This window comes from Flavitalea antarctica, assembly GCF_054461535.1.
The window spans coordinates 1-57,671 of sequence record NZ_JBTLQG010000036.1 but is presented as its reverse complement, the minus strand read 5'-3'; the positions used below and the strand labels follow the sequence as shown (position 1 = coordinate 57,671).

Annotated in this window: 53 protein-coding genes, 1 tRNA gene, 1 other RNA gene and 1 pseudogene (1 of these 56 running past the window's edge); 19 read left to right on the top strand and 37 right to left on the bottom strand. The window is 44.9% G+C overall.

The window, feature by feature from the left end; translation table 11 throughout:
- Positions 1-121, bottom strand: partial view of a hypothetical protein gene (locus ACX0G7_RS22925; protein ID WP_458925863.1) — the 5' end (the start) only. The gene continues 779 nt to the left of window position 1, outside the view; the window shows 121 of its 900 coding nt (coding positions 1-121); the start codon lies at positions 119-121; the stop codon falls past the left edge of the window.
- A 110-nt stretch (positions 122-231) separates the two neighbouring features.
- Between ACX0G7_RS22925 and ACX0G7_RS22920 the strand changes: the two genes are divergently transcribed.
- The 3 genes from ACX0G7_RS22920 to ACX0G7_RS22910 all read left to right on the top strand — a co-directional run bounded on the left by ACX0G7_RS22920 (position 232) and on the right by ACX0G7_RS22910 (position 4,272).
- Positions 232-2,715, top strand: a complete 2,484-nt coding sequence (locus ACX0G7_RS22920; protein WP_458925862.1) for a TonB-dependent receptor — start codon at positions 232-234, stop codon at positions 2,713-2,715.
- A 240-nt stretch (positions 2,716-2,955) separates the two neighbouring features.
- Positions 2,956-3,369, top strand: coding sequence for a hypothetical protein (locus ACX0G7_RS22915; protein ID WP_458925861.1), 414 nt, complete (start codon positions 2,956-2,958; stop codon positions 3,367-3,369).
- A gap of 177 nt (positions 3,370-3,546) precedes the next feature.
- Positions 3,547-4,272, top strand: a complete 726-nt coding sequence (locus ACX0G7_RS22910) for a pyridoxine 5'-phosphate synthase (RefSeq protein WP_458925860.1) — start codon at positions 3,547-3,549, stop codon at positions 4,270-4,272.
- A gap of 100 nt (positions 4,273-4,372) precedes the next feature.
- Here the strand turns inward: ACX0G7_RS22910 and ACX0G7_RS22905 are convergent, their stop codons facing one another.
- The 13 genes from ACX0G7_RS22905 to ACX0G7_RS22845 all read right to left on the bottom strand — a co-directional run bounded on the left by ACX0G7_RS22905 (position 4,373) and on the right by ACX0G7_RS22845 (position 15,764).
- Positions 4,373-5,470 (bottom strand): redoxin domain-containing protein, encoded by a 1,098-nt coding sequence (locus ACX0G7_RS22905; protein ID WP_458925859.1) that lies wholly within the window; start codon positions 5,468-5,470, stop codon positions 4,373-4,375.
- A 56-nt stretch (positions 5,471-5,526) separates the two neighbouring features.
- Positions 5,527-6,135: a bifunctional phosphoribosyl-AMP cyclohydrolase/phosphoribosyl-ATP diphosphatase HisIE gene (hisIE, locus tag ACX0G7_RS22900; protein WP_458925858.1), complete on the bottom strand. Its 609-nt coding sequence runs from the start codon at positions 6,133-6,135 to the stop codon at positions 5,527-5,529.
- A gap of 70 nt (positions 6,136-6,205) precedes the next feature.
- On the bottom strand, positions 6,206-6,967 hold the full coding sequence (hisF, locus tag ACX0G7_RS22895) for an imidazole glycerol phosphate synthase subunit HisF (RefSeq protein ID WP_458925857.1): 762 nt from the start codon (positions 6,965-6,967) through the stop codon (positions 6,206-6,208).
- Positions 6,968-6,971: 4 nt separating this feature from the next.
- On the bottom strand, positions 6,972-7,688 hold the full coding sequence (hisA, locus tag ACX0G7_RS22890) for a 1-(5-phosphoribosyl)-5-[(5-phosphoribosylamino)methylideneamino]imidazole-4-carboxamide isomerase (protein WP_458925856.1): 717 nt from the start codon (positions 7,686-7,688) through the stop codon (positions 6,972-6,974).
- 11 nt (positions 7,689-7,699) lie between these two features.
- On the bottom strand, positions 7,700-8,296 hold the full coding sequence (gene hisH, locus ACX0G7_RS22885; RefSeq protein ID WP_458925855.1) for an imidazole glycerol phosphate synthase subunit HisH: 597 nt from the start codon (positions 8,294-8,296) through the stop codon (positions 7,700-7,702).
- A gap of 13 nt (positions 8,297-8,309) precedes the next feature.
- Entirely contained in the window at positions 8,310-9,110 is an 801-nt protein-coding gene (trpA, locus tag ACX0G7_RS22880) for a tryptophan synthase subunit alpha (RefSeq protein ID WP_458925854.1), read from the bottom strand.
- Positions 9,111-9,214: 104 nt separating this feature from the next.
- Complete coding sequence (trpB, locus tag ACX0G7_RS22875) at positions 9,215-10,411, bottom strand: tryptophan synthase subunit beta (RefSeq protein WP_458925853.1); 1,197 nt, start codon at positions 10,409-10,411, stop codon at positions 9,215-9,217.
- A 165-nt stretch (positions 10,412-10,576) separates the two neighbouring features.
- Positions 10,577-11,095 carry a GNAT family N-acetyltransferase gene (locus tag ACX0G7_RS22870; protein ID WP_458925852.1) on the bottom strand — a complete coding sequence of 173 codons (519 nt, stop codon included), beginning with the start codon at positions 11,093-11,095 and terminating at the stop codon, positions 10,577-10,579.
- Between the two features lie 7 nt (positions 11,096-11,102).
- On the bottom strand, positions 11,103-11,735 hold the full coding sequence (locus tag ACX0G7_RS22865; RefSeq protein ID WP_458925851.1) for a phosphoribosylanthranilate isomerase: 633 nt from the start codon (positions 11,733-11,735) through the stop codon (positions 11,103-11,105).
- A gap of 56 nt (positions 11,736-11,791) precedes the next feature.
- Positions 11,792-12,577, bottom strand: coding sequence for an indole-3-glycerol phosphate synthase TrpC (gene trpC / locus ACX0G7_RS22860; protein WP_458925850.1), 786 nt, complete (start codon positions 12,575-12,577; stop codon positions 11,792-11,794).
- 85 nt (positions 12,578-12,662) lie between these two features.
- Entirely contained in the window at positions 12,663-13,655 is a 993-nt protein-coding gene (gene trpD / locus ACX0G7_RS22855) for an anthranilate phosphoribosyltransferase (RefSeq protein ID WP_458925849.1), read from the bottom strand.
- Between the two features lie 47 nt (positions 13,656-13,702).
- Positions 13,703-14,278, bottom strand: a complete 576-nt coding sequence (locus tag ACX0G7_RS22850) for an anthranilate synthase component II (RefSeq protein WP_458925848.1) — start codon at positions 14,276-14,278, stop codon at positions 13,703-13,705.
- A gap of 70 nt (positions 14,279-14,348) precedes the next feature.
- Positions 14,349-15,764 (bottom strand): anthranilate synthase component I family protein, encoded by a 1,416-nt coding sequence (locus tag ACX0G7_RS22845; RefSeq protein WP_458925847.1) that lies wholly within the window; start codon positions 15,762-15,764, stop codon positions 14,349-14,351.
- 762 nt (positions 15,765-16,526) lie between these two features.
- Here ACX0G7_RS22845 and ACX0G7_RS22840 point away from each other — a divergent pair.
- Positions 16,527-17,657, top strand: a complete 1,131-nt coding sequence (locus tag ACX0G7_RS22840; RefSeq protein ID WP_458925846.1) for an acyltransferase family protein — start codon at positions 16,527-16,529, stop codon at positions 17,655-17,657.
- A 57-nt stretch (positions 17,658-17,714) separates the two neighbouring features.
- Here the strand turns inward: ACX0G7_RS22840 and hisB are convergent, their stop codons facing one another.
- The 4 genes from hisB to hisG form a co-directional block, all read right to left on the bottom strand.
- Positions 17,715-18,854: a bifunctional histidinol-phosphatase/imidazoleglycerol-phosphate dehydratase HisB gene (hisB, locus tag ACX0G7_RS22835; RefSeq protein WP_458925845.1), complete on the bottom strand. Its 1,140-nt coding sequence runs from the start codon at positions 18,852-18,854 to the stop codon at positions 17,715-17,717.
- 2 nt (positions 18,855-18,856) lie between these two features.
- Positions 18,857-19,939 carry a histidinol-phosphate transaminase gene (gene hisC / locus ACX0G7_RS22830; protein ID WP_458925844.1) on the bottom strand — a complete coding sequence of 361 codons (1,083 nt, stop codon included), beginning with the start codon at positions 19,937-19,939 and terminating at the stop codon, positions 18,857-18,859.
- An 85-nt stretch (positions 19,940-20,024) separates the two neighbouring features.
- The gene (gene hisD / locus ACX0G7_RS22825) at positions 20,025-21,311 is read right to left on the bottom strand and encodes a histidinol dehydrogenase (protein ID WP_458925843.1); all 1,287 of its coding nucleotides are present in this window, start codon (positions 21,309-21,311) and stop codon (positions 20,025-20,027) included.
- A 22-nt stretch (positions 21,312-21,333) separates the two neighbouring features.
- The gene (gene hisG / locus ACX0G7_RS22820; protein WP_458925842.1) at positions 21,334-22,191 is read right to left on the bottom strand and encodes an ATP phosphoribosyltransferase; all 858 of its coding nucleotides are present in this window, start codon (positions 22,189-22,191) and stop codon (positions 21,334-21,336) included.
- A gap of 281 nt (positions 22,192-22,472) precedes the next feature.
- On the opposite strand from hisG, the gene ACX0G7_RS22815 reads away from it, so the two are divergent.
- From ACX0G7_RS22815 to ACX0G7_RS22805, 3 genes are all read left to right on the top strand, one after another.
- Entirely contained in the window at positions 22,473-23,258 is a 786-nt protein-coding gene (locus ACX0G7_RS22815; RefSeq protein ID WP_458925841.1) for a glycoside hydrolase family 16 protein, read from the top strand.
- 28 nt (positions 23,259-23,286) lie between these two features.
- Positions 23,287-25,740 carry a S9 family peptidase gene (locus ACX0G7_RS22810; protein ID WP_458925840.1) on the top strand — a complete coding sequence of 818 codons (2,454 nt, stop codon included), beginning with the start codon at positions 23,287-23,289 and terminating at the stop codon, positions 25,738-25,740.
- A 190-nt stretch (positions 25,741-25,930) separates the two neighbouring features.
- Positions 25,931-26,332: a hypothetical protein gene (locus ACX0G7_RS22805; RefSeq protein WP_458925839.1), complete on the top strand. Its 402-nt coding sequence runs from the start codon at positions 25,931-25,933 to the stop codon at positions 26,330-26,332.
- Between the two features lie 95 nt (positions 26,333-26,427).
- Here the strand turns inward: ACX0G7_RS22805 and fsa are convergent, their stop codons facing one another.
- The 3 genes from fsa to ACX0G7_RS22790 all read right to left on the bottom strand — a co-directional run bounded on the left by fsa (position 26,428) and on the right by ACX0G7_RS22790 (position 28,952).
- Positions 26,428-27,075: a fructose-6-phosphate aldolase gene (gene fsa, locus ACX0G7_RS22800; protein WP_458925838.1), complete on the bottom strand. Its 648-nt coding sequence runs from the start codon at positions 27,073-27,075 to the stop codon at positions 26,428-26,430.
- 267 nt (positions 27,076-27,342) lie between these two features.
- Positions 27,343-27,442: signal recognition particle sRNA small type (gene ffs / locus ACX0G7_RS22795), an RNA gene on the bottom strand.
- A gap of 235 nt (positions 27,443-27,677) precedes the next feature.
- On the bottom strand, positions 27,678-28,952 hold the full coding sequence (locus ACX0G7_RS22790; protein ID WP_458925837.1) for a type IX secretion system plug protein: 1,275 nt from the start codon (positions 28,950-28,952) through the stop codon (positions 27,678-27,680).
- A gap of 64 nt (positions 28,953-29,016) precedes the next feature.
- Here ACX0G7_RS22790 and ACX0G7_RS22785 point away from each other — a divergent pair, with 64 nt between their 5' ends.
- Positions 29,017-30,249 carry an ABC transporter permease gene (locus ACX0G7_RS22785; RefSeq protein ID WP_458925836.1) on the top strand — a complete coding sequence of 411 codons (1,233 nt, stop codon included), beginning with the start codon at positions 29,017-29,019 and terminating at the stop codon, positions 30,247-30,249.
- 285 nt (positions 30,250-30,534) lie between these two features.
- Here ACX0G7_RS22785 and ACX0G7_RS22780 read toward each other — a convergent pair whose 3' ends face one another.
- Complete coding sequence (locus tag ACX0G7_RS22780) at positions 30,535-31,281, bottom strand: TrmH family RNA methyltransferase (RefSeq protein WP_458925835.1); 747 nt, start codon at positions 31,279-31,281, stop codon at positions 30,535-30,537.
- A gap of 20 nt (positions 31,282-31,301) precedes the next feature.
- Between ACX0G7_RS22780 and tamL the strand changes: the two genes are divergently transcribed.
- Positions 31,302-33,623 (top strand): translocation and assembly module lipoprotein TamL, encoded by a 2,322-nt coding sequence (gene tamL, locus ACX0G7_RS22775; RefSeq protein ID WP_458925834.1) that lies wholly within the window; start codon positions 31,302-31,304, stop codon positions 33,621-33,623.
- A gap of 21 nt (positions 33,624-33,644) precedes the next feature.
- On the opposite strand, the gene truB is transcribed toward tamL, so the two are convergent.
- The 6 genes from truB to ACX0G7_RS22745 all read right to left on the bottom strand — a co-directional run bounded on the left by truB (position 33,645) and on the right by ACX0G7_RS22745 (position 39,761).
- A complete protein-coding gene (truB, locus tag ACX0G7_RS22770) occupies positions 33,645-34,313 on the bottom strand; it encodes a tRNA pseudouridine(55) synthase TruB (protein WP_458925833.1) in 669 nt (222 codons plus the stop codon).
- Positions 34,314-34,378: 65 nt separating this feature from the next.
- Positions 34,379-35,725 (bottom strand): DUF58 domain-containing protein, encoded by a 1,347-nt coding sequence (locus ACX0G7_RS22765; protein ID WP_458925832.1) that lies wholly within the window; start codon positions 35,723-35,725, stop codon positions 34,379-34,381.
- A 39-nt stretch (positions 35,726-35,764) separates the two neighbouring features.
- Positions 35,765-36,742, bottom strand: a complete 978-nt coding sequence (locus ACX0G7_RS22760) for an AAA family ATPase (protein WP_458925831.1) — start codon at positions 36,740-36,742, stop codon at positions 35,765-35,767.
- On the bottom strand, positions 36,732-37,982 hold the full coding sequence (locus ACX0G7_RS22755; protein ID WP_458925830.1) for a DUF4350 domain-containing protein: 1,251 nt from the start codon (positions 37,980-37,982) through the stop codon (positions 36,732-36,734). The genes ACX0G7_RS22760 and ACX0G7_RS22755 overlap by 11 nt, the downstream gene beginning before the upstream one ends.
- Positions 37,979-38,797, bottom strand: coding sequence for a hypothetical protein (locus ACX0G7_RS22750; RefSeq protein ID WP_458925829.1), 819 nt, complete (start codon positions 38,795-38,797; stop codon positions 37,979-37,981). Before ACX0G7_RS22750 ends, ACX0G7_RS22755 begins: the two co-directional genes overlap by 4 nt.
- Complete coding sequence (locus tag ACX0G7_RS22745; protein ID WP_458925828.1) at positions 38,784-39,761, bottom strand: stage II sporulation protein M; 978 nt, start codon at positions 39,759-39,761, stop codon at positions 38,784-38,786. Before ACX0G7_RS22745 ends, ACX0G7_RS22750 begins: the two co-directional genes overlap by 14 nt.
- Before the next feature lie 113 nt (positions 39,762-39,874).
- On the opposite strand from ACX0G7_RS22745, the gene ACX0G7_RS22740 reads away from it, so the two are divergent.
- Entirely contained in the window at positions 39,875-40,642 is a 768-nt protein-coding gene (locus ACX0G7_RS22740) for an RDD family protein (protein ID WP_458925827.1), read from the top strand.
- 102 nt (positions 40,643-40,744) lie between these two features.
- On the opposite strand, the gene ACX0G7_RS22735 is transcribed toward ACX0G7_RS22740, so the two are convergent.
- Positions 40,745-41,200 carry a hypothetical protein gene (locus ACX0G7_RS22735; protein WP_458925826.1) on the bottom strand — a complete coding sequence of 152 codons (456 nt, stop codon included), beginning with the start codon at positions 41,198-41,200 and terminating at the stop codon, positions 40,745-40,747.
- A gap of 108 nt (positions 41,201-41,308) precedes the next feature.
- Entirely contained in the window at positions 41,309-42,787 is a 1,479-nt protein-coding gene (proS, locus tag ACX0G7_RS22730; protein WP_458925825.1) for a proline--tRNA ligase, read from the bottom strand.
- Between the two features lie 262 nt (positions 42,788-43,049).
- On the opposite strand from proS, the gene ACX0G7_RS22725 reads away from it, so the two are divergent.
- Both ACX0G7_RS22725 and ACX0G7_RS22720 read left to right on the top strand, forming a co-directional pair.
- Positions 43,050-43,937 (top strand): hypothetical protein, encoded by an 888-nt coding sequence (locus tag ACX0G7_RS22725; protein WP_458925824.1) that lies wholly within the window; start codon positions 43,050-43,052, stop codon positions 43,935-43,937.
- 235 nt (positions 43,938-44,172) lie between these two features.
- Positions 44,173-45,774, top strand: coding sequence for a hypothetical protein (locus ACX0G7_RS22720; RefSeq protein WP_458925823.1), 1,602 nt, complete (start codon positions 44,173-44,175; stop codon positions 45,772-45,774).
- A 215-nt stretch (positions 45,775-45,989) separates the two neighbouring features.
- Here ACX0G7_RS22720 and miaA read toward each other — a convergent pair whose 3' ends face one another.
- The 5 genes from miaA to ACX0G7_RS22695 form a co-directional block, all read right to left on the bottom strand.
- The gene (gene miaA, locus ACX0G7_RS22715) at positions 45,990-46,877 is read right to left on the bottom strand and encodes a tRNA (adenosine(37)-N6)-dimethylallyltransferase MiaA (RefSeq protein WP_458925822.1); all 888 of its coding nucleotides are present in this window, start codon (positions 46,875-46,877) and stop codon (positions 45,990-45,992) included.
- A 41-nt stretch (positions 46,878-46,918) separates the two neighbouring features.
- Entirely contained in the window at positions 46,919-47,488 is a 570-nt protein-coding gene (locus ACX0G7_RS22710) for an IS1096 element passenger TnpR family protein (RefSeq protein WP_458925821.1), read from the bottom strand.
- 120 nt (positions 47,489-47,608) lie between these two features.
- Positions 47,609-49,027 (bottom strand): CCA tRNA nucleotidyltransferase, encoded by a 1,419-nt coding sequence (locus ACX0G7_RS22705; RefSeq protein ID WP_458925820.1) that lies wholly within the window; start codon positions 49,025-49,027, stop codon positions 47,609-47,611.
- Positions 49,028-49,051: 24 nt separating this feature from the next.
- Positions 49,052-50,050 carry a glycosyltransferase family 9 protein gene (locus ACX0G7_RS22700; RefSeq protein WP_458925819.1) on the bottom strand — a complete coding sequence of 333 codons (999 nt, stop codon included), beginning with the start codon at positions 50,048-50,050 and terminating at the stop codon, positions 49,052-49,054.
- A gap of 55 nt (positions 50,051-50,105) precedes the next feature.
- Positions 50,106-50,792 carry an L-threonylcarbamoyladenylate synthase gene (locus ACX0G7_RS22695; protein WP_458925818.1) on the bottom strand — a complete coding sequence of 229 codons (687 nt, stop codon included), beginning with the start codon at positions 50,790-50,792 and terminating at the stop codon, positions 50,106-50,108.
- A 250-nt stretch (positions 50,793-51,042) separates the two neighbouring features.
- Between ACX0G7_RS22695 and ACX0G7_RS22690 the strand changes: the two genes are divergently transcribed.
- The 7 genes and pseudogenes from ACX0G7_RS22690 to ACX0G7_RS22660 all read left to right on the top strand — a co-directional run bounded on the left by ACX0G7_RS22690 (position 51,043) and on the right by ACX0G7_RS22660 (position 56,421).
- Positions 51,043-51,855, top strand: coding sequence for a 2,3,4,5-tetrahydropyridine-2,6-dicarboxylate N-succinyltransferase (locus ACX0G7_RS22690; RefSeq protein ID WP_458925817.1), 813 nt, complete (start codon positions 51,043-51,045; stop codon positions 51,853-51,855).
- 11 nt (positions 51,856-51,866) lie between these two features.
- Positions 51,867-53,075 carry a DMT family transporter gene (locus ACX0G7_RS22685; protein ID WP_458925816.1) on the top strand — a complete coding sequence of 403 codons (1,209 nt, stop codon included), beginning with the start codon at positions 51,867-51,869 and terminating at the stop codon, positions 53,073-53,075.
- Between the two features lie 157 nt (positions 53,076-53,232).
- Positions 53,233-53,316: transfer RNA gene (locus ACX0G7_RS22680), tRNA-Leu, on the top strand.
- Positions 53,317-53,682: 366 nt separating this feature from the next.
- The gene (locus ACX0G7_RS22675) at positions 53,683-54,228 is read left to right on the top strand and encodes a phage integrase SAM-like domain-containing protein (protein WP_458925815.1); all 546 of its coding nucleotides are present in this window, start codon (positions 53,683-53,685) and stop codon (positions 54,226-54,228) included.
- A 127-nt stretch (positions 54,229-54,355) separates the two neighbouring features.
- Positions 54,356-54,682 (top strand): site-specific integrase, encoded by a 327-nt coding sequence (locus ACX0G7_RS22670; protein WP_458925814.1) that lies wholly within the window; start codon positions 54,356-54,358, stop codon positions 54,680-54,682.
- A 596-nt stretch (positions 54,683-55,278) separates the two neighbouring features.
- Positions 55,279-55,479, top strand: a pseudogene (locus ACX0G7_RS22665) (Arm DNA-binding domain-containing protein); the annotation flags it as partial.
- 51 nt (positions 55,480-55,530) lie between these two features.
- Positions 55,531-56,421, top strand: coding sequence for a site-specific integrase (locus tag ACX0G7_RS22660; protein ID WP_458925813.1), 891 nt, complete (start codon positions 55,531-55,533; stop codon positions 56,419-56,421).
- Between the two features lie 605 nt (positions 56,422-57,026).
- Here the strand turns inward: ACX0G7_RS22660 and ACX0G7_RS22655 are convergent.
- Positions 57,027-57,443 (bottom strand): sensor histidine kinase, encoded by a 417-nt coding sequence (locus ACX0G7_RS22655; protein ID WP_458925812.1) that lies wholly within the window; start codon positions 57,441-57,443, stop codon positions 57,027-57,029.
- A 60-nt stretch (positions 57,444-57,503) separates the two neighbouring features.
- The coding region (locus tag ACX0G7_RS22650; protein WP_458925865.1) for an IS3 family transposase at positions 57,504-57,671 on the bottom strand (168 nt) is incomplete at its 5' end.

Here is a 57,671-nt window from a genome sequence, read left to right as displayed (position 1 = left end):
TCCGTTCGCGGAAAACGAAATTCGATTTTTTCTTTTTCGAACGCGTGGTTTCAGAAACAGCTGCTTCGTCATTGCACGAAAAGCCGCTAAATGCTATCAGCAGGAACAGGAGGTTTTTCAATTGCCCAGAATATATAGTTTTTTCAAACGGCGCCATGGCAAAATAAAATAGTGCTTTTTCTGTTTTATTATCTTATTTGCACTACCAATAACGTTGTCGAACAGACAATTATGAGATTTCTACCTTTTTTATTTCTGATACTGTTTGTTTTTGATTCGCAGCCGGCCGCCGCGCAGAAAAAGCAAGCCTATATAAACGGAAAAGTAATTGATGTTAACGAAAATCCACTTGGGAAGGTTTCAGTTTCCCTTTTAGGCAAACAGACAGGCGTCCTCACTTCTGATTCAGGCACATTTATAATCTCCGTTCCCTCTGATAAGGCTATTGCCTTGGTGTTTACTTCTGCAGGGTACAAATCCGAGCAACGAAACTTTCTCCTGAGTGCAGGTGAGCAGGAATTTATTACTGTGCGCATGGAACCCGGGGTAGCAGCACTTGATTCCGTGGTAGTGACTGACCAGAGACAAAGGAGGGAGGCAGGCCTGGTGGTATTAAATCCGAAAAACGCCATCAATATCCCGTCTCCGACCGGCGGAATAGAAGGTATGATCAAAGTGTTGGTAGGTTCCAATAATGAGCTGAGTTCCCAATACTCTGTCCGGGGAGGCAGCTATGATGAAAACCTCGTCTATGTGAACGATTTCGAGGTTTTTCGTCCATACCTGGTAAAAAGTGGTCAGCAGGAAGGACTGAGTTTTATTAACCCGGAACTTACGCGTAACGTGAATTTCTATAACGGCGGATTCCAGGCAAGATATGGTGACAAGCTTTCTTCAGTCCTCGATATTCAATATCGTAAACCAAAGCGATTTGGCGGTTCTGCTTATATAGGGATGCTGGAACAGGGGCTTCACCTGGAAGGCCTTACGAAAAACAACAAATTCAGTTATCTTGTCGGCGTGCGTAACCGCACCAACAGAAACCTGCTTTCCAGCCAGGAAACACAGGGTAATTACGTGCCATCGTCTTCGGACCTCCAGGCGCTTCTGACCTACCAGTTAAGCACTACGAGCAGCATAGAATTCCTGGGAAACATTTCGCAAACAAAATTTAAACTTCAACCCGCATTCAGCCAGCTCACATCGTCGGTATTCTCGCCATTGTACACGGCAAATCTTGGCCTTGATATCTATTTTGAAGGAAGGGAAGAAGACAGGTATCTCACGACCATGGCTGGTTTCGCCTATTCTCATCAGCCAAAAAGCAATCTCCGTTTAAAATGGATGCTTAGCAGGTTTGAAAATGAAGAAAGTGAGTCGATTGACATCTCCGGTACCTATCTTTTTGGCGATCGGGAATTTGATAAAACCCAGTCTGACTTCGGGTTGATCACAAACCCACTTGGATCGGGTGTTTACCAGGACTTCGCCCGTAACCGCCTGAATATCGCAGTCTGGAATGCCAGTCACAAAGGATCGCTGGATAAGGGAAATCATTATTTCCAATGGGGACAGTCGGTTGACCGGCAATCAATAAAAGACAAACTGAATGAATGGGAGTTCCAGGATTCGGCGGGTTACAGCCTGCCGTATAACCCGGCCGTACTAAATTTAAATAATGTCATAAAGTCGCAGGCTGACCTTGACCTCACCAGGCTGAGCGGTTATGTGCAGGATAATATTTCTTTCAGCGATTCCTCCGGTCTGAGTATGCAGGCCGGAATACGTTATACTTACAATACCTTAAACAAGGAATGGCTGATATCTCCAAGGGCGGGCCTTGCCTGGACACCATATAATTGGAAAAAAGACGTCATCTTCCGACTCGCAGGTGGCATCTATCAACAGCCTTCTTTTTACCGTGAACTCAGACGATATGATGGCACCGTAAATACGGAACTAAAAGCCCAGAAAAGCTGGCAGGTAACGGGTGGATTCGATCACAGCTTTAAGTATATTAACCGGCCTTTTCGTTTTACCGTAGAAGCTTATTATAAACACCTGTGGGACGTGGTTCCATATGATGTGGATAATGTAAGGTTGCGTTACTACGGAGAAAACAGTGCCAGGGCCTATGCAGCCGGACTCGAAATGCGATTATTCGGGGAGCTCGTAAAAGATGCTGAAAGCTGGGTAAGTCTTGGTTTTATGAGAACCCGGGAGGATATTGAAAATGACCACTATTACGACTATACGCTTGATGATAATAACAAACCGACAGACAGCATAAAGATGGAAGGCGGATGGGTCAGGAGACCAAATGACCGGCTCATCACTTTTGGTATGTTCCTGCAGGATTATCTTTCGACCAACAAAAACTTCAAGGTCTTCCTGAATTTTATATACGGCTCTAACCTGCCTTACAACATTCCCAACAGCGTCAAATACCGGAACGGACTGATCATTGAACCTTATATAAGAGTTGATGTTGGATTCAGCGCCTTGCTGCTCGACAGTGAAAAATCGAACCGCAGAAGTCACAATCCTTTCCGGAACTTTGAGAACATCTGGGCCACGCTGGAAGTGTTCAACCTGATTGACCGCGACAATACCATCTCATACATGCTGATCAAGGACTTCTCCAATACCGTGTACTCGCTGCCCAATCGCCTTACGCCACGTTTGCTGAACCTCAAGTTAATCGCCAGGTTCTGATCGTTCCAGGCGTCTCCTGACTCCCCTGGCAGGTCGCTAAAAAATTTTTCCCGTTCCATCCATTTGCGTTTAAGAAAATTTCTCATCATCTTGTTATGAGGGATGCCTATTCCCAAAACCGTCAGTATTCATCCCAAATCGGGAAGAAAACATTAACCAAAAACCCCATAAACCATTGTATGTCATTTACTTGTAAGCGTGGCACTCTGTTGGCAACATACCCGTCAAACAGGAAACCCAGTGAAAACTTCAGAAATACTTAGCAGGATAAATCAGCAGAAAAACAGCGATTCAGGTAAGGGTAATCCTGGCTTAGAGAACGAAGCAAACAACCCAACCCATACGTCCCAAGAACTCAATCCCGAACCCGAGAAAACGCCTTTTATGATTACTAAAGTAATTGCCAGACCCAACCCATTTTTTACTTCTATTACGCTGGATGTTGTTTGCGAACAAAGCAGGCATACGATCGTGAGAATGTTCGATATGGACAACCGCATCGTGAAAATGTTCAGCTGGTATCTTGTTAAGGGGACCAACGTGACCACCATCAATGAACTCAATTCATTAAGCGGCGGTACTTATTTTGTTGACCTGATAGACTCCGAAGCAAGGGTATTGTTTGCCACCCATTTACGTAAAGAGGTTGGATAAAAAATAAATCACTCCGGCACCATATAGCAGGATCAGCGCGATGATGGGCCAATACCGGTAGATATATCAACACACACATAGCAATCAATAGGTAAAAAGGAGCTGCAGGGCTCCTTTTGTTTTTTTATACGTGAAATAGAATTGCGGGTATTTATCGACATGTTTTAGTTTTGCTGAATGATTCATTTAAGTGTCAACATCAACAAATTTGCAACACTTCGCAACAGCCGCGGGGGAAATAATCCGGACGTAACCAAAGCTGCCGTCGATGCACAACGTTTCGGCGCCGATGGGGTCACTATTCATCCACGGCCCGATGAAAGACATATCCGCTACCAGGATGCGAGGGACATCAAAAAGATCATTACCACAGAATTCAATATAGAAGGCAATTGCCGGGAACAAAAGTTTGTTGACCTTGTCCTTGAAGTGAAACCCGACCAGGTAACACTTGTACCTGACGCCGAAGGACAGATCACTTCCAACCATGGCTGGGATACGATCATGCATGCGGATTATCTCAGGGAAATGACCGGGGTATTTAAATCAGCCGGGATAAGAACTTCCATATTTGTGGATCCTGATCTCAGGATGGTGGAGGGCGCTGCAAAAACCGGGACTGACAGGATTGAACTTTACACTGAAGGATATGCGAGAAACTATCACCGCAACCGGGTGCAGGCTGTTGCTCCATATGTACTGGCGGCGAAAAAAGCTATGGAGTTTAACCTTGGCATTAATGCCGGCCATGACCTTGACCTGGATAACCTGGCCTATTTTGCTGCGGAGGTTCCAGGTTTGATGGAAGTGTCTATCGGTCATGCTATAGTCTGCGATGCTTTATACCTGGGATTTGAAAACGTGATCCAGCTCTATAAGAGACAACTGCAAACCCAACAGTGAGTATTTACACGGTACCTGTAACCGCCACCCGATTATTCAAACTGTGACTTTACCATTATCATTGCAACGAAAGCAATGCTGGCTTTAAGAACAGGCAATTCTAGTTGCAACCGAGCAATTCACATAGTTTGGATTCCAGTTGGGGACCGCGAAGATTTTTACCAACTATCTTTCCATCGGGGCCGATAAGAAAGTTCTGGGGTATTCCCTGTACCCGGTATTTCATGGCCACTTCGTTTTGCCAGAATTTAAGGTCACTTACCTGGGTCCAGGCCAGTTGATCAGCTTTGATGGCTTCGAGCCAGGGTTCTTTTGCCTTATCGAGTGAGACACCAAGCACAGTAAAATTTTTCGACTTAAACTTATTAAACGCCGCTACTACATTAGGGTTTTCCATGCGGCACGGGCGGCACCAGCTGGCCCAGAAATCCAGTAACACATATTTACCTCTGAAAGAAGCCAGTGATACCGGCTTACCGGTAGTGTCATTCTGGGTAAAGGCGATGGCTTCCGAGCCAATCGCACCTACTTTTGATTCTTCAATTTGCTGCTTCACGATTTTCCCATAAAACCCTTGCTGGTACTCTGGGGCTATACTGTTGTAGCGTTTTTCAAGGATCGCAAAGTCCTGTTCCAATTCGCTGGTTACAACCAGTACAAATGCACTAAGAGGTGAAGATTTTTTTTCGGTAATGAATTTGTCAACCGCAGCCTGTATTTTTTTGAACTGGGCAGTGTAGTTGATCATCACCGAATCATTTCTATCGATGGAGGGATTTGAGGAAACCTTTACGTTGAGTTCTGACAGTCTTTTGAATAATGGATTAAATATCTGCTGGAAACTCATGAAGTCATTGTGGATCGGGGATCCCTTAACGGTCAGTTCCTGGATATTGGAAGCGTCACCCGATACAGCAATCTTTTCGTTCCCGATAAAAAGAACGGATTTTTTTTGAGCGCCATCGAAATTAAGCTGCACCAGGTTCGGTTCCTTCATGACACCTTTCAGCACAAATGCCCCTTTCGATATTACCGCCCTGGCCAGGGTATCAGTCGGGTTGTTTATGTCAGTCACGCTTACCTTTGATTGATCCGGAAGCGCTGTTACAGAACCTGTAATTTCAAAACCGGCTCCCGGGCTTTTCTGACCGAAGGTTATAAGCGGGAGAGATAAAATGGCGACAAGAACAAACTTCATATTATCATATTTTGAGACACGAACACATAACACCCATTCCCTGGTTATGTTGCCTGTCAGTGTTTTTTTACTGCGTGACGTTCCTGTAAAACGTTAACAACATCCTGTAAATTATATCCTTTAGCGTTAAGCAAAACCAAATAATGGAACAACAGATCCGCTGATTCGCTCAGGAACAGTTCGTCATTGTTATCCTTGGCTTCAATCACTACCTCAACTGCTTCTTCCCCAACCTTTTGCGCAATTTTGTTGATCCCTTTGGCAAAAAGGCTCCTTACATAAGAGTTTTTATCCTCGCTGTTTTTACGGATGTTGATGATGTCTTCCAGCTGGTACAGGAAGTCATCGGGATGATTTTTCTCGCTCCAGCAGGTATCGGCGCCTGTATGACAGACCGGGCCCGTCGGGACGGCCTTGATCAGGAGCGTGTCCTGGTCACAATCGCCCGATATTTCTTTCAGATTAAGGAAGTTCCCGCTTTCTTCACCCTTTGTCCAGAGACGTTTTTTGCTGCGGCTATAAAAAGTCACCTTTCCCTCTGACATCGTTTTTTTCATGGACTCTTCATTCATGAAGCCAAGCATTAAAACCTTGTGGGTGCGGTAGTCCTGGACTATAGCAGGGACAAGGCCGTCAACATATTTTTTGAAGTCTATATTTAGCATGCTTGTGATGTTATTATGCCTGATCGAAAGCGTCCGGGCCTTAATTATTGAAGGTGCAGCCCGATCCCCTTTATACAGGACGGATGCCGATTCCTTCTTTTTGCAAATATCCTTTTAATTCCGGAATTGAAATCTCCTTAAAATGAAATATGCTGGCGGCAAGAGCAGCGTCGGCCTTAGCCTGTTTAAATACATCAGTGAAATGCTCCATAGCGCCACCACCTCCGGAAGCTATAACGGGGACGGACACCTGCTCCCCCACCCTGCGGGTTATGTCGAGTGCAAATCCTTTTTTTGTGCCATCGTGATTCATAGATGTGAGCAGAATTTCTCCTGCCCCCAGTGATACAGCCTGCTTCGCCCAGTCGATACAGGTGGTTTCCGTTTTTATTTTACCTCCGTTGAGATATACATACCATTCTCCGTCATCTTCCTGCCGGGTATCTATAGCCAGCACCACGCACTGGCTGCCGAATTCCCTGGCGAGTTCATAAACCAGCTTTGGGTTGCGAAAGGCCGCCGTGTTTACAGAGATCTTGTCTGCTCCATTCTGTAAAAGAACCTGGACATCTTCAATGCTCCCGATGCCGCCACCGACGGTAAAAGGGATATTAATATGATGAGCGATGCGGTTAACCAGCTCGCTCAGCGTTTTACGTTTTTCATTTGTCGCTGTGATATCAAGAAATACCAGTTCATCAGCGCCTTCCCTGGCGTACAGTGAGCCGAGTTCAACCGGATCACCGGCATCCCTTATGCTTTCGAAATTGATCCCTTTGACGGTTCTTCCGTCACGGATATCAAGACATGGAATGATACGTTTTGCCAGCATAGGATCAGATTACAAATTTTAAGTCTTCAAGCCGTATATGTCCTTCATAAATAGCCTTACCAACAATTGCGGCCTTACAACCGATATCTTTTAATTGGTCAAGATCTTCCATTGAGCTGACGCCACCACTTGCTATCAGGTCAAGATTAGGAAACTGGGTGATGATCGTAGTATATAATGAAAGCGAAGGACCTTCAAGTTTGCCGTCTTTGCTTACATCCGTACAGAATATTTGTTTTACGCCATGCTCAAGATATTTCTGGATAAAATCATAGATCCAGATATTGGTCGTTTCGAGCCATCCTCCTACTGCTATTTTTTCATTTTTCACATCTGCACCCAACAAAAACTTGTCAGCCCCGTAATGTTTCAACCATCTCACAAATTCTTCTTCGTCTTTCACTGCTATGCTTCCGACAGTTGCCATAGCCGCACCAGAGCTCAGTACAATGTTTACATCATTAGCGGTCTTGATGCCACCACCGAAGTCTATAACCAGTTTTGTTTTTGCTGCAATTGTTTCCAGCACCTTCCAGTTTTTAACTGCCCCTGCTTTTGCGCCGTCCAGGTCAACGAGGTGTAGTCGCTCTACTCCTGCATCTTCAAAACGCAGAGCCACTTCCAGGGGCCTTTCATTATAAATTTTTTTCTGGCTGTAATCTCCTTCCGTGAGCCTGACACATTTCCCGTCAATAATATCTATGGCCGGTATGATTTGCATGAATTGATTATTTAGATGCTGATCTTTAAAAAATTTCTGAGAATCTGTTCGCCTGCATTTGCACTTTTCTCAGGGTGAAACTGAACCCCGTAGAAATTATTTTTTTGAAGGGCAGAGCTATAAGGCGTTGTATAGTTTGTAGTCGCGATGGTATCACGACCAAGGGGTGCATAATAGCCATGCACAAAATAACAAAAGGCATCTTCCGGTACCTGTTCGAAGAGCGGACTGTTCAGATCGTAAATATTGTTCCAGCCAACCTGTGGCACTTTCAGATCCGGCAAGCCATCCTGGAACTTTTTTACCTTCTCATCGAAGATCCCAAGGCAATCGGTTTTGTTTTCTTCGCTGTATGTGCACATCAGTTGCATACCAAGGCAGATCCCAAGTACGGGCTGTTCCAGGCTTTTTAGTACTTTATGTAATCCGCGTTCGCGGAGATATTTCATTGCGGAACTGGCCTCTCCTACACCAGGGAAGATGACCCTTTCAGCCCTGAATATTTCATCATGGTCATCAGTCACTTTTGCTTCTACGCCGATACGCTCAAGGGCATATAAAACGGATTGTATATTACCCGCATTATATTTTATGATAACAAGACTCATTGATTTATTATTACTATGATAGGTTAACAGATGGAGCCGTTGGCTTTCCGATTACACCTTCCAAAAAGGCGGCGGTAGTTTCTTTTACCTCGCCCGTTTTTTGGAGAGCGCTGATATATGCTGAACCAATTATGGCACCGTTTGCGTGGCTGCATGCAGACTCGAAGGTTTGCCTGTCCTTGATACCAAAGCCGACGAGGATAGGATTCTTCAACTTCATTTTCTGCAGGCGCACCAGGTAGGCTTCCACATCATCCATCTTTTTATCGGACCCTGTGGTAGAGGATGATGATACTGCATAGATAAACCCGGTAGACAACTCGTCAATTTTCCTTATCCGTTCTTCGCTGGTTTCAGGCGTGATCAGAAAAATAAAATTCAATCCGTATCTCCGGACCATCGCGCCATACTCGGATTCATATTCATATATCGGAAGATCAGGAATAATCAACCCATCGACGGCTACTGCAGCTGCCTGCTGACAAAACCTCTCAAACCCAAATTGCAGAACAGGATTCATATATCCCATCAATATAACGGGAATGTGTACCTGCTGCCTGAAACCCCTCAGCTGATCAAACAGTTTAGTTATGGTCATTCCGTTTGCAAGGGCAACACTGCTGCTTGCCTGGATCACCGGGCCGTCGGCCAGGGGATCACTATATGGCATGCCGAGTTCTACGATATCAGCACCACCTGCTTCCAGCGCCATCATTACTTCAACTGTACTTTCAGGAAGTGGAAATCCGGCGGTACAATAAACATTCAGGATGTTTTTTGTTTTTCGCTGAAATAAAGATTCGAGCCTGTTCATTTTATATTTTGTTTTTGTCAGTCAACTAAAACTCTGCCATCCTAAGGAGGGCGGGTGCAAATTTACTGCGGTTGTACGACCCGGCCGCAAGGCAAGCTCCGGTCCTACCCAATATGGTTCATATAAGTAGCCATGTCCTTATCGCCCCGGCCGGAAAGACAGATCACCACGCGATCGCTTTCTTTGAATGATAATTTGCGGAGAGCCATAAAAGCATGAGCTGACTCAAGGGCCGGGATGATCCCTTCCGTTTTTGCTATCTCGAAAGCCATCTCAAGGGATTCATCATCCGTTGCACTGAGGAACCGGCCACGCCCTGAAACAAAAAGGTTCGCATGCAGTGGTCCGATGCCCGGGTAGTCAAGTCCCGCGGAAATACTATGAGGCTCCACAACCTGCCCGTCATCAGTTTGCATAACCAGGCTTTTGCTTCCATGTAATATGCCTGCTTTTCCAAGCTGGGTTGTTGCAGCACTCATACCCGAAGTGATGCCGTGACCTGCAGCTTCTACCGCAATCAACTCTACCTTCTTCTCATCGAGGAAATGATAAAATGTGCCGGCAGCGTTACTGCCTCCACCCACGCAGGCAATTACATGTGTTGGTAGCTCCGAGCCTGTTTGCTCCTTTAGCTGCCACCGTATTTCTTCGCTGATAACGCTTTGAAATCTTGCTACCATATCCGGGTATGGATGTGGACCAACTACACTACCGATAATATAATGTGTATCCGAAGGATTATTGATCCAGTCCCTTATTGCTTCATTAGTGGCATCTTTTAAGGTCTGGCTCCCGCTGGTGGCAGGTATCACCTTTGCACCAAGCATTTTCATCCTGGCTACATTTGGTGCCTGGCGTTCGATATCGCGGCTACCCATGTACACGATACACTCAACATTTTTTAATGCGCAAACGGTAGCCGTTGCCACGCCATGCTGACCGGCACCTGTTTCGGCAATTATCCTTTTTTTACCAAGCTTTTCCGCAAGCAGGATCTGGCCAATCGTATTGTTGATCTTATGTGCCCCGGTATGACAAAGATCCTCCCGTTTAAGATAAACCTGTGTCTTGTAATTTTTACTTAAGCGCTCAGCAAAATACAGCGGCGTTGGTCTGCCCACATAATCTTTAAGCAGTGCGCGGAATTGTTTTTGAAAAGATTTTTCCTCGATGATATCAAGGTACCGGCTACGTAGTTCCTCCACATTGCGATGAAGCATTTCAGGAATGTATGCCCCACCAAAATCGCCATAATATCCTCTTGTATCCGGTTGTTGAAAACTCACACTCTTTGTACTCATACTAATCGTTTTATTAAATGACTCCGGGCCCGGACTTTAAATAGTTTTTACCAGACTGATGTTATACTCGATTTCAGGGTCAGGCCTGTGAACTATGGCAGCAGGACCGGCATCCCTGTTTCCGTTTTGTCGGTTAAAGTTTTGGGGTTAAGATCAAACCGTTTATTATCCGTCCTTCGGGTCAGCAGGTGTATCCAGTAGCAGTTGTAAAAATTTTAAGTCGAGCCAACGTCCGAATTTAAATCCTACTTCCCTGAAATGGGCCACTTCCCTGAAACCAAATTGTTCATGCAGTTTAATACTTTCAATATTTGCGGCTTCTATACCAGCAACAATGGTGTGCATATTCATCGTTCTGGCTGATTCAATCAACGGTTGCAGTAATTTTTTCCCTATTCCCCTGCCACGAAATCTGCTATCTACATATACTGAATTTTCAACTGAATACTTATAAGCCTGCCAGGCCCGAAACCAGCCAATAGTACTGAACCCGGCAATCACGTCGTCTTCCAAAGCAACAAAAACCGGGAAACCCTGCTCCTTTTTTGTTTCGAACCATTCTTTTCGCATTGCTGGTGTATGAATGGTATATTGAAAAACTGCAGTCGTATGAATGATTACATCATTATAGATCTCCAGTATAGCCGGTAAATCTTCATCAGATGCCAATCGGATTGTGATCATACAAACATTAGCCGTTTAATTTTTTTGCAAATTCCCGCAGTTTATCCATGTCTTTTACGCCCGGGCTGGTTTCAAACTTGCTGTTCACATCAATGGCAAACAAAGCTTTACCTGCAGGTTCCGTTTCAAATTGCTTAAGCTTTTCTTCATCTCCCGGTTCAATACCCCCACTGAGAAAAAAAGGTTTTCCAATGTTTTCATCCTTTATCAGGTTCCAGTCAAACTTTTTTCCGGTTCCCCCGTAGCCCGCACCTATTGTATCAAACATGAACATATCACACATCTCCATATAAGGGCGGATCATCCATTGAATATTATCATTGTCGCTTAACCGGAATGCCTTCACCACCGAAACATAATCTGCAATCTTTTCACAGAACTTAGGGGTTTCATCGCCATGCAACTGTACCATCTGGAGACGACATTCGTCAACCATGTGTAACACTTCCTCAGCACTGGCATTCACAAAAACACCCACTTTATTGATGTTGTTCTCTTTCCTGATCTGGGTTGAGGTCATGTATTTGAAAACATACCTGGGGCTTTTTGGATAGAAAATAAACCCGGCAAAGGTCATTCCCATTTCCGCCAGCTGATCCACTTGTTCGGGTTGTGTCATCCCGCAAACTTTTATTCTCATAGTGAGGGCTTTTTAATTGACGGTATATGCTGGCAGGCAACCGGCTTTCAACTAAGTTAATTACTCCTCAACAATGTAACGAATTGTTCAAAAGCGGCACCGGGATTTTCCTGTTTCATAAAGTTTTCCCCGATCAGAAATCCACTAAATCCATTCCTGCGAAACAGGCGGATGTTTTCTACGGTGCTGATACCGCTTTCGGCAATTTTTATTTTATCTGATGGAATCTTTGCGGCCATTGCCAGGCTGCGGTCAATATCAACATCAAATGTTTTCAGGTTACGGTTATTGATACCCACGAGATCAATCTTGTCACAGATATGTTCAAGTTCGGATTCATCATGCAATTCCAACAACACTTCGAGCCCGATCAGTACCGCGAACTCCGCCAGTTGTTTCACTTCCAGCGGCGACAAACAGGCTGCGATAAGCAAAATGGCGTCGGCACCCATTGCTTTTGACTCCACGATCTGGTATTCATCAATAATAAAATCTTTACGAATGATCGGCAGATTATTCACTCTTGCTCTTACAAGATCATTTGGACTTCCACCGAAAAAATGTTCATCTGTTAACACCGATAAAGCTGAGGCACCGTTTCTCGTGTATGCTTCTGTCACATTAACTACATCCGCCACCTGGTTGATATTTCCTTTTGACGGAGACTTTCTTTTGAATTCAGCTATAATCCCGGTTTTTGACGGATCGAGCAAAGACTCTTTCATTGACAATACCTGCCTGGTGAAATATTCGCTTTGTTTTACTTCATCAACAGGTATCAGTTTTTGTTTTTCTGCTACTTCAGTTCTTTTCTGCTTTATGATCGCATCTAAAATGTTCATTGATGTTCCGGTTTTCTATTATTTGGTTTTTATATAGGTTTCAAATGTAAACTATAAGCCGGTTTGGCCGACGTAGTCAGGCTTGCTATTGCAATGCGATCAGTTTATTAAAACATTCAAAAGCCCGCCCGCTTTCCAGGCTTTGTACCGCTGCATTATAAGATGATTCATAGTCCTTGTATTTACCTGTACAGGATAGCGCCATTGCCGCGTTGGCAATAACAACAGCATTCTGCGCCCATGAACCTTCTCCTTTCAGGATCTTTACAAAGATCCTGGCAGCATCTTCCGCTGTATTACCCCCATAAATATCCATCGCAGAAACAGACCTTTTGCCGAGTTGTTCGGGAGTCATCACCCTTTCGCCCTGATTTGTGATAACCTTGGTATCATTTGTCAGCGAAATTTCATCATAGCCATCGAGACCATGAATGATGGTAAACGACCTGCCGGTCTGCTGTAAAAGATAATTATAGATCCTTGCCATCTCCAGGTTGTAAACACCCACCAACTGGAAAGCAGGTGCCGCCGGATTTACCATTGGTCCCAACATATTAAAGAACGTCCTGATGCCCAGGTTTTTCCTGATGGGCCCGACAGCCTTGAGTGCAGGATGAAAAAGGGGTGCATGCAGGAAACAGAAGTTTGATTCTTCGATTTCCCTTTTTAGTTTGTCCGGACGATTTTTGAGCTGGTATCCCAGTAATTCCATCACGTTTGATGCGCCGCTGATTGATGTGGCTCCGTAGTTCCCATGTTTCGCTACCTTTTGACCCGTGCCGGCAACTACAAAACAAGACAAAGTGGAGATATTGAATGTATTTTTTCCGTCGCCACCGGTACCTACAATATCCATGGTCTCATATCCATTAAGATCTACACTAACACATAACTCAAGCAAAGCATCCCTGAATCCTTCAAGTTCCGCTATCGTTATACTCCTCATCAGGAATACCGTTACAAACGAAGTAATCTCCGTTTCATTATACAAACCTTTCGATATGTTGACCAGAATGTCTTTAGCCTCGGCCCTTGAAAGCGTTTTGTGTTCGAAGAGATATAAGAGTATTTTTTTCACTATATGTTGTATTAAGTCAGTGTTTCAGGATGCATAATAACCGGGCATTACTGCCGGAGCCAGTTCCTTATAATCGTTTCACCGGCCGGCGTAAGCACCGATTCCGGATGAAACTGCACACCCTGCACGTCATAGTTCTTGTGTTGCAAGGCCATTATATAATCCAGGTCATCTACTGCGGTTATTTCCAGTTCCTTTGGAAAGTTTTCCGGTGATACCACCCAACTATGGTAGCGACCTACTTCGAGAGTTTCACCCAGTTCATCGAAGAGCCTCGACCTGACCTGTTTTTTTAACCTGATCGGAGTAGCGACGCCATGATAAACGGTCGACAGGTTGATCAGCGACCCACCGAAAGCCTGGCCGATTGCCTGGTGGCCAAGACAAACACCCAGGATGGATTTGGAAGCAGCATATTCCCGGATCACCGGCAATAGTAACCCCGCCTCTTCGGGAATACCCGGGCCCGGTGATAAGATAATTTTATCGAAGCGGTTGATATTCTCCAGCGGTATCTGGTCATTACGAAAAACCTCCACCTTCGTATGCGTGATCTTCTCAACAAGGTGAACCAGGTTGTAGGTGAATGAATCGTAATTATCAAAAACAAGAATCTTAGTCACAAAAACTATTTATAGGTTTAATTTTTCAAATAAAGATGCAGTGACCTGGCATCGATGCAGTGAGCTCGTATCATGAAATCTCCGCTGCCGCAATGATCGCCTTCTTCAACGCACCAAGTTTGTTGTTCACTTCCTGTAACTCACTCTCCGGTTTACTTGCAGCCACCACCCCGGCACCCGCCTGGTAAAACAGGGTATTATCGCGGCTCAGAAAACTCCGGATCATGATGGCATGATTACAACTGCCGTCAAATCCCATAAAACCGAGGCAGCCGCCATAATAACTGCGCTGCGTGGGTTCGTATCCATCAATCAGTTCCATAGCTTTAAACTTGGGAGCACCGCTAAGGGTTCCCGCGGGAAATGTTACTGCCAGCAATTCAAATGGATTTGTATCCTTTCGCACCGTACCCGTCACCTCTGAGACAAGGTGAATAACATGCGAATAATACTGAACCTTACGGTAATAGTTAACCGAGACGTCATCACACAGGCGGCTAAGGTCATTTCTTGCGAGGTCGACCAACATCACGTGCTCCGCATTTTCCTTGGCATCTGCAAGTAACAATTCTGCCATCTCCTGGTCCAGTGCATCTTCGCCTGTTCTTTTGAATGTGCCGGCGATCGGGTGCACAACGGCGCGACCATTCTGAATGATCAGCTGTGATTCAGGTGAGGAACCCATCAGCTTATAATCACCATAATCAAAGAAAAATAAATAGGGTGACGGGTTGATATTGCGGAGCGCACGATAAACATTAAACTCATCGCCGGTGAACGACTGCTGGAACCTGCGACTGAGCACGATCTGAAAAACATCACCTCTCAGGCAACTCTGTATTCCTTTCTCCACCATCTCAATATAATCGGCATCCTGCATGTTGGAGGTCTCCGCATTTTTGGGGCGGAAAGGATATACCGGCACATCACGACTCCTGATCAGGGATTCAATAACAGCCACATCAGATTCCAGCCCTTTTATTTTGTTCTCGCAAATGAACAGTTCATCTTTGAAGTGATTGATAACGATAACGTACTGGTACAACCGATACCTCATCAAAGGGATGCTGTTGATACCTTCTCTTTTCTGAAACTTTACCGAATCGAAATATTGAACTGCGTCGAAGCTGGTATATCCGAATAAGCCCTGCCCGGCTCTTACCGGTTTATCAGCAGCCGGTACAATTTCAAAATTTTGCATGAAATTCCATACAAGACCAGCCACGGTTGCATTTTTTTCTAAGGACTGTTTCCGGGGTACATCGCCGGGGAATTTGGTCTCGACCTTATTATCCGGTGTGATCTCGATACCGGCAATGGCGTTGATGCAGATAAAGGAGAAGCTGTTTTCGGCAACATGAAAATCGGTGCTTTCCAGGAGGATGGTGTCGCGGAAACGGTCCCTCAGGCGGAGGTAAATGCCAACGGGTGTGTGGACGTCTGACAAAATTTTTTTATACCCTGTGTCTATCGCAATCCTCTTCATAAACGGATAAAATTGTTAATGGCTGTAAATAAAAAAACCCCGAGGAGTACCCGGGGCTTAATATGTTATATATAACACAGTAATAGCATTACCTGCCCCGATTGGAGTTTGTATGCCACCACCACTGTTGATTATTGACCTGATTATTCATTGCCCGGCAAAGATGTGGGAGAATATTGAAAATTGCAAATTTATTTCCTCCTACGTAGTACGGGGGCACACTGGTGGGTTGATTAATAGAAAGATGGTTCTGCCCCCGTACTACTTCGGCGGACACGGTCCTCCTACGTAGTACGGGGGCGAGCGGGAAGGTTGTGAAATAGCAAGAGACTTGTGCCACCGCACTACTTCGGCGGACGCGGTCCTCCTACGTAGTACGGGGGCAAGCGGGAAGGTTGTGAAATAGCAAGAGACTTGTGCCACCGCACTACTTCGGCGGACGCGGTCCACCTTTGTGATACGGTGACAAGCGGGATTGTGAAATAGTAAGAGACTTCTGCCCCCGTACTACGTAGGCGGGCGCGGTCCACCTTCGGAGTACGGTGGCAAGCGGGAAGGTTGTGAAATAGCAAGAGACTTTTACCCCAGTACTACTTCGGCGGACGCAGTCCACCTACGTAGTACAGGGGCAAGCGGGAAGGTTGTGAAATAGCAAGAGACTTCTGCCACCGCACTACGAATGAGGACGCGGTGCTTATGGTTGTGGGCGTTTGTGAAGATTTCATTCGTATATTTCATGAACGATCAAAATTGCTGCTAAACATGCTAACGACTGAAAGGCTGGTAACATCAAAACCTCAGGCATTGATTTCCTCCCAGAGACTGCTTTCGCTTGACTTTTTGAGGGGGTTTATTATGGTACTGCTTGCTTTGGAAAGTACAGGCTTATACGGACAACTGGTCAATGCCACGGAAGGTTCGGCCATAAATAATCTGCTGATACAATTTGAACACCATCCATGGAACGGCCTGCGATTCTGGGACCTGGTTCAGCCGGGGTTTATGTTCATAGCGGGAACCGCGATGGCTTATTCTATACATAGCCAGCAGGCCAGGGGCGTCAGCTGGGGAACCTCATTCCGTAAAGCCCTCAAAAGATCAGGCTGGCTCTTCTTCTGGGGAGTACTTGATTATGCGGTGAAAAAAAACGGGCTGGCCTTTGAACTATGGGATGTACTTACCCAGCTGTCATTTACAACACTGGTTGCTTTCCTGATTTTTAACTGGTCGTTCAGGGCCCAGTTGCTCGTTTGTATCGGGCTTTTATTGCTTACAGAGATATTATATCGTTTCACCAATATACCCGGGTTCGACCAGCCCTTCGTTGACCAGCATAATTTTGGCAATTGGATGGATCTGCAGCTGATGAACAAGATCAACAGGGGCGGATGGGTGGCCATCAATTGTATTCCTACCGCGGTTCATACCATCGCAGGGGCTATGGTGGGAAAAATATTGCTGGGTAACCAGAAAAAAGTTGCCCCTTTGTTTATTGCAGGTGCGGTATGCCTTGTAGCCGGCTACGGACTGGACCTGGCAGGTATAACGCCAATCATCAAACGAATTGCAACCACTTCCTTCACCCTGGCCTCACTAGGCTGGTGTTTATGGGCACTTGCGACCTGTTACTGGTGGATCGACATACTTGATCACAAAAAATACCTGAAGTTTTTTACGATAGTCGGAATGAATTCTATTTTCATCTACCTCTTTTTCGAGATCGTTGGATCAAGATGGTTCAACGGCTATGTGGCAGCCATCAGCAATGGCTTAATGTCTCTCATCAACACCCCCACCCTGCTGATGAATGTTATTACCTGCCTCCTGATCTTTACCCTCGAATGGTTAATTTGCTATTTTCTGTACCGGAAAAAGATTTTTTTCCGGGTCTAAACTCAAAACTCACTCCAAACTCACTCATCCCTCATAACTCATCACTCTCCACTACATTCAAATCGTTCCCTTGGTAGAAGGAAGATAATTACTCAACGGGTCGCGTTTTACGGCCATGCGTATAGCCTTAGCGAAAGCCTTGAATATTGCTTCGATCTTATGGTGTTCGTTTTCACCTTTGCATTCTATATTCAGATTGCATTTTGCCGCGTCCGAAAAAGACTTGAAGAAATGAAAGAACATCTCAGTCGGCATTTCGCCGATAAATTCTCTTTTGAATGAAGCGTCCCACACTATCCAGTTGCGACCACCGAAATCGATCAGCACTTTTGCTTCGGCTTCATCCATAGGAAGGGCAAAACCATATCTTTCCATCCCACGTTTGTCAGCCAGTGCCTGCGCAAACGCCTCTCCCAGTGCTATGCCCGTATCTTCAATAGTATGGTGTTCATCGATATGAAGATCACCATTGGTACGAATAGTAAGATCCAACTTTCCATGGCGGGCGATCTGTTCAAGCATGTGATCAAAAAATCCGATACCGGTAAAGATCTTTGCTTTGCCGGTTCCATCGATATTCAACTCAATCTTGATCTGGGTTTCATTGGTGTTTCTTTCATGCACCACCTTACGAAGACCAAGGCGCAAAAACTCATACACCTTTTTCCATTCGCTGGTCTCCAGCGCCACAACGCCATTCAATTCATCGGATTTATCTTTTATCTCTCCTGAGCCCAGGTTCGGATCATTGTTCAGCCAGATTGCCTTACAGCCGAGGTTTTTGGCAAGTTGAACGTCGGTGATCCGGTCACCTATCACAAATGAATTTTCAATATCGTATTCATCGTTATTAAGATAAGCAGTCAGCATACCAATGTCCGGCTTGCGCGTCGGGGCTGCGTCTGCAGGAAAGGTGCGGTCGATGAGTACATTACTAAAATGAATGCCTTCACCCGCCATTGATTTCATGACGAGGTTATGCAGCGGCCAGAAAGTCTCCTCAGGGAAAGAAGCTGTACCCATACCATCCTGGTTAGTAACCATCACCAGTTCATAGTCAAAATCACGGGCAATCATCCCGAGATATTCGAATACATGCGGATAGAAGGTCAGTTTATCAAATGAGTCAAGCTGGTAAGTTGGCGGAGCCTCATTGATGATTGTGCCATCACGATCTATAAATAAAATTCTTTTCATTGTTAAGCTTTAAGACTTGTGTGATTTGATGGTTGGTTCATAAACGAATTTATAGCTGATACCAGGGTAGCATTTTCGGCTGCGGTACCAACCGTGATGCGCAAACATCCCTCACATAAAGTTACGTTACTGCGATCCCTTACCACGATTCCTTTTGTTAACAGGAATTCATAAAGCGATCTTGCGTTGCGGATTTTGACAAGCAGGAAGTTGGCGTCTGAAGGATAGATCTTTTCAACACCATCGATGAGTTCCAATGATTTTCTTAAGACTTCCCGCTGTTCGACTATATCCCTGATCATCTGGTTCACCTGTTCCACCTCCTCAAGGGATTTCAACACCAGCTCCTGTGATGCCTGGTTGATATTGTAAGGTGGTTTGATCCGGTTCATCACTCCGATTATCTCCGCTGAAGCAAAGGCCATCCCAACTCTTAGTGCCGCCAAACCCCAGGCTTTGGATAATGTTTGCAGGATAACCAGGTTTGGATAATCGCTTAGTTCCTGTGAAAAGGATCTGAATCGAGAGAAGTTGATATAGGCTTCATCCAGTACCACGAGACCAAAATAATTGTTCAGGATAATTTCTATATCACTGCGATCAATCGCATTGCCGGTGGGATTATTCGGAGAGCAGATAAAGATCATTTTTGTGTTGTCATCCACCGCTGCTTCGATAGATGGAAGGTCCAGTTGAAAATTAGGCAGTAAAAGCACTTTCTTAACCTTCACATCATTGATATTCGCGCTCACCTCGTACATACCATAGGTTGGAGGGCAGATAATGACATTGTCTTTGCCAGGATCGCAGCAGGCCCGGTACAGGATATCGATACACTCATCGCTTCCGTTGCCCAGGAATATGTTTTCAGGTGACAAGGCTTTTATCTCACCGAGTCTTGCTTTCACTTTTCGCTGCAATGGATCGGGGTAACGGTTATACCAGCGTGTCAGCGGCGAACCAAAACTATTTTCATTGGCATCGAGATAAACACTGGCTTCACCACTGAACTCGTCCCTGGCAGAGGAATAGGGGACGAGCTTTTTAATATTTTCCCGAAGTATGTTGTTGAGATCGAAACTCATTATTGATTATTTATTATTTCATCTGCTGAGAACTTCAGGCCGATGAAATTTGTTGTAAGTAGGTTTGATGTTGAAAGGATGAAGATCAGGCATCATGATGCTCGAGCCTGATGGTTACCGCCTTTGCATGAGCGTCCAGGCCTTCGGCCTCCGCCATAACAGTAACCGCGTTTCCTATCGCTTTCAAGCCATCAAATGACAGTCGCTGAAACGTGATCTTTTTTACAAAACTATCGACACTCACGCCACTATAAGCCTTTGCGTAACCATTTGTTGGCAGGGTATGGTTCGTACCACTGGCATAATCGCCAACGCTTTCGGGTGACCATGGCCCGATAAAAACAGAGCCCGCATTTATAACTTTTTCAGCCATGGTTCCGGCGGATGCACAATTCAATATCAGGTGTTCAGGAGCATAAAGATTCAATACTTCCAGCGCTTCGGTTTCATCCCTTACCAGTAAAATTTTACTGTTTTCCAATGCCTGCTGCGCGATGGATTGCCTGTTAAGCTTCACCAACTGCTCCTGCAGTTGTTTGGTTGTTTCTTCCACCAGCGAAACTGCATGGGTGACCAGGACAACCTGGCTATCGGGCCCATGCTCCGCCTGCGATAAAAGATCGGCGGCAACAAAAGCAGCTTTTGCTGACTCATCTGCATAAACTGCCACTTCACTGGGACCGGCAGGCATATCGATGGCCACACCGTGTTGCTGGACCATTTGTTTAGCCAGCGTTACATATTGGTTGCCGGGACCAAAAATTTTTGAAACCCGGGGAACCGATTCAGATCCGAAAGTCATGGCAGCAATGGCCTGCACTCCGCCAAGCTTGAATATCCTGGTGACACCGACAAGTTTTGCCGCATATAAAATTGCAGGATGGATCGTTCCGTCTTTTGCCGGAGGTGAGCAAAGGATTATTTCGCGGCAACCGGCAATGACTGCAGGTACACCGAGCATAAGAATCGTAGAAAACAATGGCGCGCTGCCCCCGGGTATATAAAGACCTACACTCTCAATCGCAACTGACTTGCGCCAGCATGTTACACCAGGCATAGTATCCACCGTCTCCGGAGATGCGACCTGGCTAAGATGAAAAGTTTCAATGTTCTTTTTTGCGAGGGCAATGGCCTGTTTCAGATCTTCGCTGACCATGGCCTCTGCCTCAGCTATTTCAGTGTCACTGACTGCTAAATCGGAAAGTTCCACGCCATCGAATTTGGCTGTGTATTTTAGTAAGGCCTCATCGCCTTCTTTCCTGACCTTTTTGAGAATCTTATTTACCTTTTTCCGGAGTTCCTTTTCAGGCAACGATGGCCTCTCGAGGATTGCGGGCCAGTGTTCACGTACCGGATATTTATATAGTTTCATCAGCTGACTTTTATCAGACGGGTTAAAGAATCATTTTTTCAATCGGGATAACAAGTATTCCCTGCGCACCGGCGTCTTTTAATTTTTCGATGATATCCCAGAATTCGTTTTCACTTAACACACTGTGCACACTGCTCCACCCGGGTTCCGCCAGGGGCAACACCGTCGGACTCTTCATGCCCGGCAACAACGAGATAATTTCCTGGACCTTACCGTTCGGTGCATTCAACAAGATGTACTTATTGTTTTTTGCCTTTTTAACGGCCCTGATCCTGAAAAGAAACTTATCGAGGATCTGCTTTTTTTCCGGTGACAGATTGGGGGTATTGATCAGCACTGCTTCTGACCGAAGCACGGTCTCCACTTCTTTGAGACCGTTCATAAACAAGGTTGACCCGCTGCTTACCAGGTCTACAATGGCATCTGCGAGGCCAATGCCCGGGGCAATTTCAACCGAACCACTGATTTCATGGATTTCCGCGGTGATCCGGTTTTCATCGAGGAACTTCTGGACGATCACGGGATAGGTTGTCGCAATTTTTTTATTCCTCAAATATTCTATACCTGAATAGTTTTCGGACCTGCTAACGGCAATGGACAAGCGACACTTACCGAAACCCAGGTGTTCGATTACCTCTATATTTTTGTTCTTTTCGTAAACAACGTTCTCCCCTACAATCCCGATGTCAGCGACTCCGTCTTCAACGTATTGAGGAATATCATCATCCCGCAGAAAATATATCTCCATTGGAAAATTATCTGCCTCTGTCTTCAGCTTATTCACACCATTCTTGAGATCAATGCCGCAATCTTTTAACAACTTCACAGAGTCGTCATTTAACCTGCCTGATTTCTGAATCGCAATTCTGAGTTTTGTCATCATATCTGTTTTGGGTTATGCCACCTTGGTGTTCATCGTGAGGCATAAAATAAAAAAGGCTTACAACCTGTAAGCCCAATGGTTTTAGTATAAACAAAACACGCCTGGCCTACCCCTTAAGGTAAACATGGTGGTGATGGATATATAATGCGTTGTTCATATGCGTCGCAAAAATAACAGCAAATCCGGTTACACCAAAAAAAAATTAATCTGCAAACATAAAATAGCCAAAATCTCAAGGACAGGAATTGCTATCTTCCGCTACTAATAGTTAACCGGTTATGAGATGTTTTTTGCCATTAATATTTTTGTTGTCAAGCCCGTTTTTCTCAATTGGCCAGGCGGCTGGAAAGGAATTAAAACCAGTGTGGTCGGACGAATTCAATTACGCCGGCCTGCCTGATTCCACGAAATGGAACTACGACGTGGGCGGGCATGGCTGGGGCAACCAGGAACTCCAGTTTTATACGGCAAGGCGCACCGAAAATGCCAGAGTCGAAAATGGCCATTTGATCATCGAGGCGAGAAAGGAGCCCTGGGAAGGAAAAGATTATACCTCTGCCCGACTGGTCAGCAAAGGTAAAGGTGACTGGAAATACGGCCGGATCGAGGTGAAAGCACGGATACCGAAAGGGCGCGGTACCTGGCCGGCAATCTGGATGCTGGGTTCCAAAACGCCACTGAAGTGGCCCGATGATGGGGAAATTGATATCATGGAACATGTTGGATATAACCAGGGTTATATTCATGGATCGGTTCATACAAAAAAGTACCATCACAGTATTGGTACCCAGAAAACTGATACCGTGTTTCTCAATGACTGCTCGGAAAATTTTCATGTGTATAGTGTCAACTGGAATGCAGACAAAGTAGAAGTGGCCGTCGATGGCAAGGTCTTTTTTAGTTTTGCCAATGAACGCAGTGGAAGGGATGCCTGGCCCTTCGATGATAAACTGCACCTGTTGCTGAATGTTGCAGTGGGTGGTGCGTGGGGTGGTGCAAAAGGAGTTGATCCCGCTGTTTACCCCGTGCGGATGGAAATAGATTATGTCAGGGTTTTTCAATAAACATATAATAACCAAAAGCTGAAATGATATGAGAAGATTGTTATTTTTTTATTTTTTGTTGACGGCATTTGCGGCCACTGCCCAGGATGAGCCCGGATACAAAACGCCCCCGAAAGATATAGTCGACCTCGTGATGGCAAAACCAACCCCGGGCGTAAGCATCGACACAAAAGGTGAGTGGTTGGTGATGCTCGAGAGAAGTTCATTTCCTACTGTAGAGGAACTGGCACAGCCTGAATTACGTATTGCCGGTCTCCGTATCAATCCGAATAATTTTGGTCCCAGCAGAAGCAACTATACGACCGGTTTTCAATTGAAGAATATTAAAACCGGGCAGGTGCTTCCGGTAAAAGGTCTGCCCGAAGATCTGCGTGCAGGCTTTGTGCAATGGAACCCTTCAGAGAAGAAAATAGCCTTTGCAAACACAACCAATAATGATATCAAACTCTGGATCATTGACGTTGCCAGCCAGACTGCGAAACTCCTGGTAAATGAACCGGTCAATGCTGTGATCGGCTCACCCTTTATGTGGGTTGATGATAATACCATCATTTATAAGTCAGTGGTGGAAGGGCTCGATAAACAACCTGCCAAACCCCTGGCACCATCAGGACCGGTGATACAGGAAAGCAAAGGCAAGATGGCAGCATCGAGAACCTACCAGGACCTTATCAAATCGCCATACGACGAAGCTTTGTTTGGTTTTTACGCAACCACCCAATTGAAGAAAACAGGAACTGACAATCCATCAACAGGAACATTGCTCGGCAAACCTGCCATTTACGGAACGCTCAATTTATCCCCGGATAAACAGTTTCTGCTGGTAAGGACAGTCACCAGGCCTTTTTCATATCTGTTCCCATGGAGTGGCTTTCCACATACCATCAAGGTGATTGATGCTGCCAACGGGGCTGATGTAAAATTACTTGCCGATAATCCTTCAAGTGAAGGTCAGCCGATCGGATTTGATGATGTTCAGAATTTCCCAAGAGGTTTTTCATGGAGAAGTGATGAACCGGCTACGGTCACCTTTTTACAAGCGCTGGATAAAGGACTTGGAAAAAGCAAATCTGAATTCAGGGATGCGATGATGGTTACATCCGCTAAAGGAAAGGAAACGCCAACTGAACTTTTCAAAACAAAGAAAAGATTTGCTGGTGTTATCTGGGGTACAAAGGATATGGCCATATTTTATGAGCGTATGACTGCCGACCGCAAGATCAGGATGAACAGGTTAAATCCTTCAACAGGCGCCGTGGATAGTCTTTATGAACGCAGCAGTAATGATGAATATGCCGATATCGGTACCCCGGTTACCGTAAAAAATCAGTATGATGAGGATGTACTGTTCATCAACAAAAACGGAGAGCTGATACTTGAATCCACCGGTGCTTCCCCTAACGGTGATATGCCACTTATTCAAAGCTGGAACCTGAAAACCGGGAAGAGAAAACTGCTCTGGCAATCTGAAGACGGCTATTATGAATATGTTGTCAATTTTATAGATCCGGAGAAACTCATTTTTGTTACCAGGCGTGAGAGCCCGACAGAAACACCAAACTATTACCTGCGCGACCTTGGTAAGAAAAAAAACGGCATCACCGCTATAACGCAGTTTAAAAATCCATATGCCCAGCTTGATGGTATAGTAAAAGAAAAAATCTCGTATAAGCGGGCTGATGGTATTGATCTTACCGCAGAGCTCTATCTCCCCAAAGGATATGACGTAAAAAAGGATGGGCCATTACCGGTATTGATCTGGGCTTACCCCCGTGAATACAAATCGGCCGCTGATGCAGCGCAGGTAAGAGGCTCTAAATATACCTTCACCAGCATTTCTTCAGGTTCTCCATTGTTCTGGGTGACCCAGGGTTATGCGGTCATGAACAATGCAGAGATGCCAATAGTTGGTGAAGGCGGGAAGGAACCAAACGATAACTTCATCCCCCAGCTTTACCTGAATGCGCATGCCGCTATCCAGGCCGTGGCAAAAAGAGGTGTCGGTGACAGCAACCGCGTAGCCGTTGGAGGCCACAGTTATGGTGCTTTTATGACAGCTAACCTGCTCGCACATACGAAGTTGTTCAAAGCAGGTATTGCCCGCAGCGGTGCATACAACAGGACGCTTACACCATTCGGGTTTCAGAGTGAGGAAAGAACTTATTGGGAAGCTCCGGAAATCTATAACAACATGTCCCCATTCAGCTTTGCGAACAAAATAAAAACACCCCTGTTGCTGATTCATGGTGATTCCGATAACAACCCGGGCACCTTCCCTATTCAGACGGAGCGCCTGTTTAATGCGATCAAAGGACATGGCGGTACCGTGCGGTATGTTTCTCTGCCCTATGAAAGTCATGGGTATACCGGCAAAGAAAATATCCTGCATATGTTATGGGAGCAAAACCAGTGGCTGGAAACTTATGTAAAAAACGCGGCGGCCAGCCAACCGGACGGTGGGCAGCAGAAAAAAAGCTTTTAGGGTCAGAAATATGACTTACGGTTGACCGGGGCCCGGGAGTTGCTGAGGGTGTTTGAAAAGGAAGAAAACGACGCATTTTATTTAGGGATTTAACAAATCTCCAACAACTTACGGCGGGCATTTCTTATCTTAGGATCAGCTGTTTAGTGACAGATCCGGCTATAAAAGTTTCGTGGAAAAAAGGAATAATTTGAAAAAGATCATCACCATAATACTCTTCATCTCCGCCTTCAAAACCGCGGATGCCCAGAAGCTGGATAGTCTATACTTCAACCTCTATACAGACAGCCTGAAGAAGGGAACTTTCAACTATATAAACGTGGATGGAAGATATTCCGACGGCAGGTATTTACCGCTCACTACAAAGGAGCTGATATTCACCTGTGATGCAGGCAAATTTGAAGGGAACAGCCTTTTCCTCGACAGTTCGGTTAAACTGGAGAAGGTTGTAGTGAAAGTGTCATTGAAAACCGACCCTTCGGTTACCAGGGAGCGAATAATATATATCAAGAAATTTGAGGATAGTTCCGGCGTAAAAACAATGGAAGAAGTGATGCAGCCGAAACGAAGAAAAACGGTGAAAGAGTTATGAGTTATGAGTGATGAGTTATGAGTATTTCCGGCGATTTGCAGGTCACTCATCACTCATAACCCATAACTCATAACTCTTAACTCCTTCACCTCTCTCTATTTTTTGGCGTCTTCGAGGAATTTTGCAAGACCGATATCAGTCAAAGGATGCTTTAATAACCCGAGAATTGAATCAAGGGGACAGGTGCACACGTCGGCACCGGCTTCCGCACATCTTACAATATGTAGTCCGTTACGGATGGATGCAGCGAGGATCTCTGTTTTAAAGCCCTGCAGTGTATAGATCTGTGCTATCTGGGCAATCAGTTCAACTCCGTCCCAGGTACTATCATCAATACGACCGATAAATGGTGAAACATAAGTTGCACCAGCTTTAGCAGCCAGGATAGCCTGACCGGCCGAAAATACCAGTGTGCAGTTCGTTCTGATGCCATTATCTGAGAACCATTTCAGCGCCTTGATACCATCTTTTATCATTGGAACCTTCACCACGATGTTTGGATGAATGGCTGCAAGTTTTTTTCCTTCTTCAACTATTTCCTTGAAATCTGTGGACAGTACTTCTGCACTGACATCTCCATCCACCATCTCGCAGATGTCCAGGTAATGTTTGGTAACAGCAGCCTCGCCTTTGATGCCCTCTTTTGCCATGAGCGAAGGGTTGGTGGTTACACCATCAAGAATACCTAACTCATAAGCTTCTTTGATCTGGGCAAGATTAGCTGTATCGATAAAAAACTTCATAACTGTGATGTTTATATTTTTTAATTGTTTGAGGAGAAGGATTATCCCGGGATGATTATTCGAAGCGAATTTTCAAAATGCAGGTTCGTTCCTCCTGATTTGTGCAAAGTAAAGATATGCCGGGATTTTAAAGAAGTGAAACGGTTGCAATTTTCCAGGCCCCTTCAATCGCAGATAGGATACCAGCCACACAATCGGGCGGGTTGAACTCGTGTTTCTGATTGTTTTCAAAGTTGGTTATCCAAAGCTTCAGTAGAAAACAAAAAAAAACGGCAGATTACTTACATCGCACCGCTACAACCGCCTACCCTTGCTGTCTTCCGACCCTGGGGGAGTTCAGCAGGAGCTGGTCGTGTAAGACCTGCCGGGCGGCAAATATAGTGCATTCGCAAATTCCATCCCAAAAAACAAGAGATTATTATTGACTCAGAGAAAATTAACATAGATCTTATCCAAACCAGCATAGATAAATCTCCTATCAAGCATAGAAAATCTCCTATCAAACAAGCATCGAAAAATCTCCTATCAAACAAGCACAGAGAATCATCGATCTAAACCTTCTGGTCAAACTTACAGAGGTTTGTAAATTGTACGGCGGCTGATCACCGGCGACCGGTCAATGAATTGACGCTGGCCACTCCAATGAGTTCATCATAACGTTCGGCAATGCCGCGGTAATAAATAAGGATGGTGTATTCGTTTTCGGTTTCCCAGTAATTGCCTTCAGTCAGTTCAAACCCGGCGCGCCGCCTGCGGTCTCCCCTGTCGATAGTAACATAGGTATAATCATAATAGCCCTGTTTCAGGAACAGCGAACGTTCGTACATCCCTGTTTCCACATTGTAGTTCATCTTCGCGGAGTCATCAAGGTTATAATCAGCCAGTTTGCCAAAAATAAAAACATCTTTGTTTGGTATCAACGTTTTTCCAGGGGGCACAAAGCTGAAACGAACCGTGGCATAGTCTGCCTGCCAGTATGGATTGATACTTTCAGTAGTTTCTATCCGGTACAATCCATTCATGTCACGGAAAAAATTAAATTTCTGAGGGCTCCTGTCTGCATCGGGTTTTACAATTACCTCGGTGCTGGTGGTGGAATATTTCGCCGTTTCGACCCTGTCACTCTGCAAACGAAAACTTCTCAGATCGATCCACCGCCATTCCTTCCCCGCAGGAAATACCGCATCGGCTTCCACGTTGTATTCAAGTGTGTTCCTTGACACAAATGTTGGCCTGATGTTTTGTACGGCATTGTCCCAACGATTGTTTTGTATCAGGACAACCTTCACCTGTTGCTGTGCATTCAACAGATTGACCCCTTCGCCAAGATTTACTTTGAATTGAATTTTTTGATGCGTCCGGAACAGTTGACCATTGAATGGTTGAACCACCTCAGAAGGTGCTGAAGCAATGTCACGCATCACCAGCATTCGCTTTGTAAATAACAGCTTTGATGTATCTCCGTCGCGAAACACTTTTAAAATATAGTTGCCGGACTTGGTGGGAACGCAGTTGCGGTCGGGCAACGAAGCCTGGTAATGAATATATCTTGTATATGCGATGGACGAAACCCGGTAAGTATTGATCCGAACCTGTGAAAAGCCTTTGATATAATCGAAGGTGCTCAGGATGGCAGGGGTCCAGTCAGCATTACACAATTGGAACGTGTATGAGTAGTTGCGGACGGTTGTTGATATATCGTCGAAATGGAGCTCGAGCCTGTCGGAGCTGTTCAGGCTTATTATCGGGTATCCCAGCTGATTGCCATACGGGAAAAGCTGTACTGTCTTAATATTCGGAGCATAAACAGCATCCGGAACCTGGGCCGTGGCTACATTGAATAACATGCCCGCCAAACAAATCAAAATATACTTCATCTCAACAACTATCACCACAAACTACAAACTTTTCAGCTATTTTTGATCTTAAAACAGCGCCCTTTTGAATATAGCCAGTTTTATTGCAAACCGTATTGCCTTCAATAATCAAAAATCATTTTCGAGGTTTGTCATACGACTGTCGATCGTTGCTACCGTTATCAGCGTAATGGTAATGATCGTAACGCTTTCTTTCGCCAGCGGCTTCCAGCAAACGATCAGTCAAAAAATATTCAGCTTCTGGGGTCATATCCGCGTTCATAACTATGAAATGGCCAGGGTGTCCATCGCAGAAGAAACGCCGGTGCTAAAGAATGATTCGGTTGATCAGCTGGCAAAAAAATATCCTGAGATCAAAAGCGTCCAGGTCTTCGCAACAAAAACTGCAATCGTTAAGACCTCGGAGTCGATCGAGATGGTGCTCTTCAAGGGAGTCGACAAAAATTACGATTTCTCTAACCTTTCGAGGTTTAAAGTGGAAGGACGATGGATAAATTTCGCTGATAGTAGTTATGGCAAGGAGATCAACCTTTCCGAATACACAGCGAAACAACTCGGGTTAAAGGTTAACGACCAGGTCTTGATATTTTTTCTTCAGCCGGATGGAAGTCCGCCACGCACCCGGAAACTTACAGTTGTGGGGCTTTATAAAACAGGAATTGAAGAGTATGACAAGCTCATAGCCATCGGTGATCTTGCATTGGTGCAAAGACTAAATAACTGGGAGGAGAACCAGATCGGCGGGTATGAGATCTTCCTGAAAGATTTCAATGATATGGACCGTTTAAGCGATGCGCTCATTGAGGACATTCCTATCGGTCTTAAGAGCAGTACTATCCGCGAACTCTATCCAAGCATCTTTGACTGGTTGTCTTTACAAAACTATACCATCATCATTGTGCTTGCAATCATGGTTGCGATAGCTATTCTGAACCTGATCACCTGCCTGCTTATTCTTGTTCTGGAAAGGACCAGGATGGTTGGTGTATTAAAAGCTATTGGTGCAGAAAACTTTACTATTCAAAAGATTTTCTTATACCATGGCGCGATCATCACCGTCGTTGGTCTCTTTTTTGGCAACCTGCTGGGCCTGCTGATCTGCTGGTTGCAGATACGTTTTGGCTTTATCAAACTGCCGGAAGAGGCATATTATATTTCCGAGGCCGCGGTTAATATCGTTTGGTGGCAAATAGGATTGGTGAACCTGGGGACATTCGTTATCTGTTTCCTTGTGCTGCTGATTCCGACAATTATTGTCAGGCGTATCCAGCCCGTCCGCGCCATACAGTTTCGTTAAGACCAAATTTCATCTTGCAACCGTTCGCAGGGTTACATCAAGCCAGACTTCGCAGGGATACTTAAGCCAGACTTCGCAGGGATTCATCAAGCCAAACTTTGCAGGGATACATCAAACCAGACTTCGCAGGGCTACATCAAACCAGACTTCGTAGGGCTACATGAAACCAGACTTCGCGGGGTTACATCAAGCCTGGCTTCGCAGGGCTACATCAAGCCATACTTCACAGGGATACATCAAGCCAAACGTTGCAGGGATGCTCAAGCCAGACTTTGCAGGGCTACATCATGCCAGCAGATGGGAAAGGATAATGCCCGTGGCCACTGATGCATTGAGGGATTCTGCCTGCCCCCGCCGGGGTATCGTTACCCGGTCAGTAGCAAAAGCCATCACTTCGGCACTGATCCCTTTGGATTCATTTCCAATAACCAGGATTCCTTTACTGACTCCCTTATACTGGGAAAGCGAACGCCCATCCAAAGCTGCGGCATAAACCGGCACTCCCACTCTTGGTGAAAGATATCCGACCAGGTCAGTATGATGAACGGAAACCCTGGCAATGCTGGCCATGGTAGACTGCACCACTTTAGGATTGAAATGGTCCGCGGAGCCCGGGCTACAAATAATCTGGTTCAGGCCAAACCAGTCGGCACAGCGGATGATCGTACCAAGGTTTCCCGGATCCTGCACATTGTCCAGCATAAGAACCAACGAATCCACCTGTTCCGGTGGAGAAGCAAAAGCCGGCTTTTTGAAAATCGCCAGAACTTCGTTTGGGGTTGTCAAAAATGAGATACGTTCCAGTTCCCGGTCAGTTATGATGTGTATGGAAGACGAATCAAACGCAAGAAGCGAGCTGGCATTGGCCGAGAGCCAGCCTGTAGTCGCATACAACGAGTGCAATTCCAGCTGGTTTCCGGCCAATAATTCGTTAATTATTTTGGGCCCCTCTGCCACGAATACCCCCTCCTCATCCCTAAATTTTTTCTGGCTTAAACTTTGAATATATTTGACCTGCGATTTAACCAACATCGTGTTTCGTTTACAGCTTTATGTTATTTCCCAGGCAAGTTAGCTTTTTTACCATTTTCCGTTCCGCCTTTACCATCACGCTTGCACTGTTGTTGGTCGCATCCTGCACGATTCCCAAAAAATATCAGAAAAACCTTCCGTTCGTTTATAAAACCAACATTGATATCGATGGCCCCCAGAAAGGACCTGAAAGACAAAAACTGAAGGCAGGGCTGGAGAACCAGCTTTCGGACAGCCTTAAAGTCCGGACTATCGTAGCACTGGGTTTTCCGGCGCTGCTTTATAATAAACTGGAACGCCCCCCGGTGTTCGACTCAGGGAACGTATCAAGATCCAAAGCTTCCATGACGGCTTTGCTCAACTCGGTCGGCTATTTTGGACCCACCATCACCGATACTTTTTTTATAGATACCGTAAAAGACCAGCAACGTGTCAGGGTTGAATTCACAGTTACCCCCGGACGGCAGTTGAAACTGGATTCTATCAGCTACGATCTCACTCATCCTGAATTTCAAAAACTGGCACTGGAAAATAGAAACGCATCGTTCCTGAAAAAGGGCGACCCCTATTCGATCCAGGTCCTCTCATCTGAACTTGACCGCCTGTTGTTGATATTCAGAAATAACGGGTATTACAAAATCGTTAAGGAAGATTTTATCATTGAACGTGATACGGTACTCGCGGCACTGATCGACCCGTCGCTTGACCCTTTTGAACAATTCACATTGCTGGAAGAGTTGAACCGAAAGAAAGAGAACCCTACGATCAACGTGGCAATCAAACAAGCCAGGATAAAAGATTCCAGTCATTACAACAGGTATTATGTAGGTGATGTTACGGTCTACCCGGATATAAATATCCAGGAAGAAGTTGCACCTGTTGAAAAAATACAGGATAGCTTAAACGGAATCGATTTTTTCTATCGTACAAAAAAATTCAAATTACCTTACCTATCAAGGAACATCGCTTTGAGGCCGGGAAATTTGTATAAGATTGAAGACTATTATGCCACCGTCAATAATTTCAATCAGTCGGGCGCGTGGGGGCAGGTAGACGTAGCATTTTCAGAAAGGCAGGACACGGTTCCTTTACTCGATGCCGGCATCAGGCTCTACCCCGCAAAAAAGCAAAGCCTGAATATCGCTTTTGAAGCCAGCCGTAATACAGGCACCTATCTTAGTACCGGCCAGTTATTTGGAACCGGTCTTAATATCGGCTTATTAAACCGGAATGCATTTCGCGAAGCGGTTCAGAGCACAACAAGCCTCCAGTTTGGTATTGAACTTGGGCGTAACATAATCCAGACACTACAAAGTGGTATTTCTCAGAATATTTTTATTCCCAGGTTCATTCTACCATTCAAGGTTAAAAATGAAAACAAGCTGACCGCCCCAAAAACGGCTGTTTCGCTGGGTGCAGCCTATACCCAGAGACTTGATTTTTATGATGTGCGTTCCGCGAAAGCTTCATGGGGTTATGAGTGGGGAAAGAAAAAACATGCCTGGAGATATATTCCATTCAACATTGAGTACACGGAGATCATTAAGACAGACAGTTTTGTGAAACTGGAAGAAGACATCCCATCTCTCAAGATCGCCTTCAATAATGGCTTTATCATCAGCCAGATCTTATCCTATAATTACGACCACGGATCGCGTTATAATCATGGTTTGCTGAAAACAAGGTTTGAAGAAAGTGGTGCCATTTTCGGACTGATCAAGTCACTGGACCGCGGGGAATTAAGACGTTTTATTAAAGCCGATGTCGAATACAAATACCTGATTGAGCAGCCAAAATCCACCTGGGCCTTCAGGGCCTTCGGCGGGTATGGTTACAGCTATGGACAAACGAAGGATGGTCCTGAGCAATATCTTCCATTTTTCAAAGCGTATTTCGCGGGTGGTCCATATACTATGCGGGCCTGGCAGGTACGACAACTTGGACTTGGTTCAAACAATTACTACGACACCATCCAGGGTGGTATTGACCGGTTTGGGGATATACAGATGGAAAGCAACGTTGAATACCGATTCGACCTGGCAACTATTTTCGGGATAAAGTTCAAAAGCGCATTTTTCGTAGATATAGGAAACATCTGGAACCGATCGAATTTTGATAATGTGAAGCTGGAAGGTTCTGAACTAACCTGGAAAAATCTCTATAAAGATATCGCGGTCGGGGGAGGTACCAGCTTACGTATTGACTTCGACTTTTTCCTGATAAGGCTGGATTGGGCCTATAAGTTAAAGGACCCTATATACTCCTATGAAAATGCCGGTTGGTTCAATGATCTGAAAATTACCAGCGGTCAACTTCAGTTTGGCATCGGGTATCCGTTTTAATTGTTTTCGCAACAGGCTTCCTCAACGGTGTACCTCGTCTTCCAGTTGCTGAATGGTCACGGCATCTTTCAGCCAGAACCCACCAATGCGTGTGCGCACAAGTCCACTCAGATATGCACCGGTGCCAAGTGCACTGCCATAGTCATTGGCAAGACTTCGGATATACGTGCCCGTTGAACATACCACGCGAAAATGTACTACCGGCAGTTCTATCTTTGTAATCACAAACTCCCTGATGGTGACTTTCCTCGGCTCGAGTTCAATCTCTTTTCCCTGGCGCGCTAACTTATAAATACGTTTACCATCTTTTTTAATTGCAGAATGCATTGGGGGAACCTGGAGGATTTCACCCGTGAATGCCCTGGTTGCCCGCTGAAGTTCATCTTCACTGAGATCACCGACAGGCTTGAAATTTTCCGGTTCGCTTTCAAGGTCATAGGTTGGCGTGGTTGCGCCGAGGGTAAACGAACCGATATATTCTTTCTCGGCCGCCATATAATCATTGATCCGTTTAGTGAATTTACCGGTACACAGGATCAGGAGACCTGAAGCCAGCGGGTCCAATGTGCCTGCATGACCAATTTTACGGATCCTGAGCACATTGCGCACCTTTCTTATGACATCAAATGAAGTCCAGTCGTAAGGTTTATCAATCAACAGCACTCTCCCCTCTTCATATGTATTTTCCACCTGCTCCAAGTTTTTCGGGCGAAGATAAGGCAAGTTTCAAAAGTTATTACTTCGGGGAAGCTAATCTAAATTGCCTGGCGAGCCTTTAGTTCGAGGTATTTATTGACAGTGTTAATGGTGAGTTTTTCCGGCGGTGTTAAGATCGTGAAGATGCCGTGTTGCTGAAGCTCCTTTACCATCTGCCGTTTTTCAAACGCAAATTTTTCCGCGATGGTTTTTATATACAATGACTCAATATCGTTTCCCGGGTTGTCTGTCAACTGCTTCAATTCTGTGTTCTCAAAAAATACCACCAGCACCAGGTGATTTTTGGCAATGCTTCTTATATATGGTAACTGCCTTTGCAGGCCCGACAATGATTCAAAATTTGTGAACAGGATCACCAGGCTGCGGGAGGTGATCCGCATGCGCATATGAATCAGGACTTTTTCGAAATCGGTCTCGAGGAATTTTGTTTCCTGGTTATACAGTGTCTCCATGATGGTTGACATCTGGGCAGATTTCCGGTCAGCCGGTAGGAATTGATTTATTTGTTCCGCAAAAGTGAGGAGGCCGGCCTTATCCTGTTTGATGAGGGCGACCCGAGAAAGTATGAGTGTTGCATTGATCGCATAATCAAGCAGGGTCATTCCTTCAAACGGCATTTTCATTACACGCCCCTTGTCGATCAGGCAATAAACCTGTTGGCTACGTTCATCGGTATAATTGTTGACCATCAGCTGTCCACCCTTGCGTGCGGTCGCTTTCCAGTTAATGCTCCTGATATCATCTCCGGTAACATATTCTTTTATCTGTTCAAACTCAAGGCTATGGCCGATCTTGCGGATGCGCCTGCTGCCCGCTTCAGAGAGATTATTTGAATAGGCGATAATCTCGAAACTTCTCAGGTCAACAAAAGAAGGCATCACTCTTACTATGTCATTAGCGCCCGATTGAAAACGTCTCACCACCAGGTTCAGGGGTGATTTTACAAAAACATTGGTATCCAGGAAACGATATTCACCACGTTCAACCGGCCGTAACTGGTAGCTTATTTCAGTTTCGCCATTTCCGTCCAGCGATGTTTTCAATAAAAAATCTCTTTTCTGGAACTGGACCGGCAATTCATCAATTATCCTGAGGCTCGCCTTGAATGGAAACTGGTTGACAATTCGGATCTTAATAGTGTTCTGTTCACCATTGCTGAACCGTTCAGCCATTTGCCGGGTTGCAGTTACCGCATTTGAGGTAAAGAACAGGATAATATAATCCAATAAAACAAGCGCGACGAAAAGAAAAAACAAAAACTTCATCACGATGAACAAAGGAGGTAGCAGAAATGCCAGGGCAAACAAAGAGGCAATAATGGCCAGTGACCAGTAAAACCGGGTGCTGAAAAATAGTGAAGTAAGATAACGGTTCACAAGTGGCATTTATAAATATGATAGTAACTAATATAGATATGATAGTAACTAACGCGGAACCTCGATGCTTTGAATTAATTGCAGAATGACATCGTCCGTCTGCGCACCCTCCATTTCTTTTTCCGGCGATAGTACGATACGATGACGAAGCACATGAGGAACAATAAAAATAATATCTTCAGGTGTTACAAAGTCACGGCCACGCATAGCCGCTATCGACTTTGCGCCATTCAGTACACCTATCGAAGCACGCGGCGATGCACCGAGATAGATCGATTTATGGTTCCGCGTTCCGGAAACAATTGCAGTTATGAAATTGATCAGTTTGTCTTCTATATGAATCTCACGTACCTGGTTACGCAGCGCCGTTATCTGATCTGCAGACAAAACCGGTCCAACCTCGTTTAACTGGTTCTCCAGGCCGGAACGATGATGATGTGCCACAATACGAAACTCCTGTTCTGCACTCGGGTAACTTACTTCCACCTTGAAGAGGAACCGGTCAAGTTGGGCTTCCGGCAAATGATAAGTACCTTCCTGCTCAATCGGGTTCTGGGTGGCGAGCACCATAAAAGGGGCTGATATCGGGTAGGTTGTGCCATCAACAGTAACCTGCCTTTCTTCCATCACTTCGAAGAGCGCCGCCTGCGTTTTTGCTGGCGCGCGGTTAATTTCATCGATGAGTACAAGATGGCTGAAGATGGGACCTTTCCTGAACTGGAAATTAATGTCTTTGGGATTGAAGACCATCGTACCAATCACATCACTTGGCATCATATCTGGTGTGAACTGGATCCTTGAAAAATCTATGGAAACGGTTTTGGCCAGCAACTTTGCGGTGAGTGTTTTTGCAACACCGGGTACGCCTTCAATCAACACATGACCATCCGCCAAAATAGCCGCAAGCAATAATTCAATCATCTCTTCCTGCCCAACGATCACCTTGCCGATCTCAGCCTTCAGATTTTCCACTGACTGTTGTAAGGACCCGAGATCGGTGCGTTGTTCAAAAAAATTATCTTCCATCTTTGAATTTGATTTTAAACTTTTCTAGTTTCTGATTGAATGCCAGTAAGAGCTCATCGCTCACCAGGGGTCTTTCCTGAACTACCCTGATATGATTAACGAGATCTTTTACTTCTTCCGGGCTATGTCCTGATTTATAACTTAACTTTTTTTCGAACTGCTGATCAAGGTTGGAAGTGGTAATATTATAATGTTGTCTTACCTGTTCAAGAAAATGGGTCGTCATCTTGCCTGCCAGGTTTTTATTATCCTTGCGCTGCAAATAAAGGCGTCCTATGGTCTGCACAAAATCAACAGAAGCATTTTTCAGGGTCGGCTTCACGGGTATCACTCTTTGCTTCCTTTTTGATTCAAACAGATAGATCAGTAAAAACAGTAACAGCAGCAGCCAGATGGTCCATGCAAGCGCAGGTTGTTTCATCATCCAGCTGAAAGCTGAAAAATCGTTGTTTTCATTTCCGCTTCCGTTGCGATGATAGCGGAAGTATTCATCCCATATCACCTCATCTAAATGCGGTGGAAGATAAGACAGCGCCTGGTCATAATAATCCTTATTGTTTTTATGCAGCAGGAAGAAATTTGTAAATGCTGCCGGTGCGAGTTGTATAAAAAGTGAGCCCCCGCCTTCATAGGCGAATTTTACAAAGTTGGCTTTGTTGTCCTGGTTGAAACCCAGCACCTGGGTTATGTTATCATCGAATTTTTTGAGGTGGTTGTCGAGCTGACGTCCTGGGTAGGTAAACAATGTGGTATCATCTTCAACGGGGTGAATGAGCCGGAGCGTAAGCGAATCGTCCAGCGATTCAAACCCTGATTCGAACTGTGTTTTCAGTTTCAGGCTATCCATCAGGTTTTCTGAAAACTGCATAGCCGAGATAAAGATATGGTTACCCTCACTGATATAATTCATCATTGCCTGGAGTTCTCTCCGGTCGGGGGCAACTACTGGGGCAATGATGATCATGGCAGACTCACCAGGCCTGCTGCTATCCGGTTTCGGATTGGTAAGATTATCGAGGCTGGCAATATTGTATTTGTCGGGAGAGTTTTTGTTGATGCTGATATCAACGCCCGGGAATATGCGGGCAAGATTTTCATAGGCATAATAAGTACCATAAGGTATCTTATCATTTTTCCAGAAGGTAAGTTTCTCGTTTAACCTTTTTTCTTTCCGGCATCCAAAAAGCATGATGACGGCTACAACGAGTAACCAGCCGAAGGAGCTTACAACGGTCCTCATACTTTCAATGAATTTTGAAAGTGATTGAAGCTGTGCATTACAATATCGAATTGTTCATTGTTCAGCTGAAAATTGCCGTACCACACGTGTTCATAAGCGGAACTCAGGAATTCAAATTCTTTGCCTTTTGCATAGTTATTGACCAGGCGCCGGTAACTTTCATTGGTTGCCTGTGGATGAAAACTGATCCATCCTTTTTTATCAAGCAACTTCAGCGTTTTAAGGTATTGAAACCTGACTGCCGCCCGGTGCTCCTTTCTTGCAATAGCATCATTAATGAGGTCATCAAGATTTTCTTCCATCAAAGCAGCCTCATCGTGGTTTGGATTTGCTTTGACTTTTTTAGGAGAAGATTTGAAGATATAGAGGTTGTTAATGATAATCACTTTAACGATCAGGAAGATCGCGAGCCCGAACAAAAACAGGTAGATAAAATTCCTTACGGCTGGTCTTGCAAAGAAAACGCCGAGTTTCTCCCAAATGCTCCTTTCCGGATCGGGCGCGCGTTGCGGTTTTTTAATCCAGTATTCCGGGTCGTTTGCATATTCAAAATCCTTTTGCTTTTTCAACCGTGCCGGAATGCTGTCTGCAACTTTGCGAAAGGTGAGTGTATCAGGAATGCGCGGTCCCAACCGGGATGTGGCACCCAGGGAGGATCCGGGGAAATCAGCATCGTCATCAAAAGGAGTTTCAACTTCCTGGTGAGCAGAATCAATAATTAACAGCGTATCCGCCGGGTCGGCTTCCTGGCAAAAACCGCGCAGACCTGCCACAATCAAAAACAAAATGAACGTAGCTTTTTTAAATAGGCTCATCCTGGAATTTGTTTTTTGATGCGGCCAGCTGTTTACTTACCCTGATGGGATAAATGACAAAATACCAGGTAATAAAACTGATGGATGCGAGTAATATAGATGCGCTTATCAGCCTGGGCATAGTGGAATAACGGGTGATGAAGCCTTCGAGGAATGCTGCCATAATAAAAACGGGTATCAGGCCGATCATCAGCTTCAGCCCATCCTTTGTAGCTTTTCTAAGTGATTGGATGCGGCTCAGTGTGCCCGGGAACAATATGCCATTGCCCACTATAAGCCCTGCTGCGCCTGCAATGATGATGGCTGAAATCTCGAGAGTGCCATGGATCCAGATAACCAGCACGGATTGTAAACCTAGCCCCTTGGCAAAAAACATGTATTGGAAAGCTCCCAGCATAACACCATTTTTGAACAACAACCATACTGTTCCTATCGACAACAAAAATCCGGCTACAAAGGTTACAAAAGAAACCTTGATATTATTGACAGCAATCGCAACAAACATATTGAATCGTCCCTTGTCTTTGTAAACTCCAAACGGATCTCCGCGCGAAATGTTTTCATCGGTCATTTCAACATAGCTGTCGCCTAGTACACCTCTCACAAAACTATCATCATGTGCCGCAGATACGGCTGCCATAACTGCGAAGGAAGAAAAGATCAGGAATGCATAGAGTAGTTCTTTATGATGTCGACGAACGGTAAGTGGTAATTCTGTTTTCCAGAATTTCCAGAACCTTGAAGTTTCTTCTTTTTTATTCCGGTAGATACCAAGATAAATTCTTGATGCGAGCCCATTCAGGTATTGGGTTACTTTGCTGTGGGGATAGAAAGTTTTTGAGTAACCGAGATCATTGACCAGTTCAGTAAATTCCTTCGCCATCTCGTCAGGATCAGAATTGGTTTCATACTGGTATTGCTTCCACTTCTCAATATTTTTTTTAATAAAAAGTCCTTCTCTCACAGAGGAAATAATTTAATACTGCTGGATTGAATAAGTATGGCGATGCTCACTATTAAGGTTTTACCAATATACAATTTAGAATTATAACTATTAAATATTAAATTTATGATTGCATGGGATTGGTCAAACTCGATACAGGATTTAACATACAGGTAGAATTTGCGGTAACTCCATTTCATAAACGTCTTATTGCCTGGCTGACTGACCTGCTGGTTTGCTGGGTTTATGTTAAGATCGTTTCACTGATCTTTCATATCCCGTCGTTTTTTATCTGGACAGGAAACTGGCATTGGAAAGAGATCCTTCTCGGTATGCCTGTGCTGTTTTATCACCTGGTTTGTGAAATTGTCCTGAACGGTCAAAGCCTGGGTAAGAAACTGATGAATATCCGGGTTATCACTGCCCAGGGCGGCCAGCCGGGGATCAGCCAGTACCTTATAAGATGGGTATTCCGACTTATCGATTTTCCACTATTATTATTATTCAGCATTCTTAACAATGACCTTCCCTGGTATTTATTCCCCCTGGTATTTATTGGCCTGGCTGCTGTGATATTTTCTGAACGTTCACAACGTATAGGCGATATCCTTGCGGATACCATAATTATTGACCTGAAAAACCGGACATCATGGGAGGATACGGTATTCACCGAACTGGAGTCGGATTATCAGCCCAGGTATCCCATGGTGATGCAGCTTAGCGACCGGGACATCAATACACTCAAAAGCATCATCGAGTCAGTGAAAAAGAAGAATGACTATGAGCTCGCGATGAAAATTGCCGACCGTATCAAATCCAAATTAAAAATGGAAAGCGACCAGGATCCACCAGACTTCCTGAAGACACTGCTGAAGGACTATAATTATTATTCCTCCAACTAAAGCATTTACAGACCAAAACCTGCCAGATTTTCCAAGCGTTAGCTCATCTACCGGCCAGTTTTATTCCTTTTAATATAGTCAATCTGAAATACCGGAACATTGTTACATCATGCTTCCTAATGCAAACAAGCCAACGAGCAGGGCCAACGCGTATATTGACAGGATGACAATTGTAAAAATGCCGATGAACTTGAAACACGATTTGAGGTTTTCAAATGAGGCATTCAAAGTATCCTGGTCATTGTTGCGTAAAGCCACCTGCATTTTAGTAGCAAACCTGAACAGGTACAAACAGGGGAAAAAATAAATCAGCATAAATGCGCCCAGGAATACTATCTGGAAAAACGAGCCCGCATACATACTGTTTGAACCTCCATAAGCTGGATTGTTAAGTATTGTTGAGGAAAAACTTCCGGCAAAAATCAGGAACAGCATTGCGAGACCCATTCCGACAAATCCAACGATAGAAAGAAATTTTGACCATTTGGCAACTTCGCGGAGAAATACTGAACCGTTGTGATCTACGTGTAATTCGAAAAGGTTAGTGGATTGTTCCATAAAATTGGTTGGGGGTTAAAGGGTTATTTATTTTAATGTGTACAAAATAAGCATAATACCGCATAAATACAATCAACCTCTAACCCCCGACTTATACCGATCAATCCTTTAATAAGCCTGTGCAAACAATACCCTCTGGGTGCTTGGTTTACCCGTAAGCACACAACTGCCCTCCTCCTGTTCGTTGTTCAGGGGGATGCACCGGATTGTTGCTTTTGTAAGTTCCTTGATCTTATCTTCTGTTTCAGGGGTGCCGTCCCAATGTGCCGAGATGAAACCGGCTTTACTCTGCAGTACCGACTGGAAATCTTCCCAGTTATCGACCCGGGTAATATGCTCATCCCGGAAAGCAAGCGCCTTGTTATACATGGCCTGCTGAATTTCTTCGAGCAACGCGTTGATGGTATCGGTGAAGCCATCGAGTGAGATGGTCTGTTTCTCCCTTGTGTCACGGCGGGCGACTTCCACTGAATTGTTCTCAATATCACGGGCGCCGATTGCTACCCTGAGCGGTACACCCTTTTTTTCATACTCGGCGAATTTCCAGCCCGGGCGATTATTGTCGTTGTCATCAAATTTCACCCTTATGCCGGCTGCTTTAAGCTGTTTTACCAGCTCTGCGCCTTTTTCGTTGATCAGTACATTTTGCTCGGGTCCTTTATAAATAGGCACAATAACCACCTGCATAGGCGCAATTCTTGGGGGAAGTATTAGCCCCTCGTCATCGCTGTGAGCCATAACCAGGGCCCCGATCAGCCTGGTACTTACTCCCCAGCTGGTGGCCCATACATAATCCAGTTTGTTTTCCTTATCCGAAAACTTTACATCAAAGGCTTTGGCAAAATTCTGTCCAAGGAAATGAGAGGTTCCGGCCTGGAGGGCTTTGCCATCCTGCATCAGGGCTTCAATGCAGTAAGTGTCAAGGGCACCGGCAAATCTTTCACTTTCAGATTTCAACCCCCTGATCACCGGGAGCGCCATCCAGTTTTCAGCGAAATCGGCATACACATGAAGCATCTGCACTGCTTCAGCAACTGCTTCCTGGGCCGTGGCATGAGCCGTATGACCTTCCTGCCAGAGAAACTCTGCGGTACGGAGGAACAAACGGGTGCGCATTTCCCACCTCACCACATTTGCCCACTGGTTGATCAGCAATGGAAGATCACGGTAAGACTGGATCCAGCCCTTATAGGTGTTCCAGATGATGGCCTCGCTGGTTGGTCGCACGATCAGTTCCTCTTCCAGTTTTGAATCCGGATCAACCATCAATGAACCCTTTTTATCGGGATTTGCTTTGAGGCGGTAATGGGTCACAACCGCGCATTCTTTGGCAAAGCCCTCCGCGTTTTTTTCCTCGGCCTCAAAAAGGCTTTTTGGGACGAACAGCGGGAAATACGCATTTACGTGCCCGGTATCCTTGAACATTTTGTCCAGCGCATCCCGCATATTTTCCCAAAGCGCATAACCATAGGGTTTTATGACCATGCAGCCACGGACGGCTGAATAATCAGCTAGGCTGCCTTTAATAACAAGATCGTTGTACCACTGCGAATAATCCTGGCTCCTGGAAGTAATCTCTTTGCTCATAATTTCTCGTATAGTTCTTTTGTTATATGCACCAGTTGCGGCACAATATTTTTAAGGATATCTGATATCCGGGCGACATTAATAAGTTTTAATCCGGGAAAGATGAATCCAGCCCTCATGAACTGGTTCTCAGGTATTTATTAACCTAAATTTTAACAATCGCGGCCTGGCATTTTATTACCACTACACCTCATTTTGTTGTAACTTCATGAGGCTAACGCAAAAATAACAAGTTAAGCCGTAAAATATTAAAACACTTAAAATGAAGTCCGCATTCATATTTTCCAGTATAGTAGTAATTGCTTTAAGCAGTTGCTCATCTGTGTACAGGACCGCTCAGACTCCTGACGATGTTTATTTTTCACCCGGCCGCGATGAAGCTGCTGCCTATGTACAGACCGACAAAACTGAACCGGCGGGCAGATACAGGACCGACGATGGCGAATATCTTTCCCAGGACGACCGTGTGTTGAGAATGCGCGTGAGAAACCGCGGGATGTGGAGTGCTTTTGACGACTATGGTTATGGCGGAATGGGCTATGCAGGCATGCCATACATGGGCATGGGTTATAACAGCATGGCTTACGGCGGATATGGAGGATGGGGTTATGGTTACGGAAGTTCATTCGGATACAGTCCATGGACTTACGGAGGCCTGGGCCTTGGTTTGAGTTTCGGTAATTATTACAACAACTATTATGGTTGGAACAATTACTACAATCCTTATTATGGCGGAGGTGTGATTATCGGCAAACCTGGTCCAACGGCTAATACTCGCGTAAGAAGCTTCAACCCGAACACCTATTCAAACAGGTCTTTTAATAATTCGAATACAAGAGGTGCCACAGCGCGTCCGGGATCAACCCGTCCGGCTGGCCAAAGCGGATATAACAATTCCAACACCACAACGCTCGGAACAAGCATACGCCGCGTGTTCTCAAATGGCTCGAATAATAGTAACTCGAGGGCTGAAAATGGATCATATTATTCGCCAAATAATGACAGGCCGGTGAGATCATATTCTCCATCTTCCAGCAATAACTCCTCACCTGTTCGTACCCAGAGCACAGGTAGCAGTGGCGGCAGCGTTGGTGGTTCCAGTTCTTCTGGCGGCGGTGGAAGTACCGGTAGTCGTCCAGGCAGAAACTAAACAAATTATTTCGATACTTCATAATAAGGAGGAACACGATTTAAGGATTATCCTGAATTTTGATTCCTCCTTTTTTTGTGAGAATTATTTACAAACTGGTTTTGTGAGTCATCGCAGACGACTGCTGGCTGGCAATGTACCATACTCATTGATAGGTGGGCGATGTTTACTCACTAAGCCGCGAACGCTGGGGTGAATAAATCAAAAAGAAAATAACGACAATCGGAGAAGCAATATGAAAAGGATAGTTTATGTATTAGGAATGGTAATTTGTTCACAGCAATTAACTGCCCAGGTTCCTGAGGATGCGATCAGGATGAGCTGGAACACTCCCTCGGGAACAGCGAGAAACCAGGCAATCGGCGGAGCGATGGGTTCGCTGGGTGGTGAGATCACAACCTTGTTTGTGAACCCGGCAGGTTTAGGGATGTATAAAAAAGGAGAGTTTGTTATAAGCCCTGGCGTCAGTTTTAATAAAGGGACCGGTATCTATCGCGGAACGGAAGCAAACTCTGACAACATCACAAAATTCAATTTCGGTACAACAGGTTTTGTTTTGAGCTGGGCAGATAACAACAGCAAATGGAGAAATAAGACTTTTGGCATAGGTATTAACCGCATGGCTAACTTCAACAACACGCAGTATTATAAAGGCCAGAATAATTATAGTTCCTTCTCTGAATCGTTTGCAGAAGAATTTGCAGCTTCGGGACTTGATATATCTACAACCTTATATGACGCTCCCCTATCGCTTGGAACCAAACTTGCTAACTATACCTACCTGATCGATACAGCAACCATCACGGGTCAGACTGAGGTGGTGGGCCTGCCCCTCAGAGATGCAACGATCAAAAATACCGCCGTCTTATTCGACCAGGAAAAAACAACAACCACGAAAGGCGGCATTACTGAACTTGCATTTGGTTTTGCAGCCAACATGGATGATAAGATCTATTTCGGGGCCGGGTTAGGCGTTCCGATTATGAACTACAAACGCAGCTTTGTATTACGTGAGACAGATGCCACCGGTGTTACCAACAACAATTTCGGATATGCTGAATATCTTGAAGAATATGAATCAAGTGGTGTCGGGATCAATGCTAAGCTGGGCGTAATTTTTAAACCAGCAACGCAACTGAGAATTGGTTTAGGGATTCACACTCCATCATGGTATGCCCTATCCGAACAAACTACCGGTCGGATTGAAACCGATCTTGAAAATTACTTTCCCGCCGGGAGAAATGTCCGGGTGGCAACGGCTGATTCTATCTACACTCAATTTGGATATGGCATACCGGAATACCAGTATGATATGGTTACACCTTGGAAATTTATGGTCAGTGGTGCCTATGTTTTGCACGAAGTGGAAGATGTTACACAGCAGAAAGGTTTTATTACTGCGGATATTGAATACGTTACTCATGGCTCGTCAAAGTTCCGTTCAACTGATGATCAACAAAACGAAGATTACTATGATGCCGTAAATTCAACGGTAAAAGATGTTTATAAGGGAGCCTTTAATTTCCGTGTGGGTGGCGAGTTGAAGTTTAATACGATCATGGGCAGACTTGGTTTTGCGTACTATGGTAATCCATATGAGGAGAAGTCATTCAAATATGGAGAAACCGATGAAAATACTTTGAAACCAAGAAGGATGAATATCAGTGGCGGCCTCGGTTATCGCAACCGCGGAATATTTGTGGATCTCACTTATGTTCATAGCCTGAACAGGGATGTAAACTTTCCTTATCGCCTCACTGATAAAGACAACACTTATGCAGCTTTGAAGGAAAGCAATGGGACGGTGTTGCTGACGCTCGGGTTTAAGTTCAGATAGGGTTTTTTTTGTCGGAGATAATGATTGAAGTGTTGCCTGTGAACATTCGTTCATGAAAGTTATCCAGCGGTTGAGGATGGACTGGGCTGAGCATTAATAATCATTCATATCCCTTCATCGACCTGTAGTTAATGGCCCGGGCTGGCTGACCATTAATAATCATTCATACCCCTTTATCGACCTGTAGTTAATCGCCCGGGCATCATTAATATCATTCATAAGTAATCATCCAGCGGTAGTTCGACATCCGGTGCGAACCAGCGTATTTCAGGGTCTTTTCGGAACCAGGTCATTTGCCGTTTGGCATATTGACGCGTATGGATCTTTATATTTTCTATAGCGGTGTCAAGATTAACTTTTTGTTCGAGGTAGTCAAAGATCTCTGTATAACCAACCGTTCTCAGCGGTGGAATCGATTTATAAGGGACGAGGTTTTTCACTTCGTCAACGAGCCCGGCTTCGATCATCTGGTCGACCCTTTTTTCAATTTGCTTGTGTAAGATCGCTTTGGGTGGGACAATACCGAATTTAAGAATATTGAAATCTCTTTGTTTCTTGTTATTGGTCTGAAAGTGCCGGATCGACTGGCCTGTAGCCTTAATAACTTCCAATGCCCTTAACAAACGATGGGGGTTCTCAACTTCACCACTGGCATAATACAAAGGGTCAAGCCTGCTGACTTCCTCTTGGAGCCATGCCAGCCCAAGATTATTGTAGCTGGCATTTATCTCTTCATGTAAGGCGGGATCTACAGGTGGTATATTATCAAGTCCCTCGCAAAACGCCTTAATGTAAAGACCGGTGCCGCCGACCATGACCGCCATATCATTTTTTGAAAATATCTTTGCCGCGGCATTGAGCGCATAGGCCTCAAAGTCAGCTGCGTTTGCCGGCTGGTGAATAGAATGGCTGTTGATAAAATAATGATGAACGCTTTGCAATTCTTCCGGCGAGGGCTTTGCGACGCCGATGTCCATCTCGCGATAACATTGCCTGGAATCAGCAGAGATGATCTCTGTTTGCAGATGTCGGGCAAGCCTTAGCGCAACTGCGGTTTTACCGGCGGCAGTGGGACCAGCAATGATAATAACCGTTTTGTTCATGTGTTGTGGAACGACCTCCTGGTTATCGGGGACGAGGTTTATCAGATCTCTTCTTTATCATCCACTGCTTCTTCCTGGTCGTTATCGGTATCAGACAAGCCATCATCTTCCCCCTCTTCTCCAAAACCTTCGGTTCCGGCAGTGAGATCGTATTTCTCTTCCATCTCCGCAAGCTTGTCACCTACCAGCCCTTTTGTGCCGTACTGTGATGGAGCGATTCCTTCTGTCTTAACAATCACGGGATAATCCAGCTTTGGATTTTCTTCTTTGGAAACATTGATCAGTTCGATCTGGAAGTGCCAGTTTCGTGCGAAATCATATAGATAGGTAAATCGTTGATTCGGATCCTTGATCTCTGTACCAATAGGCGTTTCTTCCATGATCAGTGGTGGCACCTTATATGGCTTGTCATATTTTTCCAGGCTGATCTCCCTTCCCTTTACCCATTGATCATTGCTCCTGGTAAAAGTTGCCTGGTGTTTGTTATCAAATTCATAGGCTTTCAGGATTGCCTGGTGCAATTGCAGAAACGTCTGCTTATGCTTGATTGCAATGTCGCGGTAGATACTGTCATCCTCCTCAAAATATACCCTGAATTTTAATATCGCCATCCTGATTTGATTTGTGTAAATAAAGCCGGAAAAAATTAAGCTTCAAATGTAATATAATATTCACAACTATTGTACCACCGGAGCGGTTCCAATCATATTTGGCTGATCGAAACAAATGTGCTAACCGTTAATGGTGATGCCCATTTCGCCGGCCTTGGCCAGCATAAACGCATAGGCTGACTCATAGCTGTTTTCAATTTCGCCATCAAGGATGGCTTCCCGGATGGCATTTTTAAGATCTCCGACTGGACGGGAAGGAGGCAATTTAAAAATGTCCATGATCATTTCGCCGGTGATCGGTGGTTGCCAGTTCCGGAGCTGATCTTTTTCTTCAACCTCTTTCATCCTCTCACGAACATGTTCAAAGTTTTCCAGGTAACGTTTTACTTTCTGTTTGTTTTTTGAAGTGATATCTGCCTCACAGAGCATCATAAGTGCTTCAATGTCTTCGCCGGCATCAAACAAGAGCCTGCGAACCGCGGAATCAGTAATATTTTCCTTGGTAAGGCTTATGGGCCGGAGATGCAGTTCCACCAGTTTTTTTACCAGCCGCATTTTTTCGTTCTGCGGCAGTTTCAGTTTTGTAAAAATTTTTGGCACCATTCTGCCACCGAGTGTTTCATGGCCATGAAAGGTCCACCCATGTCCTTTTTCAAACTTTTTTGTTGCTGGTTTGGCGATATCATGTAATAACGCTGCCCATCTCAGCCAGAGATCATCGGTATTTTTGCTTATGTTATCAATCACCTGCAAGGTGTGATAGAAATTGTCTTTATGCCCATGCCCGTCAATATATTCTGCACCGGCCAACTCCGTCATCAGCGGAAAGATGATATGCAGCAAGCCCGACTGGTACAAAAGGTCCAGCCCAATAGATGGTTTTGAACTCAGCAGAATTTTGTTCAGTTCTTCGGTTATACGTTCCTGTGAAATGATCCTCATCCGGTGAGCATTGTCTTTTATTGCCTGGAAGGTTTTTGCTTCGATAGTGAAATGCAATTGAGAAGCAAACCTGATGGCGCGCATCATCCGCAGTGGATCATCGCTGAAGGTCTGAAGCGGATCGAGCGGAGTCTGGATGATCTTTTTTTCAATATCATAAACACCGCCAAAAGGGTCGATCAGTTTACCGTAATCGGATTCGTTGAGGCTGATGGCGAGCGCATTGATGGTAAAATCCCGGCGTTCCTGGTCATCTTTCAGTGTCCCTGGTACCACTTCCGGGTTGCGGCTATGATAGCCATAACTTTCGCGCCTGGCACCAACAAATTCCATTTCGAAGTCTTCAAGTTTGATTTGTGCGGTACCGTAAGTTTTGAAAAAAGCAACTGAGGGTTTTGGTGAAAATCTTTCGGCTACTTTATGGGCAAGAAAAATACCATCGCCGATACACACGATATCAGCATCCTTTGTTTTGCGGCCGATGATCTTGTCACGCACGAAACCGCCGATAAGATAACAGGGAAAACCCGCATCTGCTGCCGCATGTGCCACCTTTTTAAATATGAATAGTTCCTTCTCTGAACAATCAATCTCCATTTTGCAAATGTACGAAGGAGCTTGTTAACCGAATACGTGCTGAAGTAATTGTTCATCCTTTATATCAAAGGCACATTTGAAATGCCCGAGCGGACAGGCATCGCGACCGTGTAATCCGCATGGCCTGCAGGCGAGCGGATATGGCACTTCCACGATATGGCTGTTGTCTGATAAGGGACCGAATCCAAATGAAGGCAGCGTGGAACAATAGACAGCAGTGACCGGTGCATTTACTGCAGAGGCAAAATGCATGGGTGCAGAGTCGTTCACATAGTTCATCAATGCATCTCTCATCAATGCTGCTGACTGGAGAAAATTAAGATGGCCGCAGAGATTGATCACAGAACCCTGGGTACTTTTTGCGATTATTTTCTCTCCCCTTTCCTGGTCGGATGGTGCACCGAGTAAGTAGATATTGTATTGTGGCGGCACCTGGTCTATGAAGCTTACCCATTTATCTACCGGGTATTGTTTGGTAAACCAGATTGATGAAGGTGAAACAGTGATGTATGGCCGCAGTTTATATTGTGCTACCCTGTTTTCATCAGCGGATGTTGGATAAAGCACGGGTTTCTCCGGAACATCATCGGTGAATGAACTGATGAGCCGGACATTACGATCAATCTCGTGATGTATTTTGTCTTCGCTGCCGATCACATGTCCGACTTTTTGGGTGAAAAAAACACTCAGGGGATTTTTATCGAACCCGATCTTTTCAGCTGCGCCGGAGAAGGCGGTAAGCATTCCCGTGGCAGCAAATCGCTGTACATTGATGATCTTATCGTAACCGGTTTTCCTGATCTTTTTCAGGAGCTTATACAAGTTGATATTTTTATTTGACTTTTTATCCCAGATCAGTACTTCGCGGAGATAAGGATGCCCCAGGAGTAAACCTTCATTGCCTTTTCTAAGGAGGAAGTCAATTTTCGCTTCCGGGAAATAGCGATGTAATTTTTCGATGAGACCGGTTGCGAGCACAACATCACCAATAAATGCGGTTTGTATGATCAGGATTTGCTGCATGGAGGCGCAAAGTTACGAAATGTGGAGTTGATGTGATGTATCCGGCAAACCGCATTTAATCGCGCAACACCTTCACTCCCGTTTTTTCGTCCCAACGCACGACCGCTGATGCCTGCCTGGAACTGTTATCGTCCTGGCGATAGTTTACTATATAATCAACCCCGTTTTTTATCGCGTCAGCAACTTCGGAAAAATTTGACGGCGTTTTTTCACCCGCAATATTAGCCGAGGTAGACACAATTGGTTTACGGAATCGTTTGATAAGGTGACGACAGAAATCTTCTTTTACAATGCGGATAGCGATGGATCCGTCACCGGCAACCAGGTTATCGGCCAGGCCGATGGCACCGTCATAGATAACCGTTGTTGGTTTGGTTACTGTGTCGAGATAGTTGAATACAGCGAGATCAACATGAGCCACATATTGGATCAGGTCACGTTCATCCGCAATCAGGACGATCATTGATTTTGATTCTTCGCGTTTTTTCAGCTGAAAGATCTTTTGTACTGCTGAAGGATTAGTGGCATCGCAGCCGATACCCCAGACGGTGTCTGTAGGATAAAGTATAATTCCACCTGCGTGTAATACCTGCAGGCAATTTTCCAGGTCGTGCGAGAAGTCCATTATTGTAAACTTGAAATCCGTTGTTAGGTGGATCGCCGCAAAGTTAAATGAATTACTTATGGAGACAGCCTGGTTGATTATTATGGAATTCGCGGGACCATTATGATCTTTTATCATTTAGGGACGGCAGGGGTTATGAGTATTGCATTTCCGACGGACATAATGTTCTTTCATTATCGCGCCTGTGGGGGGTACTCTACCAGCATTTTCTTTCGGCCTTTACACACTTTCATCATTTGGAAGATGGCCGGGGTTAATTATTGGTCAATTCGCAGGGGACAAATATATTCTTTCATGTATTAGACGATAGCCAGTGAATTTGACCGATTTAACCGGACTTCTTTATGTTTGCACAAAATTTTAATAAATGGAATTGAAAAATCTGGTAGCGGAAGCCTGGGCGAATCGTGATCTTTTGCAGGATGAAAAGCATAAATCGGCAGTAAAAAATGTGATCGAGGAAGTTGATAAGGGGCGTCTGCGTGTGGCTTCACCCGGTGCTGATGGCTGGCAGGTGAACGAATGGGTGAAACAGGCCATTCTTATGTATTTTGGTATTCAGACCATGCAGACCTGGACCATTCCTCCCTTCGAGTTTTATGATAAGATGCTGCTGAAATCTGACTATAAATCATTGGGTGTGCGTGCTGTGCCGCATGCAGTGGCCCGTTATGGTGCTTTTGTTGGGAAAAATGTGGTGCTGATGCCTTCTTATGTCAACATCGGTGCTTACGTGGATGAAGGCAGTATGGTTGATACCTGGGCGACTGTCGGAAGTTGTGCGCAGATCGGGAAAGGTGTGCATTTAAGTGGTGGAGTTGGTATCGGCGGTGTATTGGAGCCTTTACAGGCAAGCCCGGTTATCGTGGAAGATGGATGTTTTATCGGCAGCCGCTGTATAGTTGTTGAGGGAGTGATCGTAGAAAAAGAGGCGGTACTTGGTGCAAACGTAGTGCTCACAAAAAGCACAAAGATCATTGACGTGAGTGGTGACGAACCCGTTGAGTACCGTGGTCGTGTACCGGCAAGAAGCGTCGTAATTCCGGGCACCTATGCAAAAAAATTCCCTGCGGGCGAATACCAGGTTCCCTGCGCGCTGATCATTGGCCAGCGTAAGCCAAGCACGGATCTTAAAACAAGTCTGAATGACGCTTTGAGGGACTTTAATGTGAGTGTATAAATTGAGCGCTCATGACTACCGAACCCGGGGAAAACAATAATACCAGGTTGACGAAAGATGCACAGGCCGGAGAAGTCGCCGGCGATGCAAGCGACTTTCCCGGTAACCCGGTGGCAGATGTCGCTAGCGCCCCCGGTGCATCGACCGTTGAACCAGCCGGAGCGGACGCAGGGAGTGCAGATACTCCGGCCGGTAACCCGGTGGCAGATGTCGCTAGCGCTGCCGGTGCATCGACCGTTGAACCAGGCGGAGCGGTCGCCGGGAGTGCAGCAATTATCCGGAGCAATACCGTAACTCTTGCTGGCTTCCTGATCACCTTTTTCGGATCCATCCTGTTCTCAACAAAGGCAATCATCGTAAAGAAAGCTTTTGCCGACACCCCAATGGACGTATTAAGTTTGCTGGCTTTGCGAATGCTGTTTTCATTACCTTTTTTTGTGGCTGCCGCCATATTAACGAGTAGTGACAAAACCAATTTGCGCTTGACCGGTCGGCAATGGCTAACCGTAATTGTGCTGGGATTATTCGGGTACTATCTGAGCAGTTTGTTTGATTTTATAGGTTTGCAGTATATCTCAGCCGGGCTTGAACGGTTGATCCTGTTTTTATATCCCAGCTTCGCTGTATTGATCAATACTTTTTTCTTCAAACAAAAGATCACCCGGATCCAGATTGCAGCGCTTGCCCTAACATACCTGGGCATTGTTATAGCTTATATCGGAGAAATGAGAATTGAATCCGGTAATCCCAACTTCATCCTGGGTAGTTTGCTGATATTTCTTTGTGCCATCACCTACTCTATTTATATAGCCGGCAGTGGCAGGATCATTCCTGTTATCGGTGGGAACAAATTCACCGCCTATGCTATGCTCGCCTCGACTACGGGCATCTTCACACATTATTTGTTGCGGGGAGATTACCAGCAATTAAACGGCGGAAGTGATTTTTGGATTTATGGAATGTTGTTGGCCCTGATGGCAACGGTTATTCCTTCTTTTATGATTTCGAATGGTATGAAAAGGATTGGCTCCAATAACGTGGCCATTATTTCAAGCATCGGACCGGTATCGACAATCATCCAGGCACATTTTATACTTGGGGAAAGAATCATTGCCGCCCAGGTGTTTGGGACTGCACTGGTTATATCTGGAATCCTGTTGACTGCCTGGAAAAAGAAGCCTTCTTTGGAGCCGGAAGCGAATAAGGCCAGCTACAAGTGAACAATCCTTCGACGTTGGTGAACAATCCTTCGACGAATGAGAAAAATCTCAAGAAAACCAGCGATTTAGAAATAATTCCCTGTTGAGATTTGGGACGACTTTTCAAACTTCCCTATATTTGCACCCCTGAATAGATTTTTCGGAATCTATAAATGATGCCCAGGTGGCGAAATTGGTAGACGCACTGTGTTCAGGTCGCAGCGTTCGCAAGGATGTGCTGGTTCGAATCCAGTCCTGGGCACTTGGAAGTCTTGTAGGTCATTGATTTACAAGGCTTTTTTTATGTCTTGATGTCGTTTTTTCCCGCTTTTTTTCGCTTTCTACCACTCAAAACGACACATAAATGACACATGACCAAAAATTAGCTACCGTCAGCACACGACCAGCACGCCAGCAGCACACGACCAGCACACTTTTGATCGTTTTTCAGGATTCGCGTCCGCTGAAACACTCTCCGAAATATCATAGTATTCGCTTGAATGGCAGTCCAGAACTTTGTTTGCGGGTCATGACATCCTATGACACACTTATTCATTTTTTGTGTGTCACGGTCTCACAAATGACACATAACTTGACACGCTTTTTGGAACGCTAAAAATTGTGAGTTATGGACTTTGTGAAAAGGAACAGCCAAGATGGAAGCCGGAGCTATTTTTATTATGACTTTGGCCGCAAAGCAGGACAGCGACCAGCGACCGGAATTTTTATTTATAACAAGCCAAAAACCCAGGTTGAAAGGAATCACAACAAAGAGGCACTGGCGTTATTGGACTTGAAGAAGTCACAACTGATTTTGGAGCATCAGTCAACAGGAACCGGCTATATCCCCTCCCATAAATTCAAGCCGAACTTCCTCGACTTTTATCGAGAGTATGTCGAGAAGAACAAGCGGGCCGGTAATCGCCATATGGAAGGAAGTCTAAAGCATTTCCGGACGTTTTTGAAGACTGACTATCTGAGTACGATAGAGGTGACGGAAAACCTTTGCAAACGGTTCAGGCAATACCTGCTCGACAGGTTTACTGGTGATACACCGGCAAATTATTATGCACGGTTTAAATGGGTGCTAAAATCTGCCACCAAAGAAGGTTACTTCCGGTATAACCCGAGCGAGAATATTAAGACGAAATCTAATCCCAGTAAAAAAAGTTGAAGGCTAATCTCGAAGTGGAGGAATATACCAAGCTGCATGTTACTCCGTGTTGAAATGCAGAGGTGCGGGAGGGTTTCATTTTTTCATGCTATACGGGTCTTAGGTATGTCGACGTAAGGTCGTTAAGATGGAAAGATTTAGCAGGAGACGAGTTAATTACAAGAATCATCAGAAGAAGACCGGTCAGCCGGTTATACTTTCGCTTCACTCGGTTGCAAAGGCGATCCTGGCAAAAAGACGCAAAAAGCTGCCGGAGGAAGCCGGGGAAAGAAAAGTTTTTTCTTTGCCCAGCAATGACGGTTGTAATAGAGTATTACAAGAATGGATGAAGAGTGCGAGGATAGAGAAGCAAGTGACCTGGTCTTGTGCGAGATTGAGTTTTTCGATATTACTACAGGATAAAAATGTCGATGACGCTACTGTGGCATATTTAATGGGCCATACATCCAAGTGAGAACCACTTACAAAAGGCACCGACCGAAGGATCAAGCGACCATCATTTCATTATTGCCAAGTATCGAGACAATTCCTGCTAATCATTAGGGGTTATGGAAAGCTGTTATGTAAGCAGACACCGTTATGACGGTTATGAACGTCTGAATCATCGAATTGAATTGGACGAGTCAGTGTACTAAAGCATGTCACTACGGATGAGACGGTTTCAGGTTTGAATCCTGACGCGGTCACAACTACAGATATCAAATGATATCAGATCCCAGCAAAACACCTGATTTTGCTGGGTTTTTTGTTGTCGGGTATATCAAAAAATGTCAATCTGTTGCATAATTCCAGTGAACTAACCGGTGAACTGGTCACATGTTGAAACCGCAGTTCACTGGATTTCGCCGCATCGTACTACCAGTTTGCATTTACAAAGATCACAGTTAGGAAAAACTGTGAAAAATTCTAGTTGATTTGAGCAAAATTCACAGTCAAAATTCACCGCTTTTTTTATCTTAAAAAATTAACGATGAATAAGAAACACAGTTTTGCAGTATTGGCATTTTTGAGAAAGGTTAAAAGTGCGGATACCGGAAATGCCGAGTATATATTCGCATTACAGTCGACTCCACACCCACTGAGGTATCTACCAGGATCAATGTTCCAAAAGTCAAATGGAACTGTCAAAAGGGTCGAGTTAACGGTACTAGCGATGAGTCGAAACGGCTCAATGCGGGCATCGTCACCTTCGAACATCGGATTCAAGAGATTTATAATCGCTTTCTCGAACAAGGGAAGATTATCAGTGCGGAATCCATAAAAAACGAATTAGTTGGTTTGGACCACAAAAAACGACTCCTTTTGGCACAATTTCAACTAGTAGTACAAGACATGGAAATCAGGGAGAATTCTGGCGTTGCGAAAGGCACTGTTAAGAACTGGAAAGTTACCAATGGCCATCTAAAAGAATTTCTCCGCGATCATTGCCGTCTAAGAGACATTGCTTTCCACCAGCTTGACCTACGATTTATATTGGACTTTGAAAGATTCGCAAGAACCAGATGGTCGTGCGGAAACAATGCGGCATTGAAACATATTGAGCGCATTCGAAAAGTGGTCAAGACAGCGGTAATCAATAATTGGCTGATCAAAGACCCTTTTTTAGGCTTCAAAGGAAAACAAGAGAAATCTCACAGAACTTTCCTGACAAACGATGAGCTATCTGCGATTCAAACCAAGGAGCTATATGTTGAACGGCTGGAAAGGATAAGAGACATATTTGTTTTTTGTTGCTACACGGGACTGGCACATGTCGATGTGGTAAACCTGACGTTTGGGAACATTGTTGTTGGCATCGATGGCAAAAAGTGGATTTATACTTTTCGTCAGAAAACAAATACCAAGTCGAATGTTCCCTTATTGCCAGCAGCTATGGAAATTTTGAAAAAATATCGACCTGAAAATGCAACGGCTGACTCAAGAGTACTTCCTGTTATTACAAACATTAAGACCAATGCCTATTTAAAAGAAATAGCAACCCTTTGCGGGATCAGTAAGAACCCTACTTTTCACATGGTCCGGCATACTTTCGCCACTACTGTCACTTTAACAAACGGAGTGCCAATAGAAACAGTCAGTAGAATGTTAGGTCACACAAAAATCACAACGACGCAGATATATGCCAAGGTTTTGGAAAGTAAGGTAAGCGAAGACATGAATCACTTGGAGGAAAAGCTTTTGGAACGGGGGTAATTGAAGTTCAGAATTGTATCTTACTTTTTGCGGCGGAACGAGAGACATTTTTAGGTATTCGTTAAAAGCACCTGTAGCGTTACCTCTGAATCATTTTTACTCACTGGTAAAGCAGATGTTCGAAGTTTAGATGTACGTAAGAACGCAGCGGTCCCAATTGCCTTTCATGAAAGACTCACCAAATCACTCACCAGATTTTGATATTTCTTGCAACAAAACGATTATGCCAAAAACGAAAAGATCTTGGCTGGAAGTCAAAAAAATCATAAGTGTCAGGAACTGATAAAAAAGCAGGTTAATTTGGCAAGTAGCAATTATGACAGCTGGAAGAATGTTGAGACGGTAGTATAGTAGATTCAGAAAGCCCCTTCGGCAACTTCCTTCTCCAGGTTTCAATTGGTGGTAGGTAAGCGCAACGTGATAAACCACCTAATTGCTCAAAGTAAGAGATGGCGATAGGGAATCTCGGCGAAAAATGGGATGATGAATCAAAAATGATATTCTGATCGTTGTGCCATTATCATTTTCGATGGCAAAGTTGCCATTTAAATCTTCGCTCAAACCAGCCATAAGGCTCATACCCAACGAACCCGCCTTCTTTATTTCTAAATGTGTAGGAATCCCAACTCCATTATCTGAAACACATAGCAAATATTCGAGTGGCCCCATTGCAGAAAGTAAAATGGAAACGATCGATTTCTTCCATCAGGAAACGCGTATTTAATCGTGTTAGTAATTGACTCATTAAGAATCAAACCGAGGGGGACTGCATGGCCTATGTCTATCTCAACTGGCTTTATATCGTATGCAAAACGAATCAGTGGGCCTGTATCGAAACTATCACAGAGGTAGGTTACCAATTCCCGGATATAAACAGACATTTCAATTGAAGAAACGTTATCAGTGTTGTATAACTTCTGATGGATAAGTGACATCGCCTGGAGCCGATGCTGGCTGTCATGTATGGCTGTCAGCGCATCTTTGTTATCAATGTATGCGCACTGTGAACTAAGCAAGCTCATTACAATGTGGATTGTTCTTCACGCGGTGATGGATCTCCCTCATAAAGGTAGATTATTTTGTTATAGTTGCTCATAGGCTTCCGGGCTGTGATACTGTATCCCTGAATGCAATCGTTTTCTGTTATAATACGCTTCAATGTATTCAAAAACGTCGATGCGGGCATCTTCAATGCTCTCGTAGTGTTTGCCTTGGATTAGCTCTGCTTTCAATCTGCTGAAGCAGGATTC

Excerpts from the sequence above, each read along its gene's own strand:
- ACX0G7_RS22920 (WP_458925862.1), top strand. The coding sequence starts at position 232 with ATGAGATTTCTACCTTTTTTATTTCTGATACTGTTTGTTTTTGATTCG.
- ACX0G7_RS22910 (WP_458925860.1), top strand. The coding sequence starts at position 3,547 with ATGATTCATTTAAGTGTCAACATCAACAAATTTGCAACACTTCGCAAC.
- ACX0G7_RS22905 (WP_458925859.1), bottom strand. The coding sequence starts at position 5,470 with ATGAAGTTTGTTCTTGTCGCCATTTTATCTCTCCCGCTTATAACCTTC.
- hisIE (WP_458925858.1), bottom strand. The coding sequence starts at position 6,135 with ATGCTAAATATAGACTTCAAAAAATATGTTGACGGCCTTGTCCCTGCT.
- hisF (WP_458925857.1), bottom strand. The coding sequence starts at position 6,967 with ATGCTGGCAAAACGTATCATTCCATGTCTTGATATCCGTGACGGAAGA.
- hisA (WP_458925856.1), bottom strand. The coding sequence starts at position 7,688 with ATGCAAATCATACCGGCCATAGATATTATTGACGGGAAATGTGTCAGG.
- hisH (WP_458925855.1), bottom strand. The coding sequence starts at position 8,296 with ATGAGTCTTGTTATCATAAAATATAATGCGGGTAATATACAATCCGTT.
- trpA (WP_458925854.1), bottom strand. The coding sequence starts at position 9,110 with ATGAACAGGCTCGAATCTTTATTTCAGCGAAAAACAAAAAACATCCTG.
- trpB (WP_458925853.1), bottom strand. The coding sequence starts at position 10,411 with ATGAGTACAAAGAGTGTGAGTTTTCAACAACCGGATACAAGAGGATAT.
- ACX0G7_RS22870 (WP_458925852.1), bottom strand. The coding sequence starts at position 11,095 with ATGATCACAATCCGATTGGCATCTGATGAAGATTTACCGGCTATACTG.
- ACX0G7_RS22865 (WP_458925851.1), bottom strand. The coding sequence starts at position 11,735 with ATGAGAATAAAAGTTTGCGGGATGACACAACCCGAACAAGTGGATCAG.
- trpC (WP_458925850.1), bottom strand. The coding sequence starts at position 12,577 with ATGAACATTTTAGATGCGATCATAAAGCAGAAAAGAACTGAAGTAGCA.
- ACX0G7_RS22845 (WP_458925847.1), bottom strand. The coding sequence starts at position 15,764 with ATGAAGAGGATTGCGATAGACACAGGGTATAAAAAAATTTTGTCAGAC.
- ACX0G7_RS22840 (WP_458925846.1), top strand. The coding sequence starts at position 16,527 with ATGCTAACGACTGAAAGGCTGGTAACATCAAAACCTCAGGCATTGATT.
- hisB (WP_458925845.1), bottom strand. The coding sequence starts at position 18,854 with ATGAAAAGAATTTTATTTATAGATCGTGATGGCACAATCATCAATGAG.
- hisC (WP_458925844.1), bottom strand. The coding sequence starts at position 19,939 with ATGAGTTTCGATCTCAACAACATACTTCGGGAAAATATTAAAAAGCTC.
- hisD (WP_458925843.1), bottom strand. The coding sequence starts at position 21,311 with ATGAAACTATATAAATATCCGGTACGTGAACACTGGCCCGCAATCCTC.
- hisG (WP_458925842.1), bottom strand. The coding sequence starts at position 22,191 with ATGACAAAACTCAGAATTGCGATTCAGAAATCAGGCAGGTTAAATGAC.
- ACX0G7_RS22815 (WP_458925841.1), top strand. The coding sequence starts at position 22,473 with ATGAGATGTTTTTTGCCATTAATATTTTTGTTGTCAAGCCCGTTTTTC.
- ACX0G7_RS22810 (WP_458925840.1), top strand. The coding sequence starts at position 23,287 with ATGAGAAGATTGTTATTTTTTTATTTTTTGTTGACGGCATTTGCGGCC.
- fsa (WP_458925838.1), bottom strand. The coding sequence starts at position 27,075 with ATGAAGTTTTTTATCGATACAGCTAATCTTGCCCAGATCAAAGAAGCT.
- ACX0G7_RS22790 (WP_458925837.1), bottom strand. The coding sequence starts at position 28,952 with ATGAAGTATATTTTGATTTGTTTGGCGGGCATGTTATTCAATGTAGCC.
- ACX0G7_RS22780 (WP_458925835.1), bottom strand. The coding sequence starts at position 31,281 with ATGTTGGTTAAATCGCAGGTCAAATATATTCAAAGTTTAAGCCAGAAA.
- tamL (WP_458925834.1), top strand. The coding sequence starts at position 31,302 with ATGTTATTTCCCAGGCAAGTTAGCTTTTTTACCATTTTCCGTTCCGCC.
- ACX0G7_RS22765 (WP_458925832.1), bottom strand. The coding sequence starts at position 35,725 with ATGCCACTTGTGAACCGTTATCTTACTTCACTATTTTTCAGCACCCGG.
- ACX0G7_RS22760 (WP_458925831.1), bottom strand. The coding sequence starts at position 36,742 with ATGGAAGATAATTTTTTTGAACAACGCACCGATCTCGGGTCCTTACAA.
- ACX0G7_RS22755 (WP_458925830.1), bottom strand. The coding sequence starts at position 37,982 with ATGAGGACCGTTGTAAGCTCCTTCGGCTGGTTACTCGTTGTAGCCGTC.
- ACX0G7_RS22750 (WP_458925829.1), bottom strand. The coding sequence starts at position 38,797 with ATGAGCCTATTTAAAAAAGCTACGTTCATTTTGTTTTTGATTGTGGCA.
- ACX0G7_RS22740 (WP_458925827.1), top strand. The coding sequence starts at position 39,875 with ATGGGATTGGTCAAACTCGATACAGGATTTAACATACAGGTAGAATTT.
- ACX0G7_RS22735 (WP_458925826.1), bottom strand. The coding sequence starts at position 41,200 with ATGGAACAATCCACTAACCTTTTCGAATTACACGTAGATCACAACGGT.
- proS (WP_458925825.1), bottom strand. The coding sequence starts at position 42,787 with ATGAGCAAAGAGATTACTTCCAGGAGCCAGGATTATTCGCAGTGGTAC.
- ACX0G7_RS22725 (WP_458925824.1), top strand. The coding sequence starts at position 43,050 with ATGAAGTCCGCATTCATATTTTCCAGTATAGTAGTAATTGCTTTAAGC.
- ACX0G7_RS22720 (WP_458925823.1), top strand. The coding sequence starts at position 44,173 with ATGAAAAGGATAGTTTATGTATTAGGAATGGTAATTTGTTCACAGCAA.
- miaA (WP_458925822.1), bottom strand. The coding sequence starts at position 46,877 with ATGAACAAAACGGTTATTATCATTGCTGGTCCCACTGCCGCCGGTAAA.
- ACX0G7_RS22710 (WP_458925821.1), bottom strand. The coding sequence starts at position 47,488 with ATGGCGATATTAAAATTCAGGGTATATTTTGAGGAGGATGACAGTATC.
- ACX0G7_RS22705 (WP_458925820.1), bottom strand. The coding sequence starts at position 49,027 with ATGGAGATTGATTGTTCAGAGAAGGAACTATTCATATTTAAAAAGGTG.
- ACX0G7_RS22700 (WP_458925819.1), bottom strand. The coding sequence starts at position 50,050 with ATGCAGCAAATCCTGATCATACAAACCGCATTTATTGGTGATGTTGTG.
- ACX0G7_RS22695 (WP_458925818.1), bottom strand. The coding sequence starts at position 50,792 with ATGATAAAAGATCATAATGGTCCCGCGAATTCCATAATAATCAACCAG.
- ACX0G7_RS22690 (WP_458925817.1), top strand. The coding sequence starts at position 51,043 with ATGGAATTGAAAAATCTGGTAGCGGAAGCCTGGGCGAATCGTGATCTT.
- ACX0G7_RS22685 (WP_458925816.1), top strand. The coding sequence starts at position 51,867 with ATGACTACCGAACCCGGGGAAAACAATAATACCAGGTTGACGAAAGAT.
- ACX0G7_RS22675 (WP_458925815.1), top strand. The coding sequence starts at position 53,683 with ATGGACTTTGTGAAAAGGAACAGCCAAGATGGAAGCCGGAGCTATTTT.
- ACX0G7_RS22670 (WP_458925814.1), top strand. The coding sequence starts at position 54,356 with ATGGAAAGATTTAGCAGGAGACGAGTTAATTACAAGAATCATCAGAAG.
- ACX0G7_RS22655 (WP_458925812.1), bottom strand. The coding sequence starts at position 57,443 with ATGAGCTTGCTTAGTTCACAGTGCGCATACATTGATAACAAAGATGCG.